This is a genomic window from Marinobacter sp. L-13, assembly GCF_056857715.1.
On record NZ_JBSXNQ010000064.1, the window covers coordinates 171,360 to 227,936 of the forward strand.

Below are 56,577 nucleotides of genomic sequence, written 5' to 3' on the forward strand. Positions count from 1 at the left end.
GCGAGCGCTTCCAGTTGTATTTGATATTCGCTGGCCTGATTATCCAAGGCCTCCTTTATTTGCTCTTGCTGAAGACGGTGCAGTTCATCTTCGGTTCGCAGTCGCGCCATTTTTTCCCGCATCAACTGAATGGTGCTTGCAGACAATTTGCCATAGATTTCGAGCAGCGCGCTGACCAGCACAGAAATGGAACCGCTCAACTCGGAATCCACCTTCTCGCTCGCCTCTCCGACCGTTAGCCCCTGATCCATCGCCCGAATGGTAAGCGCCATACGTCGGTCTGATTCAAGAATATGAAAAGCCAGCCACTTGGTAAGATAGTCAAATAGCTCGGTCAGTTTTTCTTCGTGGGATCCAGGCACTTGCTTGAGCATCTGAATTCGCGCAAAAAACATTTGGTGGTTGTCGTGGTGATTCTTGGCCATTTCCGAATCGCCCAGGGCGCGATCCCAGATCTGCTCTTCAAACTGGAAGTGATAGGATGCATAAGACAGCAGTTCGTCCATTACCCGATCTGCCGTCATTTCCGAAGCATCTGAGGCAAAATGCCACGCTAGTCGATTCAGAATCTCCACCAGGGCTTTATGCTGATCATCAATATCCCCAAACCCGGTCTCAAAATTCCTGTTCCAGGGAAAAATCTCGAAAGTCGTTGATCCGTCAAACTGTGATTTCGCCAACTGATATCACCTCTATCGAAAAGCCGGTAGTCACAGAATAGCGCAAGACGCAGACAACAACCTGCCGAATCGTTCAGCGCGACTAGTCAGTTAAGTCTGCACTTACCCATGATTAGGTGGACCTGTTATGGGTATCGCAACGACGCTGATAGTGGGCGAAAATTAAACAGCAAACTCTGGAACTCAATCTCGTTGAACCGATGAACAGCCTATCCCAAAACTCCCACAGGACGTTACAACCACCCACTTTGGTGGCTGACCGATTACAAACCCCACTCTGGGTTTTTGATATACAACATCTCAACATTGTCTGGGCCAATGCTGCTGGCGTGAGCCTCTGGGGCGCTCTGCTTTTGGCAGATGCTTTGCGAAAAAGGATTAAGGAAATGTCGTTTCCCCTGGTCGGCCATCAGACGATTAGTCTGGGGGTTGCTGAAGTTTCCCCCAATGAGCTGCCGTGCCAAGCTTTAATGCGAGCGGATATGGCGTTGTTCAAGGCCAAAGCCAATGGGCGGGACCGAGTAGAAGCCGCAGCCTAATCTCGCTGAACACTGGTAATTTCTCTGAAAAATTGCAAATAAGCCGCCAACACGAATAGTTGGTCGATTAGCATGTGCAAACTGACGCTATTGACGCCTGGATACGGCAGAGGCTGCATTATCTGAATGCATTTACCGATTCTATAATCCTGCAATGTCAGGTAAGGTTTTCGTTTAATATCAGAATCTCTTCACCGGTGAAACCGACCACGGAGGCTTGGCGGAACCCGCAAACGAGGCAATCAAATGAATAAACACGACAGCGAACTCCCCAAAACTTTCGTTGCCTTCAGCGAACGGTTTCCAGAGCTGCAACAAGCGCATAAACAGCTTGGTAAAGCCCTCGCCGATGCTGGCCCTCTGGATGAAAAAATGCGCGCTTTGGTAAAGCTCGGCGTTTGCGTTGGTGCGGGTCGCGAATCCGCGTTGAAGTCCCACATTCGTCGTAGTCTGGAACTGGGCCTCACACGTGAGGAAATCGAGCACGCGCTGGTGCTGGGCATGAATTCGATAGGCTTTCCGGCGACGGTTGCCGCTTGGCAGTGGGCTCAGGAAGCGCTCAGCCAGGAATAAGGTTCGCCGACAGACCAAGAAGGTGCGAGCGTTTTCAGCAATCTGGACGGCCCAACGGGCCGCCATTCTCCAATGATTCAGAGTTGGTCATTCAAAATATAATCCCGGAGCGCCACAGCATTGTTGTGCTCGGTATCCTTCGCAGCAAACACGAGCGTTATGCGGTCATGTTGCTCAAGCAGCTTCTTAAGTGCCTCAAGATCCTCGCTGGCATCACCTGATGTCAGCTCTTCAAGGTACCGCTCCCGAAACTCCGGCCATTTTTCGGGATCGTGACCGAACCACTTGCGCAGTTCAGTTGACGGCGCCAGACCCTTCAGCCAGTGAGCTATATCCGCATCTTCTTTGGCCACTCCCCGAGGCCAGATACGGTCAACAAGCAGCCGTGGGCCATCTGAGGTTGAGGGTTCTGCATAAGCGCGTTTCAGTCGGATATCCATAAGCGCATTCCTCCCGGATTTTCCAGAGAATAAAACTCGGGATATAGAGCAATCTCAGCAAACGACGCTAACAAAAACCAGCAAAAGTCGCAGGGGCGGTTTATCTATATCAAGTCGGGATCAGGTCCATCCCCGGCCTGCCATACCAGTACCCGTTACACGGTGGTGCCTCCACCAACTGCAGCGGGTCGGAGGCCGGCAGCTCGCCCCGGCGGACCTGATCAAAGCGTCTGACCACCGCCTCCATGCCCAGATATTCCGGGCTCAGGCGCACCGTGCTTACCCCCATACGCTCCATATCCGGCAGCTCCCTCATCAGATCGTAACGGGAGCCAGACAGGGTGGAAATTCCGTTGATGCGGAACAGCTCCTGGCTTTCCCGGGAGCGCAACTCCATGCCGTCCGGGTGCTGCAGGCAGCGGAACTCGCAGTTGTCTTTGGGCAGGTTGTAATGGCGCGCGGTAAAGCAGCGGGAGGACCAGGCCAACGGCAGGAAACCCCAGGAGAACACTTCGGCGGGAAGATCCAGTCCTTCCTGCTGCAGCTCTATGATTAGCTGCTCCAGGGTTTCCTTGCCCAGTTCTACAGGCAGGTTCCAGCCCTGTAAGCCCTGCTTTGTCAGGATTTTCAGGGTAGCGGTGTTGTAGATGTTCATGGACGGGCCGGTGACAAACGGTATCTTATTCCGGATGGCTACCTGCAGGGCGCTCTGGTCGTTGGCTTCCACCAGGAATTCATTCTGCTCACAGAACCGGCGCAGGCGACGCAAATCGGCCTCCGACTCAATCAGCGTGAGCGTGGAGAGCACCACATTCTTGCCACAGGCTTTCAGATCACGGGCCAGATCCAGCCAGTCATCCGGTTTCAGTTCCCGCCGGCGGGAGCACACCACCTCACCCAGATAGATGGTATCCACCGGCCACTCGGCGGCATTGGCATAGAAATCGAAAACGGTCTGCCTGGACCAGAACCACAGGATCGGCCCCAAGGATAACTTCAGCATGGATGGTGAAACCCTATTTCCATTTGCGATAGTAGGCGCCCAGTGTGGTCAGGCCGCCCTCGGAAAGCCCCGCCAGCGTCTGCTGCCATTGAGGTTCAACAGTAAAGCCCTCGGTGCCGGCTTCAAGATTGTCCAGGGCATGGCGCCAGGTTCTGGCTACATCTGCGATGTAGGCCGGGCTACGCTGGCGACCTTCAATCTTCACGGCACCGATACCCAGTGCCTGAAGTTCTGGCAACAGGTCCAGGGTGTTCAGGCTCACCGGCTCCTCAATGGCGTGATAAACATAACCCTCAACCTCAAAACGGCCTTTGCACAGAGTCGGGTAGCCGGCGGGTTCGCCCTGGCCATAACGGTCAATCAGGACATCATTAAGGCGCGATTCAAGCCCGTTCGGAGTCTCCTGCCAGCGGACCGCCTTGGCGGGAGAGCAGGCGCCACGGGTGTTGGGGGACTCATCGGTCAGGTAGGAAGACAGGTAGCAGCGGCCCTCGGCCATGATGCACAGGCTACCGAAGGCAAATACTTCCAGTTCGACCGGGCTGTATTTGGCCACACCGCGCACCTGGTCCAGTGACAGAACCCGGGGCAGCACGGCCCGGCGGATATCGAAGTTGTCCTTGTAGAAGGAGAGCGCTTCGTGGCTGGTGGCAGATCCCTGAACCGACAGGTGCCGGGGGATGTGCGGGTATCGGTTGGCGGCATAATCCAGCAGGCCCATATCGGCCAGAATAATGGCGTCCACGCCGAGACTTGCTGCGCGGTCTACTGCCCCCTTCCATTGCTCCCAACCGTCTGGCTGCGGGTAGGTATTGATGGCACAGAAAACTCTCGCGCCCCGGAGGTGGGCGTATTCAATCCCTTCAGCGGCGCGTTTTTCATTGAAGTTCAGGCCGGCAAACTGGCGGGCATTGGTGCTGTCTTTAAAACCGAAATACACGGCGTTGGCGCCGTTATCGACGGCGGTTTTCAGAGCCGGAAGGCTACCGGCCGGGCAAACGAGTTCCATGACATTCTCCACTGCAAGAATGCCTTTACCTTACCGTCACTTACGCAGTAACTGCCTTGACCATTGTCAGCACAGGTCGGAATGGCTTTTTGTATAAAACCTACCCCAAGTTGTCTCCACGCGCTGTCACAGACAGGCCAGCGATGGAAACTACCTCGTGAGTGGTACTCTGCGTACTCTTACTCACCTCCATTTTTTGTCAACCATATCAAGTTGTTAACAAACAATAACAACAACTTACACGTCCGAAACTACCCCTTCAGCTACCCCCTCACGGCGATAGAAAGCGCTCCCCATAGCCAGGGATAATACTGGCATTAACCAGACAAATAAGGCGCCGCCATGAACCTCATCAACAACCTCTCCATGCGGGGCAAACTGACCACTCTGGTGGTTCCGGCTCTGCTTGTTATTCTTTATTTTGCGATTGAAAGCATTGTTCTGAACTATGGCGAACTGAGCGACATGCGCCAGTTGCGTTCCATGGTAGAACTCGCCGAAACCGGCGATCCCCTGACCGAAACACTGCAGAAAGAGCGAGGCCGGTCTGCCGTCTTCTTTGCCAGCGAACCGGGAACTGATGCTGCCCGGCAAGCTGAACGGGATCTGGCCGAGCAACGGCGGCAAACTGACGTCCGTATCTCTGCCTATCACCAGGGGATCAACTCGCTCATGGCAGATGCCAGCTTTGAGAGCAGCGTGGAGGCGAGCATACAATCTGTCCGCCAGGGCCTGGATAATCTCGATTCCCTGCGCCGCGCGGTGGATAGCCGTAGTATCGCAGCGGGTGATTCAGCCACCCGCTACACCACTCTGATCATGGGACTGGTGGACCGAATTCCGCTTATTATCCGCGGTTCCACCGATCCCGAACTGACCCGGGAAGTTAATGCCTACTATGCACTCGCCGAAGTGGCCGAGATGGCGGGTCGGGAGCGTGCAATCGGCGCCTCACTGATTCGCAGTGGCGAATTTGATTTGCCAACTCTGCGCAGAATCGCAGGCCTCGCCGGGCAGCAGGACGGCTACTTCAATCAGGCACTCGCCATGTTTGCTTCCGGCTCAGAACTGCGCGAAAACCTGAAAAAAGGATTGAACACACTCGCAAGCCAATCGCTGGAAGAGAAGCGCCAAACCCTTTTCAGCAGCCCATCGGGCATGTATGCCCTGGAGGCTTCCGAGTGGTTTACAACCACAACCGATCGAATTGAGGGTCTGAACGGGATCCGTCAGTCCATACTGGAAGAGCTAAGCTCACTGGTGGAACACGGTGTTACCGATGCCCGTAATGATCTGGTCGCTGCGTCGGGAATTGCCGCAGGTTCAATCCTTATCGTTCTGGTACTGATGCTGTTCATTATCAGGGCCATCAACCAACAGGTTGGCAGCCTGCTGAGTGCTGTCCGGTTCGCCATGGACAACAAGGACCTGACCCGCGAGATTGAAATCTCCAGCCATGATGAGGTGGGCACCATTGGCAAGGCCATTAACGAGCTGTTCGGACGCTTCGGCAATGCACTGCTGCACATCGACAAATCCAGCGTGCAGCTGGCCACCGCTACCGAGGAGACCAGCTCGACTGCCGGCCAGAATGCCAGCCAGGTAAAAAACCAGCAGCAACAGATTGAGCAAGTGGCTGCGGCGACCGAAGAAATGTCCGCCACCTCCGAGGAAATCTCACGGAACACCCAGCAGGTTGCTGATGCCGCACGCAGTGCCATGGAAAAAAGCCGGAGTGGCGAGCAGGTATTGCACGGAAGCGTGAGGAGCATCCGGTCGCTGGCCAGGTCGGTTCAGAAGGTGAACGAGGTGATCGAAGAGCTGGAAAGCCGCAGCTCAACCATCGCCGATGTGGTCGATGTGATCCGGAAGGTTGCCGACCAGACCAACCTGCTGGCGCTGAACGCGGCTATTGAAGCCGCCCGCGCCGGCGAGCATGGTCGAGGGTTTGCGGTGGTCGCCGACGAAGTCCGCACTCTGGCGCAACAGACCCATGAATCCACCACCCAGATCGAGGAGATTATCACCAGCTTTCAGAGCATTACAGACAATGCCAGCCGCTCGATTGTCGAAAGCCATAAGTTGGCTAACGCCACCAGTGAGCAGGCGTCCGAGCTGGAGCAGACCTTCGCGGATATCCTGACCGACGTGAACAGCATCTCCGATATGGCCGGCCAGATTGCGACCGCCTCTGAAGAGCAGGTGGCGGTTACCCGGGAGCTGGCGGGCAGCATGGAATCAGTCAGTGAAGCCGCCATACTGACGCTGACCGGCTCCCAGGAAATCACCCAGGTGACCGGCGAGCAGGCACGGCTGGCCAGGGTCCTTCAGGACCTTGCCAACGAGTTCAAGGTGCCGGCCTACAGCTGATACCAGCAAGACGCAAAAGGGGCTCTCCGGAAACGGACAGCCCCTTTTTTGGCTCTGCAAATGAACATGGGGTCAGAAGCAAGCACTCTTCTGACCCCGACCATGCCGCTACTATCAGATAATCCGCGAGAACCGCTGGCTGGCGCCCTCTTTGCGGTACAAATCAAAAATCTGGCAGATCGCCCGGATCAGCAACCGCCCTGCAGGCTGAACCTGAAGCGCGTTGCCATCATCAGCAATCAACTCATCCTGAATCATGGGCTTCAAACGGCTGAGCTCATCGGCAAAATAACGGTTCAGATCTTCCTGCCAGACATCTGCAAACAGCTGACGGTCCAGCCGGAACTGGCAAATCAGCTGGCCGATCACCCAGCGGCGGATTCGGTCGTCCCGAGTGAGGTTGACGCCTTTGGTGATGGCCAGCTGGCCGGCATCAATGGCCGCCTCCCAGGAAGGCAGGTCGTGATTGTTCTGGAAATAGGCATCGTCCGTCTGACCGATCGCTGAAACGCCCAGGGAAACCAGATCGCACTCGGAGTGGGTGGTGTAGCCCTGGAAATTCCGGTGCAGACGGCCTTCCCGTTGCGCCACGGCCAGGCTGTCATCCGGCTTGGCGAAGTGGTCCATACCGATGTATTCGTAGCCGGCCTCCAGAAGGCGGTTGATGGTGTTGTGCAGGATGGCCAGCTTCTGCTGGGGGCTGGGCAGGGTGTCGCCCTGAATCCGGGTCTGCGGATAGAAACGCTCCGGCAGGTGGGCATAGCTGAACACTGAGAGCCGGTCCGGCGACATTTCAATCACCGCTTCCAGTGTCTCCGCAAAGCTTTCCGGCGTCTGGTACGGCAGGCCGTAAATCAGGTCCAGATTGATGGACCGGAAGCCGATGCGACGTGCCTCGTTGAGCACGGCTTCGGTCATGGCCCGGGGCTGGATACGGTTCACTGCTTTCTGAACCTCCGGGTTTACATCCTGTACCCCCAGACTGATCCGGTTGAAGCCCAGGTTCCACAGGGTTGGCAGGGTATCCTGGTCCACTTCCCGCGGGTCAATTTCCACACTGTAATCCCGCTCATCACCGGTTTGCAGGTTGAACAGCTCCCCGTATCCCGCCATCAGGTGTTCCATCACATCTTTAGGCAAAAACGTGGGGGTACCGCCACCCCAATGCAGCTGGGTCACCGGCCGGTCGGCCCCGAACAGTTTTGACTGGATGGCCGCCTCTTTCAGCACCCGCTCCACGTAGGGCATTGCCTTGTCGCGTTTTTTGGTGATGACCTTGTTGCAGGCGCAGTAGTAGCAAAGGTGCGCGCAGAACGGCAGGTGAGTGTACAGCGACAGCGGCCGGCCACTGGCCTTGCTGCGAGCCGCGGCTTTGATCATGTCCTCAATCGGGTAGTTCTGGTTGAACTCGACGGCCGTGGGATAGGAGGTGTACCTCGGGCCGCTGAGGTCGTAGCGGCGAATCAGGGCGTCATCCCAGATGAATTCTGGCAGTGTTGAGTCTTGGGCTTTGAGTGCGGGTGTGGAGGTCATAATAAGCGCTCTGGGGTAAAACGGGGGCATCCAGGATTTGCCGGCATTTTAGGGGAATTCTTTGACTGGCTTTTTGATTCGGGTCAGGTGACTGATGGTTTCAGTTTACCAGCCCGGTTACTGAACCACCCTTGGGCTCTTGGCGTACTTGGTTTACCCCTTTGTGGGCATAGCCCGCAGCATACTGACTGGAGAATTCCTCACCATGGCCAACCTGATTCTGATCCTCGGCGACCAATTAACGAGAGACATCAACGCACTCGAAAACGCCGACCGGGACCGGGATCTGGTGGTAATGGCGGAGGTACACGACGAGGCCAGCTACACCAACCACCACAAGAAGAAAATCGTGCTGCTGTTCAGTGCCATGCGTCACTTTGCCCGGCAACTGGAGAGCGATGGCTGGCAGGTTCATTACCAGGCCTATCATCCGGACAACCAACACCAGAGCCTTGAGGCAGTGGTTGGCGAACAGGTGAAGCGGCTCAATGCGGAAAAAGTAATCACCACCGAGTGTGGCGAATGGCGACTGCATGAGCAGATCAGTGGCTGGCACGAACGCCTCGGGGTGCCGGTGGAAATCCGGCCGGATACACGGTTTATTGCATCCAAACAGGAGTTTGCCGACTGGGCAGAGGGCCGCAAGCAGCTGCGGATGGAATTCTTCTACCGGGAGATGCGGCGCAAGACCGGGTTGTTGATGACATCTGAGGGTGAGCCCGAGGGCGGGCAGTGGAACTTCGATGCGGACAACCGGAAGAAATGGACCGGCAAACCGCCGGCGCCGGCGCCATTCCGGATAGAGCCGGATGCCATTACCCGGGATGTGATCGGTCTGGTGGACGAGCATTTCGGCGATCATTTCGGCACCACCGGCGATTTCCATTTTGCTGTAACGGCCGAGGACGCAGAAGCTGCGCTTGAGCACTTCATCGATTTCGCTCTGCCCTGTTTCGGCGATTATCAGGACGCGATTTCCGACACCGAGGACTGGCTGTTTCATTCCATCCTGTCGCCCTACATCAATTCCGGGCTTCTGGATCCGGTGGCGGTTTGCGAGGCGGCCGCTCAGGCGTGGTATTCAGGCCGTGCACCGATCAACGCGGTGGAGGGCTTTATACGGCAGATCCTTGGATGGCGCGAGTTCGTGCGGGGCATTTACTGGATGAACATGCCGGGATATGCCAAAGAAAACCGTCTGGGCAACACCCGCGCCCTGCCCTGGTTCTACTGGACCGGGGACACGAAAATGCGGTGCATGCACAAGGCCATTGATGCCACCCGCCGCAACGCGTACGCCCACCATATTCAGCGGCTGATGGTTACCGGCAACTTCGCGCTGCTGGCGGGTATCAAGCCAGAGGAAATCTGTGACTGGTACCTGGCGGTGTACGCCGATGCCTATGACTGGGTGGAACTGCCCAACGTGCTGGGGATGGTCATGCACGCGGATGGCGGCTACCTGGGCTCAAAGCCCTACGCCGCCAGCGGCAAGTATATCCAGCGCATGTCGGACCATTGCGCCAACTGTCATTATAAGGTGAACAAGGCCACCGAAGATGACGCCTGCCCGTTCAACGCCCTGTACTGGCATTTCATCGATCGCCATCGGGACGACTTTGCCAAAAACCCGCGTATGGGCATGATGTACCGGAACTGGGACAAGCAGAAGCCCGAGAAACGGGAAGCGCTGCTCCAGCGCGCCGGGTATTTGTTGACGAACCTGGAGAAGCTTTAACCCCAACATCGGTCGGCTTCCGCAAAGCAGGTGTTTACGCCAATATGTCCTGCACTTGTGCGGCAAAAGCCCCACATTGGTGCTAGCCTGACATCAGGATTGTTAACACCACGGACGCGGCACCTACGATGAACCTTCGACTGGCAGTGGGTCTGACAACTGTACTGGCATCACCCCTTTGCCAGGCCCAGCCTCCAATCCTGAACCTCTACACCTTTGAAAGCCCGCCGTATCAGATGGTGGGCTCTGACACGGGTGGAGAAAGTCAGATCTCCGGTGAAACCGCAGACACGGTGATTTGTGCTGCCAACCGGGCCGGCTGGTCAACCCGCATCCGGATTACGCCCCAGAACCGTGCCATACATTCGCTGGAACGCAATATGATCGATGGCTATTTTGCCATTGATCCTTCCGCAGAACTCGACACCATTGCCACACGGAGCGATCCGGTAGCGCTTGAGAAATGGTACTTTTTCACTCGCGATGACAAAGCGTTTACCAAAGACCTTCGAATAGGCGTTGTCGCCGGCAGCAACGAAGAGGCCTGGCTGAGCGCTAAAGGCTATGGGATTTTCCTGAGCGTATCCTCCCCCTCACAGCTGTTGGCCCTGCTCAAGCGGGGCCGGATTGATACCGCCCTGATGGATGAGCGAGTCATGGATCGTCTGCGCCAGGCCAAAGAATTGGCCGGCACGCAGCTCCGTGCGCACTTCGTTCGCTATGCCCCGCTCTACCTTTATCTGGGCGAAACCTTTACCTCAGACAACCCCGAATTTCTCGGCATATTCAACCGCACGCTGAACAGCTGTATGGCTGGGCAACTTGCGCTGTCACAGGAAGAAGATCGACGCATTTCGGAGCTGTCGAGCCGGCTTTTCAAGGAAATGAACAGCATCCTCGATGTTCGCCAGATCATCGAGGAAGGACCCAGGCAGGAGAGCTTTACTGACGTAATGACCATCGACAGCCAATGGACGGCGCTGTCACCCCTTGCAGTGCCAGATCTGGCAGCGGACATACTGGCACTTCCAGGCTCCAAAGCGCTGCAGGCGTGGCAACATTCCCACCAGGGCCTTGTCACAGAGGTAATGCTGGTCAATGACATGGGAACCCTCGCAGCGATGAGCCAGCTCACCTCAGACTACTGGCAAGGTGATGAGCCCAAATTCCAGAAAGTCATTGAAAATCAGGCAACCCAACCCGGCGGCGATCCACCGATATACCTCTCACCCATTCGGTACGACAAGTCCGCGGCCAGATTCCAGGTTACCGCCAGCAGGCCGGTTTTGAGTGATCACGGGGAACCGGCCCTCGGTGTGATCGTGATCGGTCTCAGTATCGAGGAAGCACTGAGCGACTCTGAACAATACTGATTGATTCAATCGTCCTCCCGGCAAAGCAGACACTCAGGGCGGTCCGACTTCACAGGCCAACACCAGAGCCCAGAACTCCGAGAAGTCGTTGACCACCACATCCGGCTTATCCGGGTGTTTGTGGGTACCCGGAAAAATCTTGTTCAGCCAGGGCAGATCCCACTGGGCCCCGTTGAAGAATACCGAGGTCAGGCCCGCGCGCTTGGCGGCAATAACGTCAGTCGTGCTATCGCCCACGTACCACACACTCGGGTCGGGCGGGTAATCCAGTTTCTGGACCGCCAGCAGCAGTTGATCCGGGTGGGGCTTGCGCAGGGGTGTATCGTCGCCGCAGACGTCGACATCAAACAGATGCGTCCAGCCGGTATCCTCCACCGCCGCCAGTTCGTGCTCGAAAAACTCGCGGTCCCGGTTGGTAATGACACCCACCTGGATGCCCAGCCGCCGTAACCCTTCCAGAACTTCGCGCACCTTCGGCTCAAACGCCTTCACGGTACCGTAGTGTTTCCGGTAGTGGTGGTTGAACGCCTGGTGGGCAATCTGCTTGGCTTCCTGGTCATCCCCGAACAACACCTCAAAGATATCGGTTCGGGAAATCTTGCGGTCTGCCTTCACCTTCGGATGCAGCTTCGCAAACTCCCGCACGTAGGCCACCAGCTTCACATCTTCCGGGGTTTTGCTGTCTTCCGGCGCCACCATACGGTCCATAAGCTGCAGCTTGTGGAAATCCGGCAGCATGTCGTCCACCGCGTGGTACATGGCGTCGAGGGTATCTACCAGGGTGGCGTGCCAGTCGAACAGGATGACTGCCGGACGGATGAGCTTGACCACCGCCGGGTGCCAGTCCGGCTCAATTCTCGGCTCGGGTCGCTTTGGCGGCGGAAAGGGCCGGGGTCGAACCTCGGCAGGCGTCTGCTCGAAGGCCTCCGGCTGGCTCCGCTCAAGCAGGGCTAAAAGGTCCATGAGGTCCTCAAAGCTGTCCAGAATGGCCGCCGGCGCGTCCCGGTGCGAAAACCAGCTGTCGATCCGGCCGGATTCCCAGCAGGCGCCGTTGTAGAACACGCCCGAGACGCCGGCCTTGTTGGCGGTGAGCATGTCGACGTAGCTGTCGCCGACATACCAGGCCGTTTCATCCGCTGGCAGACCGAGCTTTTCAAGCGCTTTGAGAATCACCTCCGGATCGGGTTTATACTCGGTTACGTCGTCGGCACACACCGTGGCATCAAACAGGTTCCGCCATCGGCCTTCGTCCACCGTCTGTAATTCCCGATCCAGAAACTCCCGGTTCCGGTTGGTGGATACCGCCAGCCGGATACCCATGGCTTTCAGGGCGGAGAGATACTCATAGGCGCCGGGCTGGAACGGTTTTACCTGCCCGAAATAGCGGCGATAGGCCTCGTTGTAGGCCTTGTGAGCGATCAGCTTGGCTTCTTTGTCATCCCCGAAGATGGCGTTGAAAATATCGGTCCTCGACACCCGGCGCTCCGCCAGAATGCGCGGATGCAGGCGCCGGAAGATACGGATGTAACGCACCAGGCGGGCATCATCCGATGTTCGGCATTTATCCTCCGGCAGCAGCCGCTCCACCAGCCCCAGATCCTCCAACTGCGGCAACATGTCTTCCATAGCACTGAACATGGCATCGTGGGTGTCTACCAGGGTGCCGTGCCAGTCGAAAATCAGCACTGACGGCGCTGAAATGGAATCACAGAATCGGGCCATGCTCCGCCTCCATCAGAAGTTTCCTGAAGCCGGCCTTGAAATCCGCCGCCGGGCCGGCAAAACTCGGCGGTACTGACAAGAAAGATAAACCCGGTTTCCAATGCGTGCACGCATCGAGTCTGATCCATGCCAGTATCGAGCTACCTGCTGCCCTATGATTTTTCACCGCTGACCCTGCTCAGTTATATGCTGGTGCTCGGGTTTTATGGTGTCGGGCTACTGAGGATGCCGGAGCAGGACCGGCCGGGATCGGGCCGCATCATCACTTTCACGCTCGGGGTCATGCTCTGTTACGCGGTGATGCAGACCCGATTTGATTACTACTCCCAGTACATGTTTTTCGTCCATCGGGGCCAGCACCTGATTCTTCACCACCTGGGGCCGATCCTGATTGCGCTATCTAACCCTCTGCCGGTGATGCGATTCTGGTACCAGAAGATTTCACCGTCTGTACGCTACTGGCTGCAGCCGCTGGGCTGGATTTACCGGCTGCTGCAGCAACCGGTTATCGCTTCGGTTCTGTTCGTGGGACTGATCTACTTCTGGCTCTGGCCGCCCATCCATTTTGACGCCATGCTCAGCCGGCAGCTCTACTGGATCATGAACTGGAGCATGCTGCTGGATGGCCTGCTGTTCTGGTGGCTGATCTTTGATCCCCGCTCCCCGGCCATCACCAGTGCCCTGGGCTACGGCAAACGTATACTCCTGCTGGCGCTGGTGGCGATCCCCCAGATGATTCTCGGGGCCTGGATCGTGTTTTCCCGTGGCATGGTTTATGACGTCTACGAAGTCTGCGGCCGGGCCTGGCCCATGCCCCCGGAAACCGACCAGTTACTGGGCGGTCTGCTGACCTGGATTCCCCCGGCCATGATGAGCATCATTGGCATCCTGATTGTGCTCCGCCGGGCCATGCACGAAGATGGCAAATTCCCCAAAAGCCGCTCGATGGCAGGAGGAAACGCATGAACAGAACGCTGCCACTATGGCCTGTTTTCGTTGCCCTGATGCTCGCCGGCTGTGCCGGGAATGAGGAAAGCTGGCATGGCAAGGACATCTCGGGCCTGATGCCCAGGCTCCAGTTCCAGCTCCAGGGCACCGACGGAAACACTGTCACTCCCGCAGACTCGCAGGGCAACATCCGCCTGGTGTATTTCGGCTTCACCTCCTGCCCGGATGTCTGCCCGACCACGCTGACTGATCTGCGCCGCTCGGTTCAGCAACTTCCCGAAAAGTATCGGGACGACGTCACCACCCTGTTCGTAAGCGTTGACCCGCGCAGGGATACCCCGGAACGCCTGGCCAGTTACGTGAATTTCTTCGGCGATCGGGTCGTTGGCCTGACTGCAGAAGAACCCGCGCTTCGAAAACTCGCCAAACGCTACCGGACCACCTTCGGTTACGACGAACCCGACGCCAGCGGCAACTACAACGTTTCACACAGCAGCGCCGTTTACGTTTTCGATCGCGACGGCAACGCCCGGCTGCTCCTGCGACCCGGACTGTCGCCAGAGCAGATCAGTGAAGATCTGGCCCAGCTGGCACAGGGATCACGCTCCTGATACCCATACCTGTCGCCGCCTCGGGCGCTGATCCCGCCCTGCGGAGCAGACGTAGAAAGCCCTACATCCCGAATGGAAGACACTGGTGCCCCATAAGAAACTCAATCTCCCGGAGAAAACCTGCCCGGTCTGCCAGCGCCCGTTTGCCTGGCGCAAAAAATGGGCGAAGGACTGGGAAAATGTTCGCTACTGCAGCGAACGTTGCCGGCGCGAGCGGAACGCACTCTCATGACCACCGTGGTGTGGTTCAAGCGCGACCTGCGTACCCGGGATCATGCCCCCCTGGTGGCAGCGGCCAGCCTGGGCGAACCGGTCATACCGCTGTATGTGATCGAGGACGAATACTGGCAACTGCCGGACACCAGCGGCCGTCAATGGGCGTTTATCAGAGACTCCCTGGACGATCTTGACCGGCAGTTGCGAAAGGCCGGCAGCCGGCTCCTGGTGATGAGAGGGTCGGTGATTGATACGCTGAAACAGCTTCAGGCCAGGCAAGACGTCAAACGCGTGTTCTGCCACCAGGAAACCGGCGGGCACTGGACCTTCGAGCGAGACAAGGCAGTCATTGGCTGGTGCTCGGAAAACCAGGTGGAATTCCGCGAGTGGAACCAGTTCGGTGTGGTTCGCCGCTTGGGCGACCGGAATGTCTGGGACAGAGCCTGGACCGAGCTGATGCGTCAGCCGTTGCTAGAGGCCCCAGCAAGAATACCGGAAATGAAAGGCATCGAGGGCGATGCCAGTGGCTACGACAGCCGGGACTTCACACTGCCTGATAGCTGCCCGGACCGCCAGGTTGGCGGCAGCGCGAGAGGCGAAAAACTGCTCGCTTCTTTCCTGGATCGCCGCTGCGTCGGCTACCAGTACAACATTTCCAGCCCGAACACCGCGGTCAGGGCCTGCTCGCGCCTCAGCCCGCATATCGCCTACGGCACCGTCAGCCTGAGGGAGATTTACCAGGAGGCCAAGGCCACCGGCAATCACCGCAATACCCTGCCCCGGAAAAAGAAAAGCCTGACCAGTTTCCGGTCGCGACTGCACTGGCACTGCCATTTTATCCAGAAACTGGAGGACGAACCGGAGCTGGAATTCCGGGCGATGCACCGGGAAATGGAGGCGCTAAAAACCGGGCCCAATGATACCGAACGCCTGCAGCGCTGGCAGGAAGGCCAGACGGGCTGGCCCCTGGTGGACGCCAGCATGCGTGCCCTGAGTCATTCGGGCTGGATCAACTTCCGGATGCGGGCCATGCTGATGGCGATCGCCAGTTACCAGCTGTGGCTGCACTGGCGCGATCCCGCCCTTCACCTGGCCCAATTGTTTACCGATTTCGAGCCGGGCATTCACTACTCCCAGACACAGATGCAGTCCGGCCTGACCGGAATCAACGCCCTGCGCATCTACAACCCGGTGTTGCAAAGCCGGAAACTGGACCCCGATGGCGAGTTCATCCGGCGCTGGATACCCGAGCTGGCCGGCGTGCCCAGTGAAATGATCCACACACCCTGGCTGATGACACCGGCCCAGAAAGAGCGTTATGGCGGCAACACCTACATCTCACCGGTGTGTGACCATGAGCAGGCCGCTCGGGTTGCCCGCAAGGCGGTTGGCGACTTTCGCAAGCAGCATGTCAGCAAGACAGAAACAGACCGGGTGCTGTTACGCCACGGCAGTCGCAAGGGACCTGTCCAGAAACGCCCCGGCGTGCCAGCGAAGCAGCAGCCCGATCAATTGTCACTCTTCGACTAGAGGGCACAATCACATCATTTGCGGTTCATTTGCCGTTGATGCTCCAGCATTTGCTCCATCATCATCTGCATCTGGTTCATCCGGTTCTCCATCATCTGAAGACGCTGCTCGTTGTCCATCCCGGGCCCGCCAGAGCGATTGCTCTGGGCATTACCAGACTGCTTTTTACCCTGGCCCTGATTATTCATCATGCCCTGGCCGCTGCCCATCATTCCCTGACTATTGCCCATCATGCCCTGGCCCATCATCCCGGGCCCCATCATGCCGCCACGCATCATCTGCATGTGCTCCTGCATGTACTCCATGTGCTGCTCGCGCAGTCTCTGGCGTTCAGCGTTGGAATTGGCGTTCCGCATTTCCTGCATCATGGCCTGCATGCGTGCCATGTTTTCATTCATCTGCTGCACTTGTTCCTCAGTCATCATGCCGCTGCGAGGCATTTGCCCCGGGTTTCCCTGGGCAAAAGCGAAGGCAGGCAAAGCAACGAGCACGGAACACGCTACGAAACGGGTTAATCTGTTCATGAAATCCTCCTTATAGGCTGCAACTTTGTGCATCCTTATCAGTAAAGACCATGAAACTGAATTGAGGCTGAAAAAGGCCCCTTGAACCCCGTTTAAGTCCTCTCAGGTTGATCTGTGTCATCCAAATGCCCGGGGAGATCATAACTCTCATTGTGATACCCTGCATTCAGGCTTTGCCTTGATGACAGGACTTAAGGCAACCGTCCATTTTCCAGGTCGTGTCTGGGGTATCATGCGATGAAAATCGGTGAATTGGCGAAAGTCACAAACATTCCCGTTGAAACCATCCGCTACTATGAAAAGATCGGCCTGCTGCCGGAACCGAATCGAGACAGCAGCGGCTACCGCTCTTACCGTAACGCTCACCTGGACCGCCTTCTATTCATTAAACGCTGTCGCAACCTGGACATGGCTCAGGACGAGATCCGCGAGCTGATCGGGTTGGCCGAACAACCGGAAGCAGACTGCAGCGATGTTGACGCCCTGCTTGCCCGCCACCTGACTCACGTGCGCGAGCGATTGAAAGAACTGGCGAGCCTGGAAGAGACCCTGGTGCGGCTTCAGGAAGCCTGTACTGATGGCAGAACGGTCCGGGAGTGCGGCATTCTTGGCGGCCTGAATTCCGAACTCGGTGCATTGGAGCCAGAGGATCGCCACAACCACGTACCCGGTACCCATGGCCCCGGCCAAAAGTGACCGGTGTTAAAAATTTCGGCAACAACTGTTGACCCTGTAGCAACTACAGGGTTTTAAATAGAGGCATTCGAATACAGGAGGTCTTTATGGCGTGCAGTTGTTCTGCCCCCGAACCCAAATCCCCTGCCCCGGGCTTTCGCAAGGCATTATGGATTGCGTTGTGGGTGAACCTGGCCATGTTCGTTGTCGAGGGCGTCGCCAGCCTGTCATCCGGTTCTGTCTCACTGATGGCGGACGCTATCGATTTCTTCGGCGACAGCGCCAACTACATCCTCTCCCTGACCGTGCTTTCCATGGGAATGTTGTGGCGCGGCCGGGCAGCCATGGTCAAGGGTATTACCATGACGGCATTCGGCCTGGTGGTCTGGGCACGGGCAGTCTGGGTGGTGCAGGCGGGCATAACACCAGAGCCGCTGACCATGGGTGCGGTTGGCCTGCTGGCACTTGCCGCCAATGTAAGCGTGGCCGCAATGCTGTTCAAATTTCGTGAAGGGGATTCGGACATGCGCTCGGTCTGGCTGTGCAGCCGAAACGATGCCATCAGCAACATCGCCGTTATGGTGGCTGCGCTCGGCGTGTTCGGTACCGGAACCGCCTGGCCCGATCTGATTGTGGCGGCCATCATGGGCACGCTGGCGATTACAGCCGGCATCAGCGTAATGCGCCATGCCCGCAGCGACATTGCCCAAGCCAGGGCCAGTGAAGCGCAACCGGCAGCTACAGCATCGAGCAGCCGCTAAAACGCCAGGGAGATCATTACCGGGATAAACGCCAGGGCAAACAGCGTGGTAAGCAACACCGTACCCGCTGCCTGCCTCGGCGAGGTATCCAGCAGCGTGGCGATAACCACGGTGTTAGCAGCAATCGGGGTGATCGAGATGAGGAACATGGCCTTGTGAACCGCTGGCTCGTATATGCCCAGCACTGCTGAATCAACCCACCAGAACACAATCGCCACCAGTGGCCAGATCACGAACTTCCCGAAAAACGCCAGCGCGGTGAAGCGGACATTGCCCGCCAGCCCACGAAAGCTGGTGATGCTCATGCCGATGATCATCATGCCCAGAATGCTGTAGGCCCCACGCAGGTTATCGAACAGTGGCACGAAGATATCGGGAATCCCAACACCCGCCAGATTCAGCGCAACCGCCGCCAGGAAGGCATAGACAGACGGAAGTTTCAGCACCCGCCAGAGCGCATCCTTGATGCTGTAGCGCCCTCTCGCCGCCAGATAGAAGCCCACGGAGTTCTCGAACAGCGTGGTGCCCAGCATGCACACGATGTAGAGCCCGAGCCCCTCTTCACCGAACAGCAACAACGCAACCGGCACCCCGAAGTACCCGGTGTTACCGGAACCCACACACAGGGGAATGATGTTGGCACTGCCGTCGGAGAGCATCCTCTTGGCCAGCTTTAATTGCACAATTCCCAGAACAGAAGAAATCCCGAATACCAGAAAGGGCAGCAAGATGACTTCGGGAGAAAGCGGCGCTGCCATAACACCGGAAAACACCACGGATGGTGTCACGATGTAGAGCATGATGCCGGCAATATGGCGACCACTGGCCTCAAGATAGCGACCGGCGATCCAGCCCAGTGCGACGGTCACATAGAGCGGTATAAGCTTGAAGAAAAGGGCAAGGGCTGCAGCCATCGGAACTCCGTGAGGCAAGGGTAAACTTCCAGCGACAGGAGGCGGAGTCTATCACTGAACTTTCACCGAATCGCGATATCGACTCAGTGAAAAAGCCTTAATGATTTAAGTCATTTCAAAAGATTCTTCTCTGATACCATAATCGAGGTGACACTCATAACAGGGTCAATGCCATGAACAGTATTTTCAGGCCAGACGTCTCCTCGGCTCCATGCATGCTGGGAGAAAACAACCCGGATATTGTTGAGCAGGATGCCGCACCAGAGTCGGCAGCCCTCCTGCATGGCTTGAGCCGGGTATTCGGTATTCGTCTGGCGGGCCATGAAAATGATCCGGACGCCCGGTTTCTGGCAGACCTTGCACGCCTGTTCCACCTCAGACGGGTAGACCCCGAAATTGCACTGGAAAAACACGATAAACCCTGGGCAAACGTTTACCTGATTCAGTACGGCATACTCCGGCTTTTCCGGGAATCGCCAAGCGGCAAGATGTCGGTGCATCATTTCTTTTCCGAAGGCGATATGGTCTGGCCGGTTTTTGGCCGAACCCGCACGGTGCGCAATACCCTTTGCCTGACTACGGTCACGCCGCTGACCACCTGGGTGGCCGACTTCTCGGCTTTCCGGTCGGCGATCCAGTCTCATGGAGAGGGGCTCTGGCCCCAGTTCGCCCTGGCACTGACAGAAGAAATCGCAGAGCTCACCAGCATGAGGGAATTCCGCAAGCACACAATGCCGGCCCGTGACCGATACCGGTTATTGCTTGAGGAATATCCGGAGCTGGTCAAACGGGTGCCGGACAATCAGCTGGCGTCATGGCTCGGTGTTGTGCCGGCGACTTTTTCCCGTCTCAAAACCGGAGCCGCAAGAACCTGACTGTGAAGGTGAGGCTCCAGACAGTGCTGCATAAAAAAGGGCAGCAAGCTCTCGCCTGCCGCCCTGAAAAACGCTCAACGCTTTGCTAAAACCTCAGTATCATCCGTGCAGCTTTACTGCCAGTTCGGCAACGTGCTTACCCTGGAAGCGGGCAATGGCGAGTTCCTTTTCACTCGGTTGCCTGGAGCCGTCGCCACCAGCGATGGTTGAAGCGCCATAGGGCGTCCCGCCATTCACTTCAGAGATATCGAAGAACTCGGGAATGCCATACCCGAGGGGCACAATCACCATGCCGTGATGAGCCAGGGTGGTCCAGAAAGAGCTGATAGTGTGCTCCTGTCCGCCCCCGGTGCCGGTCGACGTGAACACGCTGGCTACTTTGCCGTGGAGCTTGCCTTCAGCCCACAAGCCACCCGTCTGGTCCAGAAAGGTACGCATCTGGCCCGCCATGTTTCCGAAACGAGTGGGCGTGCCGAAAATCACCGCATCGTATTCTGCCAGTTCTTTCGGATCAGCCACTGGCGCTTCCTGATCCGCCTTTCCGCCAGCACTTACAAATGCTTCGTCGCCCATTGTCTCGGGCACGCGCTTGATGGTTACATCGACGCCGTCAACGCCTTTAGCGCCGTCGGCAATGGTGTTTGCCATCGTCTCGATATGGCCATACATGGAGTAATAGAGCACAAGTACTTTTGCCATGAGAAAAACCTCCCGTGTCTTTAAATCGATATACGGATGTTAACCAGAGGCAGACTCGAGAGAAATCGGAAGTTTTCCGACAGGTTATTCAGTTTTTCTGAACAGCCTCACAGGATGGTCACTCTCGGCCATTGCGTACACGTGTACGCTCAAGTATTTTAATGGCATGACATATCAGGAAGACCATTCAGTGACAGCGACAGCAACTCCATCCCCGGCACCCAATACCCATCACCGCATTGAGGAATGGCTGAACAGTGCCACCCACGGGCTCGGAGCCATCCTGAGCATTATCGGCACTGCGGCCTTGATCATTGGCGCCAGCCAGTTCGGGGATGCCTGGAAGATTGTCAGCTTCAGTATTTTTGGCGCTTCGCTGATCCTGCTATACCTGGCCTCTGCCCTGTATCACGGTGCCCGGCGACCGGAACTGAAAAGCGCCTTCAAGACCCTGGATCATTGCGCCATTTTTCTGCTGATCGCCGGCACCTACACGCCGTTCCTCCTGGTAAACATGCGCGGCTCAGTGGGCTGGACGCTGTTTGCGGTGATCTGGTCACTGGCGATTACCGGGGTGGTGCTGAAGGTTATTTTCAAGAACCGGTTCAAACTGGCGAGGGTCGGCATCTATATCGCCATGGGCTGGTTGATCACTTTCGCCTCGTCCGATCTGGTGGCCAACCTGAGTGAGACCGCCCTGAACCTGACGATTGCCGGCGGCGTTGTCTACACCGCCGGCGTCGCCTTCTACCTGGCTGACCGCATACCTTACATGCATGCGATCTGGCACCTGTTCGTGATCGGCGGCAGCGCCTGCCACTTCAGTGCCATCTACTATGGCGTGCTGCCTCACATCGCTTGAAGCAGTCCCGGCAAGCGGACTCAAATCAAGCTCGGCACGGATCTAAACCGACGGAAATGAGTGGCTACCTCCACTGCGCTAACCTCCTGAACACCTACCCACTTCGAGATATCACTATCGCATCTTTTTGATTAAATTGAATTTTACGGCGCACAAACGGACCAAAATGTTCGCCGGAAAACGGACCCGCTGACACCTCATTTTGTCCTTGAGCAATATCAAGAATTAGCCCCCCTCCTGCTTTGCACAATGGCACAAAGCCCTGAAGCCTCTGCCCGGAGGCAAAGGGGTATGCAAACCGAGGAGCACGAATCATGGCTAACAGTACAGCGAGCGCCGGCCACATCGGCGCGAGGAACAGGACCAACGCAGACATCGAACACTGGGATGTCGAAAGCGAAGAATTCTGGGAACGGGAAGGCAAGCGTATCGCTTCCCGCAACCTGTGGATTTCCATACCCAGCCTGCTGATGGGCTTTGCCGTCTGGCTGATGTGGGGAATGATCACCACGCAGATGAAGAACCTGGGTTTTCCATTCACCATTGATCAGCTGTTTACCCTTTCTGCGATCGCCGGCCTGTCCGGGGCCACCTTGCGGATCCCGGCCTCGTTCATGATCAAGATTGCCGGCGGGCGAAACACAGTGTTCCTGACCACCGCCCTGCTGATGATTCCTGCTGCCGGTACCGGCATCGCCCTGATGAACCCAGACACACCGTTTATCATGTTCCAGGCCCTGGCACTGCTCTCCGGTATCGGTGGCGGAAACTTTGCCTGCTCCATGAGCAACATCAGCACCTTCTACCCGAAAAGCAAACAGGGCTATGGCCTGGGCATGAATGCCGGTCTCGGTAACTTCGGTGTCACCACCATGCAGGTGGTCATCCCACTGGTCATGACCGTGGGCATCTTCGGCGCTCTCGCCGGCGACCCGATGCAGCTACAGAGCCCGAGCGGCACCTTGATTGGCCGCATTGAAGCGGGTACCGATACCTGGATCCAGAACGCCGGCTTTATCTGGCTGGTATTCCTCATTCCGCTGGCGTTTGCCGGCTGGTTCGGCATGAACAACCTGAAAGTGGTTACCCCGAACCCGGGCAACCCGCTTTCAGCATTTGGCAAGATTCTCGGACTGTATGGCGTGGGTATTCTCGCTTCTATCGCCGGCGTCTGGGCTCTCAGCGTACTGAACATGTGGTTGGCCCTGCCCCTGACCATCGTGCTCACGCTGATTCTTCTGCGACTGATCCCCGGCGATATCAAACCGAACATCCAGAATCAGTTTGCCATCTTCAGCAACAAGCACACCTGGTCCATGACCGTGCTCTACATACTCACCTTCGGCTCATTCATCGGCTTCTCCGCGGCCCTGCCGCTGTCCATCAGCGTTATCTTCGGCAACATGATGGACGTCGCAGCCGACGGTACCGTGACCCGCGTGGTGAACCCGGATGCGCCAAGCGCTTTGACCTGGGCCTGGATGGGACCGTTTGTGGGCGCGCTGATTCGCCCTGTAGGCGGCTGGATTTCCGACAAGGTGGGCGGCTCCATCGTTACCCAGATCATCTCGGTTGTGATGGTCGCAGCCTCTGTGGCGACCGGCTATGTAATGATGCTGGCCTACAACTCCACCGATCCGAACGCCTACTTTGCGCCGTTCCTGATACTGTTCATCATCATGTTTGCGGCCAGTGGCATCGGCAACGGTTCCACCTTCCGCAGCATCGGCTTCATCTTCAACCAGCAGCAGAAAGGTCCGGTTCTGGGCTGGACCTCCGCGGTTGCCGCCTACGGCGCGTTCATCGCTCCCCGGGTCATGGGCCAGGAAATCCAGGCCGGCACCCCGGAAGTGGCCATGTACGGATTTGCGGTGTTCTACGCCCTCTGCCTGGTGGTTAACTGGTGGTTCTACCTGCGCAAGGGCGCGTACATCAAGAATCCCTGATACCACGCTCCTAAAAACAGCCGGCGTCCGTTAAGGACGCCGGTTTTTTTATGCCTGCTCTCTACTGAAGGCTCCCGCCTCGACTGCCTCGACCGGACGAAATGACGCAAACGCCGGCAAATGCTAGATTCAGAATATTGGATTTAATCCCGACAGAACCAGGGAGCCTGCCATGTCCTTCGAAGAGCTGTTCGACGCAAGCTACGAGCGCGTCCTCAAGAGTCCACCTGAGCTACCTGACTTCTTTGAAGCCTTCTATCGCCGGTTCCTGATGTCTTCACCTGAGGTCCGGGTACTGTTTCGCAACACGGATATGGCGGTTCAGCGAAGCATGCTGAAGAAATCCTTTTTCAGCCTCGTGGCCTTTTACGCCAGCGGCAACGTTGACAATGTCCTCCATCGAATTGCCTGCCTGCACAGCGCCCGCCATCTGAATATCAAGCCCTACCTATACGACCTCTGGCTCGAATGCCTGACGGACACCGTATGGGCCTATGATCGGGAGTGCAGCGACGATATCGAACTGGCCTGGCGGTTGGTACTGAGTCCTGGAATCACATACATGAAATTCGGATACGATCATTTCTGACTTGAGGTGAGCACCAGATCCAGTTTCCCGTCAGATCCGATTTGCAACAAGACCTGCGCCCGAGCCGCGTGAAGACCAACAGTGATCCCCGAAAGACTCCCCTTCCAACTAAAAAAGGCCGCCGGGCAGTGCCTCGGCGGCCTTTTCTTCAATAGTGCAGGGTTAGCTGGTAGCCGCAGCCTGTCGACGCCGCTCTTCCTCTTCGATCTGGAGATCCACAGAAGACACCTGATACTCGTCGGCAAACCCGGATTCCGGCTCTTTCAGCCACATGATGCACAGCAGCCAGCTGATGAACGCGCCACCGGCAATGATGTAGAAGAATTGAGTCGGGGTTACGAAGGTGAAGATGGTGAGGTACACAACCGCGCCCACATTGCCATAAGCCCCGGCCATGCCTGAAATCTGGCCTGTCAGGCGCCGCTTGATAGAGGGAATAATACCAAAGGTTGCGCCCTCGGCACCCTGTACGAAGAAGGAGGTGAATACGGTAATGCCCACGGCGATAATCAGCGGCCAGTTGGAGTTCATCAGACCCATGAGCGCGAAGCCGACGGAGATGCCGAACATGTAGCTGAGCATCACGAACCGGCGGTTACCCATACGGTCTGAAACCAGGCCACCCATCGGGCGCGCCACCAGGTTCACGAAGGCGAAAGAAGCAGCAATAAGGCCGGCGGCGGTCGCACTCAGGCTCCAGGTTTCCTCGAAGAACATCGGCAGCATGGAGACCACGGCAAGCTCGGCGCCGAAGTTGGCGAAGTACGTGCTGTTCAACGCGGCCACGCTGTTAAACGGGTACTTGTCGTCTTCCGGCACGCCCTGTTTCAGCAAGGGAACGTTTACCCTGAGAATCTGGATAATCTGGTAACACACGATTGCGACAATCACGGCGTAGCAGATGAAGGCGCCGGTGGCACTCAGATAGCCCATGTTCTCGATGCGCCATACCAGAATGGCCAGAACGCCCACCAGCGGGATGGTCCAGAGGATCAGCTTGATCATGTCGACCCAGCTGCTGACTTCCAGCGCCACGGCCTTGCGGGGCTTGCGGTGGACGGTGCCTGCCGGGCCGTCGGTAATCGCAAACCAGTAGTAGACACCATAGGCCGCCATCACGATCGCGCTCTGGGCGATGGCCCAGCGCCAGCCGTCTTCACCGCCATACATGTGCAGCGCGATGGTTGGCAGTGTTATGGCCGCCGCGGCGGAGCCAAAGTTGCCCCAACCGGCATAAAAGCCCTCGGCAAAGCCGATGTCTTTCGGCTTGAACCACATGGCAGTCATGTGGATACCCACCACGAAGCTGGCACCAATGGAGCTGAGCACCAGACGGCTGACCAGGAGCTGAGTCATGGTGTTACCAAACGCAAACACCAGGGCCGGGATGGACATCAGGACCATCAGAACGGAAAACACACGCCGTGGACCAAAACGGTCCAGGGCCATGCCCACGATTATCCGGGCCGGAATGGTTAATGCCACGTTGCAGATGGCAAACAGGCGTAGGTCATCGGCGGTCAGCCAGTCGACGCTTTTGAGCATACTCGATGCCAGCGGCGCCATGTTGAACCACACGTAAAAGGTAATGAAGAATGCAATCCAGGTCAGGTGCAGTGCCCTGACTTCCGGATTCTTGACGTGGAAAACGTCTGCGACTTTCATGTCAGCCTCCCTGGGCTTTCAATTACAGAAACGGTTATGGCCAGACTTAGCGGCTGGGCAGAATGAGAAGCGGGCACTGGATGCGGCGGGCGAGGAAGGAACTCACACTGCCGAAGGTCATGTAATCCAGTTCGTCCACGAAATAGGTCAGTGAGCGGGCAATAAAGCCGCCATCGGGCTCATGGCTGTGACGTGCTATGACCAGCATGTCGGGATGGATCTTCTTCTCCGCCGCGAACAACAGCATCTTTCTGGGGTCACCCTCCAGAAGCATGTTTTCAGCAGAGATCTGTTCCTGGCTGCAAACCTCCATGGCCTCGGCAAGATGCTTCTTGAGATCGGCAACTTCCTGCTGGAACATATCCTCGTTTCCGGAGGTGATGTCCCGTGGGTTTTCAGCAACTGCGACCAGAGTGATCACAGGTTTGAGGTCGCGGAACATGGTGATGGTCTGTGCCAGTGCCAACCTGGCATTTCGCGAGCCGTCGTAGGCAATCATGATTTTCATTTCTGGGTTCTCCCGAAGGCATTTTCCGGTGCCCTACTCGAGGGCAGATCAAGGGACATCCATTGATATCTGTCAGCATTAGCCCACACTCCGATGCCGCCCATAATTGACGTAAATCAACGCTGGCAGCGCGTACCCCACGAGAGAAATCAAGGATCTATCCCTCTCCCATCAAAATCCCGGAATTGCCTACCACCACTGCACCCAGCAGGAGGTACCTCCAATGCCCCGCACCCGAAATCCCGGGTTTTGATAGGGTTTCAGAGGTGCTTTCAAACATCCTCGATCAACATCCGGAAGGAGGTACGCATGGCCATCAGCCCGTCAAAACCCGAGCAGTATCGCGCCCTGGGTCTGTCCACGTTCGCCTTCACCCTGTGCTTCGCTGTGTGGACCATCTTTTCCATCATCGGCATCCGGATAAGCGAGGATCTGGGTTTATCGGATACCCAGTTGGGCCTTCTGATGGCGACCCCCATTCTCACCGGCTCCATCAGCCGACTCTTCCTGGGCATCTGGACAGACCGGTACGGTGGTCGCTGGGTCTTTGGCATACTGATGCTCACCACCGCTGCCTGCGTTTACCTGCTGACCTTCGCAACCACCTACATCATGCTTCTGGTAGGGGCTCTTGGCGTTGGCCTGGCCGGTGGCGCATTCATCGTGGGCGTTGCCTACACAGCGGCCTGGTTTGAGCCGGCACGGCAGGGAACGGCGCTGGGGATTTTTGGTGCAGGTAACGTTGGGGCGGCGGTGACGAATTTCGGAGCGCCATTCCTGCTGGTCGCATTCGGCTGGGAAAGCACTGCCCAGATCTACGCCACGGTGCTGGCAATCATGGGTGTTGTTTTCATCGTGTTGGCCAAGGAAGACCCGATGGCCGCCGAGCGCGCGGGCGAAAAGGCAAAGTCCTTCATGGAGCAGATGGAGCCGCTGCGGGAACTGAGGGTCTGGCGGTTTGCCCTGTACTATTTTTTCGTTTTTGGCGCGTTCGTGGCCCTGGCACTCTGGCTGCCGCACTTCCTGATCGGCGTTTACGGCCTGGACATCAAAACCGCCGGCATCATTGCGGCGCTCTATACCATCCCAGCGTCCCTGTTCCGGATTCTCGGTGGCTGGATGTCGGACCGTTTCGGCGCCCGCCGGGTAATGTACTGGACCTTCGGAGCGTCGGTTCTGTGCACGTTTCTTTTGAGCTACCCGCCCACCGATTATGTGGTACAGGGCATTGATGGCGATATCCGCTTTACCTTGGCCATGAACCTGCCCATGTTTGTAGCCCTGATCTTTGTCCTCGGCTTTTTCATGTCCCTGGGCAAGGCCGCCGTATACAAACACATTCCGGTTTACTACCCCATGCACGTCGGCGCAGTGGGCGGTGTGGTCGGCATGATTGGCGGCCTCGGCGGATTCATCCTGCCGCTGACATTCGGCGTGCTGAACGATCTCACCGGGATCTGGCAGAGCTGTTTCATGCTGATGTTCGTGATCGTCGCCGCTGCCCTGGTGTGGATGCACTACGCAATCCGGTCTGCCGAGCGGGTGGAATGGGCCGCCAACGAGGAAAGAACGGACTTGCCGGAATTGGCTTCGCCACAGTTGTTTTACCCGCTGAACCGCAAAAAGCCGAGAGAACCGCTGGCGCCACCGCCAACCGCGGGACGCTCATGAAGCGTTTCACCCATTACGCCTTGTTGCCCCGCACAGCGGGGCTTTTTCGTATAATTGCCAGGTGCGATGAGGCAGATCCGGAAACAAGGATGAGACATCATGACGAAGTGGCTGGTTAAATCAGAACCTGCAGAATGCGGCATCGAGGATTTTGCCAAGGCCCCGAACGGTGTAATCCCCTGGGATGGCGTGCGCAACTACCAGGCCCGGAATTTTCTGGCGCGCATGGCAGAGGGTGACGAGGTCTTTCTTTATCACTCCAGCTGCAAACACATCGGGATAGCCGGTATCGTAAAGGTCGTTCGCAGCGCCTATCCAGATCCGACCCAGTTTGATCCTGAATCGCCCTATTTTGATGCCAAGAGCACCGCTGAGAAGCCTCGCTGGCAAGCCGTGGACATGAAGTACGTTCGCTCCCTGCCGAAACTGATCCCGCTGGATAAGCTTAAATCCATGGCCGGGCTTGAGGACCTGCCTTTGGTCCGCAAGGGTAACCGGCTCTCGGTGATGCCCGTGAGCGAGGAGGAATGGCAGATCATCCTGGGCCAGGCTGGCTGACACCAGGGATCTGCCATCAGCTCGTCACTCGTCGTGGGGAATCGGGTCCGGGCTGCGATCCCAGCCCACGAGAGCCAGGGTTGCCACCACGCCTATCAACAGCCCCATCCATGGCTCAAAGAACGCCAGAGCAGCGCCGATCAGAACCACCGTACCCCTTGAGGCATTGTCCCTCGGGATCGACATGGCAATGTAAGCACAGGCAAAACCGGTCAGCACGAGAGTCAGCGACAGCGCAACACCCAGCAGCGGTTTGAGGCCGGTCAGCAGCGGCAACAGGAAGAAGATGAACGGCAGGCCCATCAGGTAGTAGGAGGCCAGGCCGCTGTGTAAGCTGTTCATGGCCTTCGGCCCCTGCTTCCAGCGCTGCACCACAATTACATGTACGCCGGTCCACACCGCTCCCTGGGTCGGGAAGAAGGGCGCCACAATACCCATGATGGCGTTACGGATCGACAGGGAGAAATGGGTGCGGTTCAGGTTGATATCCACGTGCTCGTCCTTGCGCACCTTCAAGCCATCCCGCAGCACTTCATTCCCGGTGACCAGATCGCCAAACAGAATGATGTAGGCAATCAGTGCCAGCGGAATACTCTGGAGAATCATCTCCTGGGACGGCCAGCCGATGGCCAGTGGAGAAACCTTCGCCAATGCCTCGCCCAGTGGTGGCACCAGAATTCCCCATTGAATATCGAAATCCACCTCGCCAACCAAGGGCCCGACGATGGCCGCGGCCAGAAAGCCCGGCAGCAGGCCCAGGGCTCCCAGCATAAAGAAGAACCGGCTGCGCTCCTTGAGCTTCTGCATCGGAATGGAGAACGTGAATATCAAACAGATGGCACAGGCAAGACCCGTGGCGATGGGCTGTTCAAGCAGAAAGCGCTCGGCATCGTCCACGAACACCCGCTTGAGCGCAGCTATCGACGCCCCGAGAATGATGCCGGCCTTGAGCGTATCGGGTAGCCAAATCACAAAGCGACGACCCAGGCCGGTTATCCCGAGAAAAAGGACAAGCGAGGCAAACACCAGGCTCAGCGCGGTCATCGCCTGGAACCGGCTGACCGGGTCCTCGTAGCCCCCTATTACAAACGCCAGAATCAGGGGCAACGCGGGGGTAATCCAGCCGCCAGCGTAGGGCTCGCCGAAAACAATCACCGCCGAGGCAATCAGGGAGGCATGGATCATCGACAATGCGACGGCTTCTTCAAAACTGAGGCCGAAGAAGGCGGTCATTACGGGAATCAATGCCAGGCCTGTAGCGGCTGAAACAAACAGCCCTTGCAGGAACTCGGACCAACACAGGCGCGTGTGGTAAAAGGGCACGCGGAACGTGAACGGCCCCCAGCGCCAGCCGGCTAACTCCGGTCTATCTTCCATGGATTGTCACTCGCTTTTTGGTTTTATTGTTTGCGACTTGATTATGGGAAGGGTTTGCGGATCGCACGAATGAATATTTCTGATCAGGCTGAATAAATCCTGCTAATTACACCCAGCGGGGCACCTTGCACAACGAACGACCCTTGTTGAGGCTATCCAATTCTGTCCCGGCCCTTTAGAATTCGGCCTTCCCCGAATCTTCTGGAGCCGTCGCCTGCCATGCCGTCCCAACTGAACCCCGCCTCCGGTTTCGAGAAACTCCGCCGCATTGAGTCCAGCAAGGTTTTCCAGGGCGCAGTCATCACCATCATCATCCTGTCGGCACTGACCATTGGCGCCAAAACCTATGATCTGCCGCCCCTGGTGGAGAAGTCGCTCATCGTGATGGACAACGCCATCACCCTGTTTTTCCTGCTGGAAATCCTGTTCCGATTCGGTGTGTGCGCCAACAAGAAACGTTTTCTGTTCGACGGATGGAACCTGTTCGATACCCTGGTGGTCATCGGCAGCCTGATTCCTCTGGATAACTCCGAAGCGGTTCTGCTGGGACGTCTGTTGCGGGTTTTCCGGGTGTTGCGCCTGGTGTCGGTGGTTCCGGAGCTCCGGTTCCTGATCAACTCGCTGCTAAAAGCGATTCCGCGCATGGGCTACATCGCCCTGCTGATGTTCATCATTTTCTACATTTACGCGGCCATGGGTTCGATGTTCTTCGCCAGCGTGGACGAGGAGCTCTGGGGCGACGTGGCCATTGCCATGCTGACACTCTTCCGGGTGGCTACCTTCGAGGACTGGACGGATGTGATGTACGCCACCATGGAGCAGTATCCGCTGAGCTGGGTTTTCTACATCACCTTCATATTCCTGACGGCGTTTGTTTTCCTGAATATGATGATCGGGGCAATCCTGGAGGTTATGAGTGAGGAGCAGAACGCCAAGCAGGCCCAGAAGGCCCACGATGAGCGGGACGAAATTGCCCGCCAGCTCCAGGCCGTTCAGGTACAACTGGCGGAGCTGACGAAGCAGATCAGCGAAAAGCGCTGACTCAGAACGGCTTGGCCAGGGCCAAATGAAGAATGGCCGTAACCTGCACCAGGGCCAGTACCGCCGCGGAAATTCGAACGGGCTTTCCGAGGGTGGTTTTCAGAGCGAACACGCCAGCAATAATGTAGCCGACCAGTAAGACAATTTTGGCAATCAGCCAACCCGGCATGGCCGAAGCGTACCCGGCCACAAAAACCAGAGAGATCGCCGCCACCAGCAAAATGGTGTCGTTGATGTGGGGAATAAACCGCAGCGGTGTCTGTCGCCACCCAGGTCTTCCGACGGCGTCCAGGAGCAGACGCAGGGCAAAGAGTGTGATGGTGAGGTACGCGGTGGTCACGTGCAGGTGTTTCAGAATCATGTACGCGGTCATGAAAGTTCCTTAGTTAACAGGCGTTTTGCCGCATTGTACGCAATCTACCTACAAGCAGGTATGGTTAACGCGGTTGTCAGGGTTTAACATATACACAGAATACATGTATATGGGAGACATCTATGCGGGCCATTCCTACTTCCCCTGAACGGGCGCCGGTCAGCGTCAGCCAATTATTTTCCTACCCCTTTCGGATTTTCTTTCTGTCCATGACCGTTCTGGCCCTTGCCGTCATTCCCCTCTGGGTGATGCAGGTCAATGGTGTTATCAGTCTTCCACTGGCCATGCCCGGGTTATTCTGGCACCAGCACGAGATGTTGTTTGGCTTTCTGTCGGGAGCGATCGCGGGGTTCCTGTTAACCGCAGTGTGTGTCTGGACCCAGACAGAACGAACTCATGGATTCAGATTGGTGCTGCTCTGGGGCGTCTGGCTGGCCGGCCGTGTACTGCTGGCAACCGGTGCTGACCTGCCCTTTTGGCTGGTTCAGGGAGTAAACCTGGCATTCCTGCCCCTGGTGATGGTGGATGCCGGCTGGCGTATCTGGCACGCCCGGCAAAAACGACAACTGATGATCATGGTGGTACTCGGCCTGCTTTGGCTGATGCAGATCGGCTTTGTCACCCGCCTCGACATGGCCTTCAGCTATGGTGCCCTGATCATGGCCATGGCACTGATCAGTATTGTCGGTGGCCGCATCACTCCGGCGTTTTCCACCGGCTGGTTGCGCCAGAGGGGACTCGACAGCAACGCTGTAAAGACCATTCCCGCGCTGGACATGGCAACTGTATTCAGCCTGATTCTGCTGATGGCATCCCTGGTGACTGGCTGGCAAACCGTTACTGGTTTGCTGGCGCTGCTGTCCGGTGGGCTTATGCTGGTGCGTCTGGCGGGATGGAAGGGCTGGCTCGTACGCCAGGAGCCCCTGCTCTGGATTCTGCACCTGTCCATCCTGTGGGTGCCGGTGTCCCTGTTCCTGCTCGCGGGCACACTGTTCGCGGGCTGGCCGTCCAACGCGTGGAGTCACGCCGCCGGAACCGGCGCGGTCGCGTGCCTGATTCTCGGGGTCATTGCCCGGGTCGCCCTCGGCCACAGCGGCAGACCATTGGTGCTGCCCAAAGGCATGGTGCTTGCGTTCGTTGCAATTCATCTGGCCGCACTGATACGGGTGCTTACCGCCTTCGAAATCATTCCCTGGCACCCCGGCATTGGCAGCAGCACCCTGCTCTGGTTGTTTGCCTTCGGTATGTTCCTGTACCGCTACACCGGCATCCTCGCCAGCCCCAGACCCGATGGTCGTGAAGGCTGAACCGCTGGTCAGGCAGCCAACTCCTGCCTGACCAGCAACTCGAACCTTGCCCTTGCCTGGCGGAACCGGCTGGCAGGGAAGTGAATACTGATTCCTTCCAATGCCGCCAGAAGCATCTCAAGATGAGCATCCCAGCCCGCACAGGCAATCGGCACCACCTCATCATCAGGCAGCAATAATGTCAGCGACAGGCGGGTTCCCTCGTCGATGGGATCAAGGTCCCATATCAACGGACGCTCGGGGGAATCACCCGAACTCCAGGAATAGGCCAGGCGACGATTCGGCTGGCAATCCGTGACCCGACAATCGATCGGCATACCACTGTTACCGAAATCCAGCTGAACCCGACCGCCGGGCCTGGCATCCAGCGTTCCAGGTGCCAGCCACTCCGCCAGACACACCGAGTCTGTCAGCATTTGCCAGACTCGTTCAGGCAAGTGCCCGGTTTCTCTTTCAAGACGTACCAAAACCCGGTCACCCTCGCGCCGAACCTTGCCTGCGATAATTTCATCATTCCCGGACATACGCCCTCCTTGCCAGTTTCGAATCTCCGGATGTCACAGAACGGACTTCTTATGGATGATTGTATTCGCGGGGTCGCACAAGCACCTTGATGACCATCAAACGGGGTTAACAGACGAGTTCGGGGAACTTCAAACCGGCAATCATCCACTAAAGGTCAATAGCAGCTCCCGAAATTCGAGCTAAAGTATGAGGAAATCATTTTGTAACAGAGACACTGGCACTATGAACCCGGATCATTTTGATAAAGAAGACCTGATCAAATGCGGCCATGGCGAGCTCTTCCCCGGCTCCATGCGCCTGCCCATCAACGAGATGCTGATGTTTGACCGCGTCACGCACATTGCGGACGACGACGGCCTGTACGGCAAGGGCAGCCTGGTAGCGGAGCTCGACATCAATCCGGACCTGTGGTTCTTCAAGGTGCACTTCGTTGATGATCCCGTGATGCCGGGCTGCCTCGGCCTCGATGCCATGTGGCAGCTGGTAGGCTTCTTCCTCGCCTGGGGTGGCGGTGAAGGCAAGGGCCGCGCATTGGGCGCCGGTGAAGTGAAGTTCACCGGCCAGGTCTTGCCGACGGCCAAGAAAGTCACCTACCGTCTGGATCTCAAACGCGTGATCAGGCGCAAACTGACCATGGCAATTGCCGATGGCCGGATGGAGGTAGACGGCCGGGAAATCTACACAGCCAAAGACCTGCGGGTCGGCATGTTCACCTCGACCGATGATTTTTAGGAGTTAACAGGATGCGTCGTGTTGTAATCACCGGTATGGGCATTGTTTCCAGCCTTGGTACCAACCAGAAGGAAGTCGCACAGTCACTCAGGGAATCCCGTTCTGGCATCGGCTTTAGCGAAGAAGCCCGGGACAATGGTCTGCGCAGCCACATCTGCGGCCAGATCAACCTGAACCTGCCCGAATTGATTGACCGGAAACTGTGGCGTTTCATGTGCCCCGCTTCCGGTTACACCTATCTGGCGATGCTTGAGGCTATCGAGCAGGCCGGGCTGACCGATGAGCACATCAAGGCCGACACCACTGGTATCATCTTTGGCCAGGGCGGCGCCTCGACGGTTGAGCTGCTGGATTCCATCGATACCCATCGCGACCGCGGTATCCGCCGTGTCGGGCCCTATCGCGTGCCGCGCACCATGGGCAGTGCGATCAACGCGTCACTGGCAACCGGATTTGGCATTCGCGGCATCAACTACGGCATCACCTCTGCCTGCGCTACCAGCGCGCATTCGATCGGCCATGCCGCCGATCTGATCGCTCTCGGGCGCCAGGATGTCATGTTTGCCGGCGGAGGCGAAGACATCCACTGGACCCTGAGCCTGCTGTTCGATGCAATGGGCGCCCTGTCGACGAAATACAACGACACGCCTGAACTGGCGTCACGCACCTATGACGCGAACCGGGACGGCTTCGTGATTTCTGGTGGTGGCGGTGTGTTGGCCCTTGAAGCGCTGGAGCACGCAGAAGCGCGGGGCGCAAACATCCTGGCAGAGCTCGTCGGCTTCGGTGCAACTTCCGATGGCGCCGACATGGTTGCCCCGAGTGGCGAGGGCGCAGTGCGCTGCATGAAGCAGGCAATGAAGAACCTGGATGGCGAAATCAGCTACGTGAATACTCACGGCACCAGCACCCCGGCCGGAGACATCACCGAGCTGAAAGCATTGAAAGAGACGTTTGGCGACAAGATCCCGCCGCTGAGCTCCACCAAACCCCTTTGCGGCCACGCTCTTGGCGCGGCGGGCGTACACGAGGCTATTTACAGCCTGATCATGCTGCGTGAAGGCTTTATTGCTCCATCGGCAAATATCCAGGACCTTGATGAAGGGGCCGAAGGCTACCCGATCGTTCGGGAACGCATGGATAACCAGAAACTGGACCTGGTGATGAGCAACAGCTTTGGCTTTGGTGGTACCAATGCCTCACTGGTGTTCAAAAAAGTCTAATCCGGATCAGGATAGCCTGACAGAGCGGTATTCAGCCGGGGATGTCCCCATCCAGCGCTTGAAAGCCCGGCTGAATGCGCTCAACTCCGAAAAACCGAGCTGCTCGGCAATCTCCACCAGCGGTTTGGTCCTGTCCTGCATGTAGGTCAGCGCCTGCCTGCGGCGAACATCCTCCAGCAAACGGGCGAAGGTCAGCCCTTCACGCTTCAGTTTCTTGTGCAACGTGTAGCGGCTCATATGCAGCTGCGACGCCACGACTTCCACACCAACTTTGCCACGAGCAAGCTGAACACTGATCAGGGAACTGACCCTGACACTCAGCGAAGCCCGCGCCACCTCTGGCGTCAGAGGCTTTGATGCCATCCTGAATTCCTCCTTTGCAACGCTTCGGCCCGAAAAGCCCGAACCGTGAGCGTACACATGTTAGCCGAAAACAATCAATAAGACCTTTGAGCAGGATCAAGGGAACGGCCGACGGCATACGGCAGAATGCCCCGTTTTCAGAATCGCCCGGAGCCACTATGAAAACCCCGGAACTGCTCGCCCCCGCGGGCACCCCCGAACACCTTGAAACCGCCTTTGCCTATGGCGCCGATGCGGTCTACGCAGGCCAGCCGCGCTATTCGCTGAGAGTAAGAAACAACAGTTTCAAAGACGTTGCAGCGCTTGGCGCGGGCATTGAACGGGCCCACGAACTGGGCAAACAGTTCTACCTTGTCTCCAACATAGCACCTCACAACGACAAGGTGCGGTCCTATCTGAGGGATCTGGCGCCAGTACTGGAACAAAAACCCGACGCGCTGATCATGTCGGATCCCGGCCTGATCATGCTGGTGCGGGAAAAATGGCCAGACCAACCCATCCATCTTTCAGTACAGGCCAACGCGGTGAACTGGGCCACGGTAGAGTTCTGGCGGCGTCAGGGAATCAGCCGAGTCATCCTCTCCCGTGAACTGGCCCTGAATGAAATTCGCGAGATCCGCGAACGGGTCCCGGAGATGGAGCTCGAAGTCTTCGTTCACGGCGCCCTGTGCATGGCTTATTCTGGCCGCTGCCTGCTCTCGGGTTACATGAACCACCGGGACGCCAACCAGGGCGCCTGCACCAACGCCTGCCGCTGGAACTACAAACAGGTCCAGCACGGCCACGACCAGACCGGCGACCTGATCGCCACCTGTGGCGGCGGCGACGTACAGGAAGTGGCACCGAAAGAAATCCTGCTGGAAGAGCCCAACCGCCCGGGCGGATTCATACCCGCCTATGAAGACGAGCACGGCACCTACATCATGAACTCAAAGGATTTGAGAGCCGTTCAACACGTTGCTGAACTGGCAAAGATGGGCGTTCATTCCCTGAAAATTGAGGGCCGCACGAAGAGCACCTACTACGTGGCCCGCACCACCCAAGTCTACCGTCGCGCCATCGACGAGGCGGTGCAGGGCAAGCCGTTCGACATGAACCTGATGGACGAATTGGAAGCCCTCTCCAACCGGGGCTATACCGAAGGCTTCCTGCGCCGCCATATGCCCCGGGAATACCAGACCTACGAACAGGGCTCCTCATTCCTTGGCACCCAGCAGGTGGTTGGCACCATTACCGGCAAGGATGACCAGTGGCTGACCATAGACGTGAAGAACAAATTCGCCCCCGGCGACCAACTGGAACTGATCAGCCCGGCCGGCAACATCCGGTTCTCGGCTAATGTCATGGAGAACCGAAACGGCCAGGCCATGGACTATGCGCCGGGCAGCGGGCATATCGTGCGGATTCCAAAACCGGCTAATCTTCCACAAACTCTGGAGCACAGCTACCTCACCAGACTCCTGGCTACCGGCGACTAGCAATTAGTCTGAGGCGCCAAGCGGGATTGCCTCCCAAAACCGTGCATTGCCATGGATGGCAATGCCGAGCCCCCAGGGATGGGTTCACGGCGTGTTTTGGGAGGCAATCCCGCTTGGCGTCCTTCTCAAAAACTCCAGTCCTGCAAGAACCTGACTATCAGCCTCATTACCACCCTCTTAGTGCCCCAAAGGCCGATTAAGGTATAATCACCCCACGTTCAAATTAATACCTGACTATTTTACTCTGGTATTGTATAATCGCTGCCCAGAAGCGATGGATTCAAGCTGCTTTTCTGCTTAATTATCAGCATCAGCTTTGGAAATCCGTCATCCAAAAAGCGATTGCAGGGCGTACTCACAGGATGAGCGATCACTGCAACACCCAAACTGATGACATCCGATCGACAGCCCATTCATGAGGCTGCCGGCGACACCAAGGGCGCAAGCCCGCGATGAGAGAATACGGAGCGACGATCATGGCGACCACCGACACCGAGGTGAACGAGCTGATCAAACGGGAATACGAATACGGATTTGTAACAGACATTGAATCCGACACATTCGAACCCGGCCTTAATGAAGACGTTATCGCCCGCCTTTCCGGCCTCAAGAAAGAACCGGAATGGATGCTGGAGTGGCGGCTGAAAGCCTACCGTCGCTGGCTCGAGATGGACGAGCCGGACTGGGCCCATGTGGGCTATCCGAAAATCGACTACAACTCGATTTCATATTACTCCGCGCCCAAGCGTCCGGAAGACATGCCCCAGAGCCTGGACGAAGTGGATCCGGAACTGCTGAAAACCTACGAAAAGCTGGGTATCCCCCTGCACGAGCGTGAAAAGCTGGCGGGCGTGGCTGTTGATGCCGTCTTCGATTCGGTTTCCGTAGCAACAACGTTCAAAGAGCCACTGGCCAAGGCCGGCGTTATTTTCTGTTCCATCTCCGAGGCGATCCAGGATTACCCGGAGCTGGTCAAAAAATACCTGGGCTCGGTAGTGCCTGCTGGTGACAACTTCTTCGCCGGCCTGAACTCGGCGGTCTTCTCCGACGGTACCTTTGTCTATGTACCCAAGGGCGTTCGCTGCCCCATGGAGTTGTCCACCTATTTCCGCATCAACGCAGCCAACACCGGACAGTTCGAGCGTACTCTCATTATTGCCGAAGACAGCAGCTACGTGAGTTACCTTGAAGGTTGCACCGCGCCCATGCGGGACGAGAACCAGCTGCACGCTGCGGTTGTTGAACTGGTGGCCCTGGACGACGCCCAGATCAAATACTCCACCGTGCAGAACTGGTACCCGGGTGATGAAGAAGGTAAAGGCGGCATCTTCAACTTCGTCACCAAGCGTGGCGCCGCCATCGGCAAGAACTCCAAGATTTCCTGGACCCAGGTCGAAACCGGCTCCGCGGTCACCTGGAAGTATCCGAGCTGTGTCCTGCGTGGCGAAAACAGCGTTGGTGAGTTCTATTCCGTGGCACTGACCAACAACTACCAGCAGGCCGACACCGGCACCAAGATGATTCACCTGGGCAAGAACACCTCCAGCACAATCATCTCCAAGGGTATTTCCGCCGGCAAGAGCTCCAACGCTTACCGCGGCCTGGTGAAATTCGGCCCCGGGGCGGAAGGTGCACGTAACTTTACCCAGTGCGATTCGCTCCTGATCGGCGACCGCTGCGGCGCCCACACGTTCCCTTACATCGAAAGCAAGAACAAGTCGGCCATAGTAGAGCACGAGGCAACCACCTCGAAGGTCAGCGACGAGCAGATGTTCCTTTGCCGCCAACGTGGTATCGACCCGGAACAGGCGGTCTCCATGATCGTGAACGGCTTCTGTAAGGAAGTGTTCAAAGAGCTGCCCATGGAGTTCGCTGTCGAGGCCGGCAAGCTACTTGAAGTTAGCCTCGAAGGATCCGTTGGTTAACAGGACGGCAAGCACAAAAGTATCGCAGAAGCCGTCGGGCAGGCCCTTCCGGGATCGTCGAAATCAGGGATGATTTCGTCGAGCGTACAGGGATGTATTTACAGCGTATCCCGGAAGGGCCTGCCCGATGGCTGACTTCGCCCAGTTAGGGGCAGGCAACAGAATTCAGACGGTTAAATGAGAGAGACGCTACAAATGCTGAGCATCAAGAACCTGCACGCATCCGTTGAGGGCAAAGAAATCCTCAAGGGCATCAACCTGGAAATCAAGGCCGGGGAAGTTCACGCCATCATGGGCCCCAACGGCTCTGGTAAGAGCACCCTGTCGCAGGTGCTGGCAGGCAACGAAGCATTTGAAGTTACCGAGGGTGAAATCACCCTGAACGGCGACAACCTGCTGGAACTTGAAACTGAAGAGCGTGCCCGCGAAGGCATTTTCCTGGCGTTCCAGTACCCGGTGGAGATCCCCGGGGTGAGCAACCTGCAGTTCCTGCGCACCGCCGTGAATGCCATGCGCCAGCACAAGGGCCAAGACGAGATGAACGCGGCGGAGTTCATGAAGCTCGCCAAAGAAATTTCCAAGCAGGTGGATCTGGATCCGGCGTTCCTGAAGCGGGGCGTCAACGAAGGCTTCTCCGGTGGTGAGAAGAAGCGTAATGAGATCATGCAGGCCCTGCTGCTGCAGCCGAAGCTGGCAATTCTCGACGAGACCGACTCCGGGCTCGATATCGACGCCCTGAAGGTTGTTTCTGACGGCGTGAATGCTCTGCGCGCGGAAGACCGCGCCATCCTGATGGTGACCCACTACCAGCGTCTGCTGAACCACATTGTGCCGGACTACGTGCACGTTCTGGCGGGCGGCAAGATCATCAAATCCGGTGGCCGCGAGCTGGCGCTGGAGCTGGAAGAACGCGGCTACGGCTGGCTGGGCATCAAGGATGAAGAAACTGCCGACAGTTCAGCCAACTAAGGAGGTCGCGGAATGAAACCAGCACCCACTCTTTCCACCGCGTTCCTGCACCCGGCCGGGCAGTCCCTGCCGGAGCCCCTGCTCGCCCTGCGTAAGCAGCGTGGAACCGCTCTGGTCGACATGCCCTTGCCGACCCGGAAAACCGAAAACTGGAAATACTCCAGCAAGTACTTGAAGCTGACCGACGACATGGCCATCTCCCTGCCGGCGGATGGCAAGACCGGCAGCGGCCTGGCAGTGCCCGGCTACAAGGTTGCGTTCCTTAACGGTGTAATGATGCCAGAGGCCTGCGAATATCCGGATCTGGACGGCATCAGCATCAAGAGCTTCGGCGATCTGAGCGATGAGGAAGCCAGCGATCTGGCGGATCGCCTGGACAGCACCCTGGACAACAAGGCGGTTCAGATGGCCCGGCTGAATTCAGCCCGTTTTGAAGACGGCCTGCTGATTCGCCTGAAGCCGGACGCAGTGCTCGACCAGCCGCTGTTCATTGTTCACGAGGTAACGGCCGAGGCCAGCGGTTCGGCTTTCCCGCGCATTTTCGTGGATGCCGGCCGTCATAGCCAGATTACGCTGGTGGAGGAGTACATCTCCAGCGGCTCGGCCCAGGTCATGGTCAATACCGTCACTGAATTCAATGTGGCCGACGGCGCCAACATCACCAGCATTCGCCTGAACATGGAAGGCGAGAACGTCCAGCACATTGGCTCCACCGGCGTCCTGCAACAGCGCAGCTCGCGGTTTGAAAGCCATACCGTTGGGTTTGGTGGCCCCCTGCGCCGGCACGATCTGCAGGTTCGGCTTGAAGGTGAAGGCGCTGAGTGCAAGCTCAACGGGGTAGTTGTTACCCAGGGCAAACAGCACTACGACAACCACACCACCATCGAGCACGTGGCTGCCCACTGCAACAGCGAAGAAACCTATCGGAATATCGCAGCGGACCAGTCCCACGCCGTGTTCAATGGCCGGATTCATATCCATCAGGACGCCCAGAAGTCCAATGCGGATATGAACAACAAGAACCTGCTGCTGTCCAACGGGGCAGAGATTGACACCAAGCCGGAACTGGAAATCTATGCCGATGACGTGAAATGTGCCCATGGCGCGACCATCGGCCAGCTTGACGAAATCTCGCTGTTTTACCTGGTTTCACGGGGTATCGGCCGGCGTCAGGCGAACGTTCTGCTCACCATGGCCTTTATCAACGAGCTGGTCGAGCAGATTCCGGTTGAAGCAGTGCGGGAGACGGTCCAGGGCCGTCTGAACCACTTCTTCGAACAGACATTTCAGGAGGCGTAACCGGTTATGACCGATCTGTCCGTGGCAAGCACCGCCAAGCGCACCACCTTCGACGTGGACGCGATTCGCCGGGATTTCCCGATCCTGTCCCAGCAGGTAAACGGAAAGCCCCTGGTGTATCTGGACAACGGTGCGTCGGCCCAGAAGCCGGAGGCTGTGCTGGATGCCATGGATCGGTATTACCGTGAGATGCACTCCAACGTCCATCGGGGCGCCCATACGCTGGGAGACCGTGCGACCTCCGCCTTCGAGGGTGCCCGCGAGACGGTTCGAAACTTCCTGAACGCCGAAAGCACCCGGGAAATTATCTGGACCCGCGGCACGACCGAGGCCATCAACCTAGTTGCCAATGGGCTCGCCCCGCGCCTGAAGGCTGGTGACGAGATCCTGGTGAGCCACATGGAACACCACGCCAACATCGTGCCCTGGCAGATGATTGCCGAGCGCACGGGTGCGAAAGTGGTGCCTGTTCAGGTGACACCGGAAGGCGAGCTGGACCTCGAGTCCTTCACCAGCCTGCTCAATGAGAAGACCCGGGTGCTGGCAATCACCCACGTTTCCAACGTGCTTGGCACGGTGAACCCGGTGGCGGCCCTGATTGAACAGGCCAAGGCCCACGGCATCATCACCCTGGTGGACGGGGCCCAGGCGGTACCTCATTACCAGCCGGACGTTCAGGCGCTGGGCTGCGACTTTTACGTGTTCTCATCGCACAAGCTGTTTGGCCCCACTGGTATTGGCGTGCTTTACGGTAAGGCCCAGTTGCTGGAGGAAATGCCTCCCTACCAGGGCGGCGGCGAGATGATCGAACGAGTGTCCTTTGAACGGACCACCTGGAATACCCTGCCCTATAAATTCGAGGCAGGCACCCCGGCCATTGCCGAGGCAGTCGGACTGGGAGCCGCCATCGACTACCTGAACGGCCTGGATCGTTCCGCCATGGAAGCGGCCGAGACCGCCCTGCTTGAGCGGGCCAACCAGCTGGTGGAAACCGTACCCGGCATGGAGATTATCGGTACGGCAAAAAACAAAGTGCCGGTTATATCCTTTAAAATTGCGGGCCTGCACCCCAGTGATATAGGCACGCTGCTGGATCAGCAGGGAATTGCGATCCGCACCGGCCACCACTGCGCCATGCCGCTGATGGATTTCTATGGAGTTCCCGGTACAGCCAGGGCTTCATTCGCGTTCTACAATACTCTGGACGAGGTGGATACATTGTTTACCGCCCTGCAGAAAGTCCAGCGTCTGTTTGCCTGATGGAGGTGGAATTATGACAGCCGAAGTCTTCACCCCGACCGTCGCCGTCACCATGACGCCCAGCGCGGTCAAGCACGTGCGCAAACAGCTGGAGAAAAAGCCGGACGCCAAGGGCATTCGGCTGGCCATCAAGAAAAGTGGCTGCTCCGGCTTCAAATACGAAACCCAATGGGTGGAAGACACCGCCGCCGACGACAAGGTGTTTCACATTGATGGCGTCGATGTTTTCGTGAAAGAAGAGCATCTGCCGCTGGTGAACGGCATCGAGATCGATTTTGTGACGGAGGGCGTGAACTCCATGTTCCAGTTCCGCAATCCGAACGCCACCGCAGAGTGCGGTTGCGGCGAGAGTTTTACCGTCGCGTAATCCGATATAAAGATTGAAAAGAGCGAGGCCCGAACAGGCATGCAAGAACGGGAAGTGGTCCTGACCAAACGCGAGGTGGAAGCCCGCCTTGTTCCTTCCGGAACCGAAATCATGATTCCGTCGGACACCTTTGTGACCATTACGCAGTCGCTGGGTGGCACCTTTACGGTCGCTGTTAACGGTAACCTTGCCCGGATTGAAGGCCACAATGCCGACGCGCTCGGCAAGAAACCCCTGGAAAGCAGCTTTGAAACCCCGGAAGACGGCACCGTCAACGAAAACCAGGTCTGGGAAGCCATGCAGAACTGCTACGATCCGGAAATTCCGGTGAACGTGGTGGATCTGGGCCTGATTTACGAGTGCAGGATTGAAAATGGCACCGAAGACGGCAACCATGTGTACGTGCTGATGACCCTGACTGCCGCCGGCTGCGGCATGGGCCCGGTGATAACCGAAGATGTGAAAACCAAGCTCGAGCATGTGCCCAATGTGGACAAGGTGACCGTTGAACTGACCTTCGATCCGCCCTGGAGCAACGAAATGCTCACCGACGAAGCCAAACTCGAACTGGGAATGCTGTAAATGACTGCCAGTGAACAGGACTTTCTGAACAACCCCTTGGGTAAAGACACCACCCTGGATGACGTTCTCGATGGCTTCGAGCTGCTGGACGACTGGGAAGAGCGCTACGCTTTTATCATTGATCTGGGCAAGCAGCTTCCTGCGTTTCCCGAGGAATCCCGGGTTGAAGAAAACTATGTTCATGGCTGCCAGAGCCAAGTCTGGCTGATTCATCATTACGATGAAGACAGTGGCCGGCTGTACCTGTTGATTGACTCCGACGCCATGATTGTTCGTGGACTAGCTGCCATCATCCTGGTCGCCCTTAACGGCAAAACCCCGAGGGACCTGCTGGCCACGGACATTGATGAGTTATTCGAGCAGCTGGACCTGTTCCGGCACATTTCCCCGACCCGCGGCAACGGGCTCAGGGCGATGGTTGGCAAGATCCGCGACATTGCGGCCGCCGAGGTGGCCAACGCCAGCAATTGATGCCCGTCAGCCCTACCAGATAATCGCTATATCATCTCTCTGGATATTCACGATGCCGCCCAGTTGCGGCATGGTACCCCGGCTAAAATGCGGCTGAACTTTTTCGAGCGTCACTGACAAGTCGCTGTCCTGCAATTCTGGTGAGTCATCTGGTGATTCCAGGTAGCGCTTGCTGCGATAGATCTTCAACTCATCACCCGGCCTGAGGCCTGCTGTAGCCCCGGATTCCAGCGTTACAGAAAAGTCGTCTACCCGCGCAATTCTGGTCATGAAGGGCTGACACGCCAATGCATCCGTTACTGCCATCGCCATGTCTGCGATAACATTCTCGACAGCCTGACCGTAGGCGGTTTTCTGGAAGCCGGCAGAGCCGAACCCTGCTGAACTGCCAGGCCCGGCATCCCAATCGGCCGCGGCTTCAAATCTCTGACGATAGACCGGCGCGCCACTGAAGCCGTCGAAGATAACGAGATCAGCCGCAAATCGGCGCCGTTGATCTACCGCCCCGATGCCCCGCTGCATTTTATCCAGCACGGAGGTGCCCCACGCTGACGGATCCGCAACGCCAAGATCCCGGATAACGCCTGTCACTACGAACTGAACGCCCATTTCACGGGCCAGTTCCAGTACATTGGTCAATCGATTGTCGCCCTGTTGTACCGTAGGCGCGTTCAGCAGATCCGTGAACATCCGTGAGGTTGTCGCACCAAAGACCTGCAATCCGCCCTGAGCCACCAAACGCTGCTGGAGTTGTTGCGGCAAGATTTCGCCGGCGTCATCAATCCGCCCGACTCTGGCCTGGTCCGGATACAGGACAGGAAACCCGGTCACTGCGACGCGCTTTTTCAGGCGTCCGGAATCTCCAGATCCACACTGGCTGCGACTCTCGCTGATATCGCCCCGGACAATCACCCGCAACAGATTGCCACTCTGGTACTCATCAATTACCCGCACATTCCGGGCTCTGGCGCTTGACGCCAGATCCATCCGTGACTCAGTGATCACGCCGTTTTTCATGGTGTCGTGCGTGCTAACCCTGGCTTCATACTGCAGGGAAAGGTCCCGGATTGCGGCCTTGCGGGCCTCAGCCCGGGCGGCTTCCAGGTTGCCATTGTGGATATTGGCATGGCCCACGCCTTCCAGAACCACCGCATGGGCGGCAGAAACCACGAAGAGCGCCAGAACTCCGAGCACAGCCAGTGACAGCAAGCGTTTCATAATTCTCGATACTCCCTACACTCTCTATACTCTCGATCAATCAAGGTAATACAGGGAATCCACGCCTTTGCTCTGCACATCGCCCACGCTGTCATTTTCCTGCGGCATGGGAATCGGGCAGAGATCCTGCACCTGATCATCAGCAACCTTGGCCACACAGGCCCGGAAACGTGGCTCGAGCTTCAGTTCCATCACCGTTTCGAAGACACCGTCGCTGTGCTCGTTGACCGCGACCAACTTCGCGCCGCGAATGTAGCTGTCCACATAGGTTCTGAAGGTGTCGTTGCGCAGCACAAAATCATTAACGGTGGAACTGCCGTACACGACAGTACCGTAGACCCGTTCAACGAGATTCCGGTAGGCGTCCAGCTGGGAGGCCCGCCGGGCCATCAGACGTTTGCGGGTATTTGAACGGTCGGCCGCAACATCCTCATAGGTCCCCAGACCGCTCACCCGCACAGTAATTGGCTCCAGCATCGTATCCTGGCGGGACTGGTTGCCGTTATCCCCCTGATAACTGCCAACCGGCGCACAAGCAGCCACCGTTGTTGCCAGCAGAGGCATAAGTATCCAGCGAAGGTTCATTGCGTGTCTCCAGAAAACGTCATTTCCGGTTTCCCATGAAAAAACTACGCCAGTTTTTCTAACTGCCTGATATTCCGATCAACAACTCCCAACCGTATTGTTTTGCAATCCCTATGCGGCAAAAAACTGCCTCTGTTTACACATCAAAAACAAACCGTTACCCCATGCGTCATGAGCTGGATAAGGTTCTGCCTTACCCTTTCAGGTACGTAACATCTATTTTGCCTTTTTACCTGACAGGATTCTTCATGACCGGATATCGCCTGACCAAACTTTCTCTGGCTATTGGTCTTTCCATTGCCACCAGTTCTGCACTGGCCAGCCCGCAGTCGTTTATGTCTGCCCGCTCTTTTGCCATGGGTGGCACTGGCGTCGCTGTAGCAACACCATCATCAGCGCCGATGGATAACCCAGCGATGATGGCCTCCGATCACCACAGCTGGAACGATGATTTTGGGTTGATGCTGCCCTCGGTGAATGCTCGCGCAGCGGATGAGGAAGAAACAGTTGACCAGGTGGATGATATCCAGGATGTAATCACTGATCTTGAATCGCTGGTTTCCGGTTTTGATCCCAATACCGACGACCCACAAAGTATTCAGGACGGCGCCGCCGATCTCAGCGACCGTTTGACCGAATTCGACAGGGACACCATGCGAGTGAACGCCGGTCTAGGGCTGGGCCTGGCTGTGCCGGGACAATCTCTGGCTGTCGGCGTGTTTACCAATGCAAACCTGACAGCAACCGTTCGTGGTGACGTGTCCGATCAGGATATTACCGCACTGAATGCGATTGCCACTGCAGCAACGGCCCAGGACGTTCAGAATGCCGTCGACCAGATCAGTACGAATGGCACCCTGAACCTGACATCACAAGGAAAAATACTGGCATCCGCCGTCGGGGAAGTGGGCATCAGCTTCGCACGGGCTTTTGAGCTACAGGATGGCAACAGCTTCCAGCTTGGCCTGTCGCCGAAATACGTGGAGCTGCGCACCTTCCAGTACACGGAAGCGGTTTCCGGTTTCGAAGATGACGAATTCGACGATGACCAGTATCAGACTGAAAAGAGCGGCTTCAACCTCGACGTGGGCGCAGCCTACAGCTTTGGTGATTCCAACCAGTGGAACACCGGAATTGTCGTTAAAAACCTGATCCCCATGGAGCTCGACTCCGCTGCGAGCCGGCCTTTGCTCGGAGAGGAAGTTCGCACATTAAAGCTGGACCCGATGGTTACAGCGGGCATCGCGCACAAGAGCGAATACCACGTTATCACCGCGGAAGTGGACCTGACCAAAAAGGAAGCCTTTGGCTTTGAGGACGACACCCAGTGGGCAGCCCTTGGCGCCGAATTCGACGCCTTCCGTTACGCCCAGTTGCGGGTGGGTGTTCGCCACAACCTGGCCAGCAACGATGACAACGACGGCATTGAAGAGAAAACCCAGTTCACGGCAGGTCTCGGACTGAACATTGTCGGCGTCCGCCTCGATATCGGCGCCCTGTACAGCGATGCAGATGCCGGTGCCGCCCTGGAGCTTGGCACCGCGTTCTGATGGAAAGCTGAAAGTGGGGTCAGATGAAGATTTCATCTGACCCCAAGCTCCAATCAAAGCCCGCCCGGGCAATCCGGGCGGGCTTTTTTATGGCCCTCATGCGTCACAGGTTTGCCTGCCCTGCCCGGGAACCGGATAATCCACCGACACACTCCCGAAAGGAATCAGCGATTTCATGCAGGCCTATCTGGTTGGCGGTGCCGTTCGTGACGAATTACTCGGCCTTGAGGTCAAGGACCGGGATTGGGTGGTGGTCGGCGCAACTCCAAAGGAAATGCTAGCCAACGGCTTCAAGCAGGTGGGCGCGGACTTCCCGGTATTTCTGCATCCCCGAACCCGGGAAGAATATGCCCTGGCTCGCACCGAGCGGAAACAGGGGCGCGGCTACCACGGCTTCACTGTTTACAGCGCGCCCGACGTCACCCTTGAGCAGGATTTGAAGCGCCGGGACCTGACCATCAATGCGATGGCAAAAGCTGAAAACGGCGATCTGGTCGACCCCTTTGAAGGCCGCAGAGATATTGAAGATCGCAAGCTTCGGCATGTCTCGGAGGCCTTCGCCGAGGACCCCCTGAGAATTCTTCGCACAGCCCGGTTCGCAGCCCGCTTTCACCCGCTGGGATTTTCCGTGTGCGACCAGACCATGGCCCTGATGAAGCGCATGGTGGATAGCGGAGAAGTAGACCACCTGGTGCCCGAACGGGTCTGGCAAGAATTCCAGCGGGCGCTGCATGAACAGGCGCCCGAGGCCTTTTTCGAAGTTCTTCGTGACTGCGGCGCCCTTGAGGTTCTTGTTCCGGAATTAGCTTCGGAAAAAGTCTTTCAACTCGCGATGGCGGCACTTGGCTGCGTCCACCGCCGCTTGCACGCCGAGACGGAGGAGCGTTTTGCGGCCCTGCTCTCCCCCCTGGATGCCCCTGTTGCAAAGGACAGGGGCAAAGCCCTGAAGGCACCCAATGACTGTCAGAATCTGGCGCGACTGGTTACTGCCTTCACACCCCAGATCCGGGACATTGATGCGCAAAGCCCGGAAGCCGAAACGCTTCTGGACCTGCTCGACCAGGCGGACGTCTGGCGCCGCCCGGAACGTTTTTCGCAACTCACGAAGGTGCTCGAGTGCGCCTTGCCGGGCGATTCCCTCACACTGGACCTGCTGCGAACCGCCTCGGAAGCGGCGACCGGCGTTGAGCCGAGAACCCTCCTGGCGCAAGGGTATAAAGGCAAGGAACTGGGCAGCGCAATCCGGACTGAACGCCTGAAACGCATCGGCGACGCCGTCGCCCCGACCAACCACTGAGGAGGCACCATGCCGTCCACAACGCCTGTTGCCCTGATCACCGGCGCAGCCCACCGTCTTGGCGCACAGACTGCCCGGACACTTCACGAAAGAGGGTGGAACCTGGTGATTCACTACCGGACCCGGGAAGAGCAGGCGAACTCACTGATTGCGCAGATGAACCGCCAACGGCCCGACTCCGCCTGCGCCCTGCAGGCGGATTTGAGCCAGTTAACTGGAGTGGACCGGCTGGCCAGTGACGCCATCGCACAGTGGGGCCGACTGGACGCACTGGTGAACAATGCATCGGTCTTCTACCCCACCCCGACCGCAGACGCCACCGAAGACGACTGGAACACAATCCTGAACACCAACCTACGGGCCCCATTTTTCCTGCTTCAGGGATGCCTGGCCGAACTTCGGCGAAACCGCGGCAGCGTCGTAAATCTGATCGATATTTACAGTGAAAGGCCTATCGATGATCACCCGCTGTACTGCGCCACCAAGGCCGGCCTGGCTGCCCTGACGCGCTCCTGGGCAAAAGACCTGGCGCCGGACGTGCGCGTGAACGGCGTATCGCCAGGCGCAATCCTCTGGCCAGAGGGCGAAGCCGAGATGGATCAATCCGCCCAACAGGCAATCCTTCAGAAGACGCCACTGGCCCGCACCGGCAACCCTGACGATATTTCCGAAACCATTGCGTTCCTGATCTGCGATGCGCCCTTTATCACCGGGCAAATCGTCTCTGTTGATGGCGGCCGAAGCCTGAACATGTAGTACAACCCGCGCATGACGGACCTGATCTTTGGCCGGTGACCGCTTTCCGGATACAATGCCAGCAGTTTTCAATCCTGTTCGCGCCGGCCCCAATCCCGCGCGCGCCACTGATCCGGAGAATTCCCATGCGTGATGTCGTTATTGTTGCCGCCCGCCGTACTGCTATCGGAACCTTTGGCGGAGGTCTTTCCAGCCTGAGCGCAGACCAGCTGGGAACCGCCGTCATCAAGGCACTAATGGAAGAAACCGGCGTTGCCGGTGACCAGATCAACGAGGTGGTACTGGGTCAGGTTCTTACCGCCGGTGTTGGCCAGAACCCGGCTCGCCAGTCTGCCATTAACGCCGGCATTCCAGCGTCGGTGCCCGCCATGACCATCAACAAGGTCTGCGGCTCAGGGCTGAAAGCGGTTCACATGGCGGTACAGGCCATCCGCTGTGGCGACGCCGAGATGATGATCGCCGGTGGCCAGGAGAGCATGAGCCAGGCGCCCCATGTGCTGCCCAACAGCCGGAATGGCCAGCGGATGGGCAACTGGTCCATGGTGGATACCATGATCAAGGACGGCCTGTGGGACGCCTTCAACGATTACCACATGGGCATCACGGCCGAGAACATCGTCGAGAAATACGGCATCAGCCGGGACGAGCAGGACGAGTTTGCAGCGGCGTCCCAGCAGAAGGCCGCCGCCGCTCGCGAAGCCGGCTATTTCGATGGGCAGATTGTTCCGGTCTCCATTCCCCAGCGTAAGGGCGACCCGATTGTCGTTGACCGCGATGAAGGCCCCCGCGACGGCGTCACTGCCGAGGGGCTTGGCAAACTCCGTGCGGCCTTCAAGAAAGACGGCACCGTTACCGCCGGCAACGCCTCATCCCTCAACGATGGCGCCGCAGCCGTGATGGTCTGCAGTGCCGAGAAAGCGAAAGAACTGGGGCTGACTCCGATCGCCACCATCAAGGCCTACGCCAACGCAGGCGTGGACCCGACGATTATGGGCACCGGCCCGATCCCGGCCAGCCAGCGGTGTCTGAAGCTTGCCGGCTGGAGCACGGAAGATCTGGACCTGGTGGAAGCCAACGAAGCCTTCGCAGCCCAGGCTATTTCTGTAAATCGCGACATGGGCTGGGACACCGGCAAGGTTAACGTGAACGGCGGCGCCATTGCCCTGGGCCACCCCATCGGCGCATCCGGCTGCCGCATTCTGGTCTCCCTGCTGCATGAAATGGTTCGCCGCGATGTTCACAAGGGCCTGGCCACACTGTGCATCGGTGGCGGCATGGGCGTTGCCCTGGCCGTCGAGCGCTAAGCTTCATGCTCCACGTTGTGCTGTACGAGCCGGAGATACCGCCGAACACCGGCAACATCATCCGGCTCTGCGCCAACACCGGTTGCCAGCTGCATCTGATTGAACCGCTGGGTTTTAACCTGGAAGACAAACAGATGCGGCGGGCCGGGCTGGATTACAGCGAGTACGCAACGGTCAGGATCCACAAGAGTTACCAGGACTTCCTGGCCAGCGAGCAACCCGGACGCCTGTTCGGGTTCACCACCAAAGGCAGCGCCCATTACCACGAAGTGAGCTACCAGGATGGCGACTACCTGATGTTCGGCCCGGAAACCCGCGGCCTTCCCGCTGATGTCCGCGAGGGGTTGCTGCCTGAGCATCGCCTGCGGGTTCCCATGCAACCGCATAGCCGCAGCCTGAATCTCTCCAATACCGCAGCCCTGGCGGTTTACGAGGCCTGGCGGCAGCTGGGGTTTAACGGAGCGACATAAAAAAACCGGCCTGAGCCGGTTTTTTTATATCTGATCACAGTGGTTCGGATCAGTGAGTCTGCTGCTCTTCGCTTGCCTCGCCAGCAGCTTCTTCCTGCTTGCGCTTGAGCGCCTGGGCATAGATGGCGTCGAAGTTCACCGGCGCCAGCATCAGGGCCGGGAAGCTGCCCTTGCTCACAATACCGTCGATCGCTTCGCGCGCATACGGGAACAGGATGGTCGGGCAGTAGGCGCCCAGCATCTGGCCCAGCTGCTGGCCTTCGATGCCCTGCACCAGGAACACGCCGCCCTGCTGGATCTCGACGATGTAAGCTACCTTCTCACCCACTTTCGCGGTGACGGTCAGGGAAAGCACAACCTCGTACTGGTTGTCGCTGACCTTGTTGTGAGACGTATTCAGATCCAGATTCACCTGCGGCTTCCACTGCTCCTGAAATACCAGCGGAGAGTTGGGTGACTCAAAAGACAGGTCCTTCACATAGATGCGCTGAAGGGCAAACTGGGGTTGGTTCTGGTTGTCACTGCCTGCTGCGGCTTGCTGATTCTCAGCCATTTTCAATCCTTTCGTTCTCGATCATGGGCTCGGGGCCCGCTGTTATGGGATGTTATGAAGTGTGCTGCCGGGACATTTTACGTTGGCGCCGGGCCGGCTTATGTGAAACAGTGCGGCAGAATGATCTTCAGATCAAGGGCCGCTCTATTTCTTCACCAGCGGAAGATTGCTGGCTTTCCAGTCGGCAACGCCGCCGTTCAGGCGAACCACATTGCTGAAGCCTTCCGCGTTCAGCTGTTTAACCGCCATGGCAGAATGCTGGCCCATCTTGTCGGCAACGATGATCTGTTTGTCCTTGAACTTGCTCAGCTCACCAACCCGGCTCTTCAGGCTGTTCAGGGGAATGTTGATCGAGCCGGTAATGCGGCCCTCACCAAACTCCTTGCGGTCCCGGATGTCGACTACAACGGCTTCATCCTTGTTGATCAGATTGACCGCACCCTGGGCCGAGATCTTGGCACCGCCACGACGGGACTCCAGAATGAGAATGGCAACCAGGAATGCCACGAACAGCGACACAAGAATGTAGTGGTTAACGACAAATTCAAACAACCGGTCCATGAATTTACCCTGATAATGAGTTTGGCGGGATTATACACAGCCTGCTCCCCGGACAGAAGGTGACGAAAGTGGCCAGTAAATGCGAAAATAGATAAACTTCGTTTTCGTTTTAGTAAATTTACTAACATTTTACTTCCGGACTTAATGATGACTGCAATGCGCAAGCCGACTGCACTGATTATCCTGGACGGCTGGGGCCATCGCGACCCGGCTGAAGACAATGCCATCAGCAATGCCAGCACCCCGTTCTGGGACAAACTCTGGCAAAACCAGCCCAAAACCCTGATCAATACATCGGGTATGTTTGTTGGGCTGCCGCAAGGGCAAATGGGTAACTCGGAAGTTGGCCACATGAACCTGGGCGCAGGGCGCGTGGTCTATCAAAGCCTTACTCGTATCGACAAAGATCTGGAAGAAGGCACTTTCCAGCAGAACGAAGTGCTCTGCTCAGCGATCGACAAGGCTGTCCAAAGCGGCCGAGCCGTTCATCTCATGGGTCTGATGTCGCCCGGTGGTGTACACAGCCACGAAGACCACATTATTGCCGCTGCCGAACTTGCCGCCGCACGTGGCGCGAAGGAAGTTTACATCCACGCCTTCCTCGATGGCCGTGACATGCCGCCCCGCAGCGCAAAACCATCCCTGGAGAAGGCCGCGGCCAAATTGAAGAGCCTCGGCGTCGGCCGCGTTGCCTCGATCGTGGGCCGCTACTATGCCATGGATCGCGACAACCGCTGGGACCGCGTGGAAGCGGCCTACAACCTGATGACCCAGGGCACCGCGGAGTTCACTGCGGCCGATCCGGTATCCGGGCTGGAACAGGCTTATGAGCGCGGGGAAAACGACGAGTTTGTAACGCCAACCCGGATCCACGCTCCGGGCGAGCCCGAGGGAACGATCAACGATGGTGACACGGTGCTGTTCATGAATTTCCGTGCCGACCGTGCCCGGGAAATGACCCGCACCTTTGTGGAGAAGGACTTCGACGGATTCGAGCGCAAGAAGCACCCCGAACTGGCCGACTTCGTGATGCTGACCGAGTATGCGGCGGACATCAAAACTTCCTGCGCCTACCCGCCCGAACAGCTTACCAATGGCCTTGGCGAATACATGGCGAAGCAGGGCAAGACCCAGTTGCGCATCGCCGAAACAGAGAAATACGCCCACGTAACCTTCTTTTTCAATGGCGGCCTGGAAACACCGTTCGACGGTGAAGAGCGCATTCTTGTGCCCTCCCCCAAGGTGGCGACCTACGATCTGCAGCCCGAAATGAGCGCACCAGAGGTAACCGACAAGCTGGTGGAAGCGATCAAGAGCGGCAAGTACGATCTGGTTGTTTGCAATTATGCCAACGGCGACATGGTTGGTCACACCGGCAAGCTGGACGCTGCAATCAAGGCGGCCGAATGCCTGGACGAATGCGTGAAACGCGTTGTCGAGGCCCTGGATGAGGTAGGCGGCGAAGCTCTGATCACGGCTGACCACGGCAACTGCGAACAGATGACCGATCCGAATTCAGGCCAGGTTCACACTGCCCACACCATCGGCCCGGTGCCACTGGTATACACCGGCCACCGCAAAGTTGTGTTGAAGAACGACGGCAGCCTGAGCGACGTTGCGCCCTCTCTCCTAGCCCTGATGGGAATGGAGCAACCGAAGGAAATGACCGGGCACAGCCTGGTTGAGATCGGCTGATCCGGGAACGGAACCAACCCTTGCAACTCCACGCGATTCTGGCGCTCGCCCTCCTTCTGGGCGCAGCGCCGGCTACAGCCCAACAGGATGTAACCCCGGCTCAGATCGAGGAACTCAAGGAACGCATTGAGGACATCGACGATTGGCTGGAGGACGCCGAAGAGGACCGCTCCTCCCTGGAGCGGCAACTTGCCGCGACCGAAAAGAATATCAGCCGCCTGACCCGTGAACGCCGCTCTCTGCGCCAGCAGGCCGAACAGCAGCAGCAGAGGCTCCGTGAACTGGAAAGCGAGGCGCAGGAGCTCACCCGAACCCTTGACCGCCAGCGGGACAGTCTCAAGAAGCAGATCCGCGCCGCCTGGATGGAAGGCGATGCGCCAGCCGTAAAGGTACTGCTTAACGAAATTGATCCGGACAAGATCGCCCGGACCATGACCTACTACGAATACCTTAGCAAGGACACAGTCGACCGCCTGGAGGCGTTCAGACAAAGCCTGCAAGAACTCAGAAGCACACAGGCTGCCGTGCAATCAACCCGGGTTGAACTGGCCAGAACTGAGGAAAACGTCGCTAAACGCCAGCAGGAACTGACGGCATCGAGAAAGGAGCGCCAACAGACACTGGCCGCCCTCAATGCCGACATCCAGAACCGGCGCAGCGAGCGGGAAGAACTGGAATCCGACCGCAAACGGCTTGAAAACCTGCTGGCGGAAGTGCAGCAGGCGATCAACAACATCCCCTCACCCAATGAATCCCAGCCCTTCGCCTCATTACGTAACAAACTGCCCTGGCCCGTAAAGGGACAGGTCCTGAGCCGCTACGGAGAGCGCTATGCCGACGGCAAACTCCGTCGCAACGGCCTGCTGATCGGAACCGGGGACGAAGCGGAGATCCGTGCCATACACTATGGCCGGGTGGTGTTTGCCAACTGGCTTCGGGGCTTTGGCCTGATCACCATCATCGACCACGGCGACGGCTACATGACCCTGTACGGCCACAGCAGCAGCTTGTTTACCAGCCCAGGCGACTGGGTGGCTGCCGGCGAACCCATTGCCCAGGCGGGCCGTACCGGCGGCACAGATTCCCCGGCGCTCTACTTTGAAGTCCGGCACAATGGTAAACCCGACAACCCTGGCCGATGGCTGGCAAACTGAGAGCCCCCGGGAGGGCTGACAAACGCCGCAGGTAACGCCATACTGTTCGGAGTCAGGGAAACCAGTCCAACTATCGGAATAAAAACGGGATATGTGAATGAAACGGGTCAGAAGTACACTCCACGCCTTGCCATTACGCAGCATTGCTCTCGCTACCTGTTTCGCAACCGCTTCCGGACTGGCCTGGGCCCAGGATAAAGACGCCGCCACCGAGCAGCTGCTGGAAGGCATCCAGAACGGCGAACGCGTGGAAATAAGCCTGCCGGATCCGGAGAAGCAGCTGCCACTGGAAGACCTCCGCAAGTTCACCGAGGTATTCAGCCGCATCAAAGATGCGTACGTCGAGGAAGTAAGCGATCGCAAACTCCTCGAAAGCGCCATTAAAGGCATGCTGTCAGACCTCGATCCTCACTCCACCTACCTGGCACCCAAGGACTACGAAGAGCTCGAAGAGAGCACCTCCGGCGAGTTCGGCGGGCTGGGCATTGAAGTGGGCATGGAAAACGGCTTTGTGAAAGTGATTGCCCCCATCGACGACACGCCAGCGCAGAAGGCAGGGGTTCAGGCGGGGGACCTGATCATCAAGCTGGATGAAAAACCGGTTAAAGGCATGAGCCTGGAAGAGGCTGTCCAGCTAATGCGGGGCAAACCCGGCTCGATCCTGACGCTCACCATTATGCGTGAGGGGGAAAGCGCTCCCATCGAAATCGAAGTGGAACGGGACGTTATCAAGGTCACCAGCGTGAAATCCCGAATGCTGGAAAATGGTTACGGTTATGTTCGCATTACCCAGTTCCAGGCGGATACCGGCTCGCAGTTCAAGGATGCCCTCAACGGACTGGAAGACGAACTCGGACGCGATCTTGACGGCCTTGTTATCGACCTGCGCAACAACCCGGGCGGGGTGCTGCAGGCGGCCGTAGAGACCGCAGATGCCCTGCTTGATGACGGACTGATCGTCTACACCGAGGGCCGCATCCAGAGTTCCCGCCTGCGCTTCAGCGCGCGATCGGGCGACATCATGGAAGGCACGCCTATTGTCGTGCTGATCAACGGCGGCTCCGCCTCTGCTTCAGAAATCCTCGCCGGCGCGCTTCAGGACCATGAGCGCGCTGTGGTGATGGGCACAAAGTCCTTTGGCAAGGGCAGCGTCCAGACGGTCATTCCGCTGGATGAGACCCACGCCATCAAGATGACTACCGCGCGCTATTACACACCGGATGGCCGCTCCATCCAGGCCACCGGCATCAAACCCGATATTGAAGTACGGCCGGCGGAACTCAAGGAGCTCGACAGCAAGCCGTTCTTCACCGAAGCGGATCTGAGCGGGCACCTTGAAGGGCAGAACGAGGGGCAGGACCAGGATGGAAACGATGATGCCCAGAACGCAACCGGTTCTCTTGCCGACCGGGATTATCAGCTACGCTCGGCACTGAACCTGCTCAAGGGAATCCGGATTCTGAACCCGAACAAGAGCGCCAAGGCAGAAGGAAGCGATCAGTGAGAGTAGTCAGTACTCTGCTGGCCGTAGCATTCTGTTTTACCGCCGGCACGGTGTCCGCGGAGCCGGCCCGAAAAGCACTGCCGCCCACCATTGCCATCATTATTGA

At 57.7% G+C, this 56,577-nt stretch carries 56 protein-coding genes (2 of these 56 running past the window's edge); 37 read left to right on the top strand and 19 right to left on the bottom strand.

All coding sequences use genetic code 11. The annotated features are described in order from the left end of the window. Positions 1–680, bottom strand: the beginning of a protein-coding gene (locus tag AC13DD_RS17285) for a putative bifunctional diguanylate cyclase/phosphodiesterase (protein ID WP_482931522.1). It extends 1,309 nt beyond the left edge of the window; the window shows 680 of its 1,989 coding nt (coding positions 1–680); it begins with the start codon at positions 678–680; its stop codon lies beyond the left edge, outside the window. 785 nt (positions 681–1,465) lie between these two features. On the opposite strand from AC13DD_RS17285, the gene AC13DD_RS17290 reads away from it, so the two are divergent. Next, positions 1,466–1,792: a carboxymuconolactone decarboxylase family protein gene (locus AC13DD_RS17290; protein WP_081467548.1), complete on the top strand. Its 327-nt coding sequence runs from the start codon at positions 1,466–1,468 to the stop codon at positions 1,790–1,792. A 77-nt stretch (positions 1,793–1,869) separates the two neighbouring features. Here the strand turns inward: AC13DD_RS17290 and AC13DD_RS17295 are convergent, their stop codons facing one another. From AC13DD_RS17295 to ubiU, 3 genes are all read right to left on the bottom strand, one after another. After that, positions 1,870–2,232 (bottom strand): DUF488 domain-containing protein, encoded by a 363-nt coding sequence (locus tag AC13DD_RS17295; RefSeq protein WP_008175419.1) that lies wholly within the window; start codon positions 2,230–2,232, stop codon positions 1,870–1,872. A gap of 109 nt (positions 2,233–2,341) precedes the next feature. Further along, positions 2,342–3,235 (bottom strand): U32 family peptidase, encoded by an 894-nt coding sequence (locus AC13DD_RS17300; RefSeq protein ID WP_273069418.1) that lies wholly within the window; start codon positions 3,233–3,235, stop codon positions 2,342–2,344. Positions 3,236–3,248: 13 nt separating this feature from the next. Beyond that, positions 3,249–4,244 carry a ubiquinone anaerobic biosynthesis protein UbiU gene (gene ubiU, locus AC13DD_RS17305; protein WP_273069419.1) on the bottom strand — a complete coding sequence of 332 codons (996 nt, stop codon included), beginning with the start codon at positions 4,242–4,244 and terminating at the stop codon, positions 3,249–3,251. A gap of 342 nt (positions 4,245–4,586) precedes the next feature. Here ubiU and AC13DD_RS17310 point away from each other — a divergent pair, with 342 nt between their 5' ends. After that, positions 4,587–6,614, top strand: a complete 2,028-nt coding sequence (locus AC13DD_RS17310; RefSeq protein ID WP_273069420.1) for a methyl-accepting chemotaxis protein — start codon at positions 4,587–4,589, stop codon at positions 6,612–6,614. 114 nt (positions 6,615–6,728) lie between these two features. Here the strand turns inward: AC13DD_RS17310 and hemN are convergent, their stop codons facing one another. Further along, positions 6,729–8,147 (bottom strand): oxygen-independent coproporphyrinogen III oxidase, encoded by a 1,419-nt coding sequence (gene hemN, locus AC13DD_RS17315; RefSeq protein WP_482931523.1) that lies wholly within the window; start codon positions 8,145–8,147, stop codon positions 6,729–6,731. Positions 8,148–8,352: 205 nt separating this feature from the next. Between hemN and AC13DD_RS17320 the strand changes: the two genes are divergently transcribed. Next, entirely contained in the window at positions 8,353–9,885 is a 1,533-nt protein-coding gene (locus AC13DD_RS17320) for a cryptochrome/photolyase family protein (RefSeq protein ID WP_482931524.1), read from the top strand. Positions 9,886–10,013: 128 nt separating this feature from the next. Next, positions 10,014–11,258, top strand: a complete 1,245-nt coding sequence (locus AC13DD_RS17325) for a substrate-binding periplasmic protein (RefSeq protein WP_286802083.1) — start codon at positions 10,014–10,016, stop codon at positions 11,256–11,258. A gap of 33 nt (positions 11,259–11,291) precedes the next feature. Here the strand turns inward: AC13DD_RS17325 and AC13DD_RS17330 are convergent, their stop codons facing one another. After that, positions 11,292–12,980 (bottom strand): HAD family hydrolase, encoded by a 1,689-nt coding sequence (locus tag AC13DD_RS17330; protein WP_482931525.1) that lies wholly within the window; start codon positions 12,978–12,980, stop codon positions 11,292–11,294. A 126-nt stretch (positions 12,981–13,106) separates the two neighbouring features. Here AC13DD_RS17330 and AC13DD_RS17335 point away from each other — a divergent pair, with 126 nt between their 5' ends. From AC13DD_RS17335 to AC13DD_RS17350, 4 genes are all read left to right on the top strand, one after another. Continuing rightward, entirely contained in the window at positions 13,107–13,946 is an 840-nt protein-coding gene (locus AC13DD_RS17335) for a cytochrome c oxidase assembly protein (protein ID WP_053112963.1), read from the top strand. Then, entirely contained in the window at positions 13,943–14,539 is a 597-nt protein-coding gene (locus AC13DD_RS17340; RefSeq protein WP_008175432.1) for an SCO family protein, read from the top strand. Before AC13DD_RS17335 ends, AC13DD_RS17340 begins: the two co-directional genes overlap by 4 nt. 85 nt (positions 14,540–14,624) lie before the next feature. Further along, a complete protein-coding gene (locus AC13DD_RS17345) occupies positions 14,625–14,771 on the top strand; it encodes a DUF2256 domain-containing protein (RefSeq protein WP_008175434.1) in 147 nt (48 codons plus the stop codon). Beyond that, positions 14,768–16,285 carry an FAD-binding domain-containing protein gene (locus tag AC13DD_RS17350; RefSeq protein ID WP_482931526.1) on the top strand — a complete coding sequence of 506 codons (1,518 nt, stop codon included), beginning with the start codon at positions 14,768–14,770 and terminating at the stop codon, positions 16,283–16,285. The genes AC13DD_RS17345 and AC13DD_RS17350 overlap by 4 nt, the downstream gene beginning before the upstream one ends. Positions 16,286–16,299: 14 nt before the next feature. Here the strand turns inward: AC13DD_RS17350 and AC13DD_RS17355 are convergent, their stop codons facing one another. Next, entirely contained in the window at positions 16,300–16,809 is a 510-nt protein-coding gene (locus AC13DD_RS17355) for a hypothetical protein (protein WP_241956213.1), read from the bottom strand. A gap of 237 nt (positions 16,810–17,046) precedes the next feature. On the opposite strand from AC13DD_RS17355, the gene cadR reads away from it, so the two are divergent. Both cadR and AC13DD_RS17365 read left to right on the top strand, forming a co-directional pair. Further along, entirely contained in the window at positions 17,047–17,505 is a 459-nt protein-coding gene (gene cadR / locus AC13DD_RS17360) for a Cd(II)/Pb(II)-responsive transcriptional regulator (protein ID WP_062781132.1), read from the top strand. A gap of 86 nt (positions 17,506–17,591) precedes the next feature. Beyond that, a complete protein-coding gene (locus AC13DD_RS17365) occupies positions 17,592–18,245 on the top strand; it encodes a cation efflux transmembrane domain-containing protein (protein ID WP_062781130.1) in 654 nt (217 codons plus the stop codon). On the opposite strand, the gene AC13DD_RS17370 is transcribed toward AC13DD_RS17365, so the two are convergent. Continuing rightward, positions 18,242–19,159: an AEC family transporter gene (locus AC13DD_RS17370; RefSeq protein ID WP_104270725.1), complete on the bottom strand. Its 918-nt coding sequence runs from the start codon at positions 19,157–19,159 to the stop codon at positions 18,242–18,244. The two genes, AC13DD_RS17365 and AC13DD_RS17370, sit on opposite strands and share 4 nt — an antisense overlap. Before the next feature lie 173 nt (positions 19,160–19,332). Here AC13DD_RS17370 and AC13DD_RS17375 point away from each other — a divergent pair, with 173 nt between their 5' ends. Continuing rightward, positions 19,333–20,034, top strand: coding sequence for a Crp/Fnr family transcriptional regulator (locus AC13DD_RS17375; RefSeq protein ID WP_092032076.1), 702 nt, complete (start codon positions 19,333–19,335; stop codon positions 20,032–20,034). A gap of 99 nt (positions 20,035–20,133) precedes the next feature. Here AC13DD_RS17375 and wrbA read toward each other — a convergent pair whose 3' ends face one another. After that, positions 20,134–20,733 (bottom strand): NAD(P)H:quinone oxidoreductase, encoded by a 600-nt coding sequence (wrbA, locus tag AC13DD_RS17380; RefSeq protein WP_092032079.1) that lies wholly within the window; start codon positions 20,731–20,733, stop codon positions 20,134–20,136. A 166-nt stretch (positions 20,734–20,899) separates the two neighbouring features. Between wrbA and trhA the strand changes: the two genes are divergently transcribed. From trhA to AC13DD_RS17395, 3 genes are all read left to right on the top strand, one after another. Next, positions 20,900–21,595, top strand: coding sequence for a PAQR family membrane homeostasis protein TrhA (trhA, locus tag AC13DD_RS17385; RefSeq protein WP_482931527.1), 696 nt, complete (start codon positions 20,900–20,902; stop codon positions 21,593–21,595). 314 nt (positions 21,596–21,909) lie between these two features. After that, positions 21,910–23,541: an MFS transporter gene (locus tag AC13DD_RS17390; RefSeq protein ID WP_092032085.1), complete on the top strand. Its 1,632-nt coding sequence runs from the start codon at positions 21,910–21,912 to the stop codon at positions 23,539–23,541. Between the two features lie 172 nt (positions 23,542–23,713). Next, a complete protein-coding gene (locus AC13DD_RS17395) occupies positions 23,714–24,130 on the top strand; it encodes a globin family protein (RefSeq protein WP_092032087.1) in 417 nt (138 codons plus the stop codon). Positions 24,131–24,292: 162 nt separating this feature from the next. Here the strand turns inward: AC13DD_RS17395 and AC13DD_RS17400 are convergent, their stop codons facing one another. Further along, positions 24,293–25,795, bottom strand: a complete 1,503-nt coding sequence (locus AC13DD_RS17400; RefSeq protein ID WP_062781114.1) for an MFS transporter — start codon at positions 25,793–25,795, stop codon at positions 24,293–24,295. A gap of 46 nt (positions 25,796–25,841) precedes the next feature. Beyond that, a complete protein-coding gene (locus AC13DD_RS17405) occupies positions 25,842–26,303 on the bottom strand; it encodes a universal stress protein (RefSeq protein WP_092032089.1) in 462 nt (153 codons plus the stop codon). 309 nt (positions 26,304–26,612) lie between these two features. On the opposite strand from AC13DD_RS17405, the gene AC13DD_RS17410 reads away from it, so the two are divergent. Together AC13DD_RS17410 and AC13DD_RS17415 are read left to right on the top strand one after the other, a co-directional pair. Further along, positions 26,613–27,974 (top strand): MFS transporter, encoded by a 1,362-nt coding sequence (locus AC13DD_RS17410; protein WP_092032090.1) that lies wholly within the window; start codon positions 26,613–26,615, stop codon positions 27,972–27,974. Between the two features lie 99 nt (positions 27,975–28,073). After that, positions 28,074–28,532, top strand: a complete 459-nt coding sequence (locus tag AC13DD_RS17415; protein WP_092032093.1) for an EVE domain-containing protein — start codon at positions 28,074–28,076, stop codon at positions 28,530–28,532. A gap of 24 nt (positions 28,533–28,556) precedes the next feature. Here AC13DD_RS17415 and AC13DD_RS17420 read toward each other — a convergent pair whose 3' ends face one another. Then, a complete protein-coding gene (locus tag AC13DD_RS17420) occupies positions 28,557–29,909 on the bottom strand; it encodes a hypothetical protein (protein WP_092032095.1) in 1,353 nt (450 codons plus the stop codon). A 219-nt stretch (positions 29,910–30,128) separates the two neighbouring features. Here AC13DD_RS17420 and AC13DD_RS17425 point away from each other — a divergent pair, with 219 nt between their 5' ends. Next, positions 30,129–30,950, top strand: coding sequence for an ion transporter (locus AC13DD_RS17425; RefSeq protein WP_014578224.1), 822 nt, complete (start codon positions 30,129–30,131; stop codon positions 30,948–30,950). Between the two features lies 1 nt (position 30,951). On the opposite strand, the gene AC13DD_RS17430 is transcribed toward AC13DD_RS17425, so the two are convergent. Then, positions 30,952–31,323: a SirB2 family protein gene (locus AC13DD_RS17430; RefSeq protein WP_041645567.1), complete on the bottom strand. Its 372-nt coding sequence runs from the start codon at positions 31,321–31,323 to the stop codon at positions 30,952–30,954. Positions 31,324–31,445: 122 nt separating this feature from the next. Between AC13DD_RS17430 and AC13DD_RS17435 the strand changes: the two genes are divergently transcribed. Continuing rightward, positions 31,446–32,630, top strand: coding sequence for an NnrS family protein (locus AC13DD_RS17435; RefSeq protein ID WP_273085739.1), 1,185 nt, complete (start codon positions 31,446–31,448; stop codon positions 32,628–32,630). An 8-nt stretch (positions 32,631–32,638) separates the two neighbouring features. On the opposite strand, the gene AC13DD_RS17440 is transcribed toward AC13DD_RS17435, so the two are convergent. Further along, the gene (locus AC13DD_RS17440) at positions 32,639–33,154 is read right to left on the bottom strand and encodes an SRPBCC family protein (protein WP_482931528.1); all 516 of its coding nucleotides are present in this window, start codon (positions 33,152–33,154) and stop codon (positions 32,639–32,641) included. 223 nt (positions 33,155–33,377) lie between these two features. Here AC13DD_RS17440 and fabA point away from each other — a divergent pair, with 223 nt between their 5' ends. Both fabA and fabB read left to right on the top strand, forming a co-directional pair. Then, the gene (gene fabA / locus AC13DD_RS17445; protein WP_008169354.1) at positions 33,378–33,887 is read left to right on the top strand and encodes a bifunctional 3-hydroxydecanoyl-ACP dehydratase/trans-2-decenoyl-ACP isomerase; all 510 of its coding nucleotides are present in this window, start codon (positions 33,378–33,380) and stop codon (positions 33,885–33,887) included. Between the two features lie 11 nt (positions 33,888–33,898). Then, entirely contained in the window at positions 33,899–35,110 is a 1,212-nt protein-coding gene (gene fabB, locus AC13DD_RS17450) for a beta-ketoacyl-ACP synthase I (protein WP_008169352.1), read from the top strand. Positions 35,111–35,116: 6 nt separating this feature from the next. Here the strand turns inward: fabB and AC13DD_RS17455 are convergent, their stop codons facing one another. Further along, the gene (locus AC13DD_RS17455; protein WP_014578227.1) at positions 35,117–35,473 is read right to left on the bottom strand and encodes a helix-turn-helix transcriptional regulator; all 357 of its coding nucleotides are present in this window, start codon (positions 35,471–35,473) and stop codon (positions 35,117–35,119) included. A 158-nt stretch (positions 35,474–35,631) separates the two neighbouring features. Between AC13DD_RS17455 and trhP the strand changes: the two genes are divergently transcribed. The 8 genes from trhP (at position 35,632) to AC13DD_RS17495 (ending at position 43,824) form a co-directional block, all read left to right on the top strand. Continuing rightward, entirely contained in the window at positions 35,632–36,951 is a 1,320-nt protein-coding gene (trhP, locus tag AC13DD_RS17460) for a prephenate-dependent tRNA uridine(34) hydroxylase TrhP (RefSeq protein ID WP_053112987.1), read from the top strand. 476 nt (positions 36,952–37,427) lie between these two features. Next, complete coding sequence (gene sufB / locus AC13DD_RS17465) at positions 37,428–38,876, top strand: Fe-S cluster assembly protein SufB (protein ID WP_008169346.1); 1,449 nt, start codon at positions 37,428–37,430, stop codon at positions 38,874–38,876. Positions 38,877–39,071: 195 nt separating this feature from the next. Next, the gene (sufC, locus tag AC13DD_RS17470; protein ID WP_008169344.1) at positions 39,072–39,845 is read left to right on the top strand and encodes a Fe-S cluster assembly ATPase SufC; all 774 of its coding nucleotides are present in this window, start codon (positions 39,072–39,074) and stop codon (positions 39,843–39,845) included. A 12-nt stretch (positions 39,846–39,857) separates the two neighbouring features. Next, positions 39,858–41,144 (top strand): Fe-S cluster assembly protein SufD, encoded by a 1,287-nt coding sequence (gene sufD, locus AC13DD_RS17475; protein WP_008169342.1) that lies wholly within the window; start codon positions 39,858–39,860, stop codon positions 41,142–41,144. A 6-nt stretch (positions 41,145–41,150) separates the two neighbouring features. Further along, the gene (locus tag AC13DD_RS17480; RefSeq protein ID WP_014578230.1) at positions 41,151–42,404 is read left to right on the top strand and encodes an aminotransferase class V-fold PLP-dependent enzyme; all 1,254 of its coding nucleotides are present in this window, start codon (positions 41,151–41,153) and stop codon (positions 42,402–42,404) included. Positions 42,405–42,417: 13 nt separating this feature from the next. Next, a complete protein-coding gene (locus AC13DD_RS17485; protein ID WP_008169339.1) occupies positions 42,418–42,771 on the top strand; it encodes a HesB/IscA family protein in 354 nt (117 codons plus the stop codon). Positions 42,772–42,810: 39 nt separating this feature from the next. Then, the gene (sufT, locus tag AC13DD_RS17490) at positions 42,811–43,353 is read left to right on the top strand and encodes a putative Fe-S cluster assembly protein SufT (protein ID WP_008169336.1); all 543 of its coding nucleotides are present in this window, start codon (positions 42,811–42,813) and stop codon (positions 43,351–43,353) included. Beyond that, positions 43,354–43,824 (top strand): SufE family protein, encoded by a 471-nt coding sequence (locus AC13DD_RS17495; RefSeq protein ID WP_008169334.1) that lies wholly within the window; start codon positions 43,354–43,356, stop codon positions 43,822–43,824. 12 nt (positions 43,825–43,836) lie between these two features. Here AC13DD_RS17495 and AC13DD_RS17500 read toward each other — a convergent pair whose 3' ends face one another. Both AC13DD_RS17500 and AC13DD_RS17505 read right to left on the bottom strand, forming a co-directional pair. Next, positions 43,837–45,042: a flagellar assembly protein T N-terminal domain-containing protein gene (locus tag AC13DD_RS17500; RefSeq protein WP_273157032.1), complete on the bottom strand. Its 1,206-nt coding sequence runs from the start codon at positions 45,040–45,042 to the stop codon at positions 43,837–43,839. A 36-nt stretch (positions 45,043–45,078) separates the two neighbouring features. After that, on the bottom strand, positions 45,079–45,627 hold the full coding sequence (locus AC13DD_RS17505; RefSeq protein ID WP_062781091.1) for an LPP20 family lipoprotein: 549 nt from the start codon (positions 45,625–45,627) through the stop codon (positions 45,079–45,081). A gap of 248 nt (positions 45,628–45,875) precedes the next feature. On the opposite strand from AC13DD_RS17505, the gene traF reads away from it, so the two are divergent. The 5 genes from traF (at position 45,876) to trmL (ending at position 51,004) form a co-directional block, all read left to right on the top strand. Next, the gene (gene traF, locus AC13DD_RS17510; RefSeq protein WP_008169329.1) at positions 45,876–47,177 is read left to right on the top strand and encodes a conjugal transfer protein TraF; all 1,302 of its coding nucleotides are present in this window, start codon (positions 45,876–45,878) and stop codon (positions 47,175–47,177) included. Positions 47,178–47,352: 175 nt separating this feature from the next. Continuing rightward, positions 47,353–48,474 (top strand): tRNA nucleotidyltransferase/poly(A) polymerase-related protein, encoded by a 1,122-nt coding sequence (locus tag AC13DD_RS17515; protein WP_092032103.1) that lies wholly within the window; start codon positions 47,353–47,355, stop codon positions 48,472–48,474. 9 nt (positions 48,475–48,483) lie between these two features. Beyond that, positions 48,484–49,230, top strand: coding sequence for a pteridine reductase (locus AC13DD_RS17520; protein WP_008169327.1), 747 nt, complete (start codon positions 48,484–48,486; stop codon positions 49,228–49,230). Between the two features lie 125 nt (positions 49,231–49,355). Then, positions 49,356–50,534 (top strand): acetyl-CoA C-acetyltransferase, encoded by a 1,179-nt coding sequence (locus tag AC13DD_RS17525; protein WP_008169326.1) that lies wholly within the window; start codon positions 49,356–49,358, stop codon positions 50,532–50,534. 5 nt (positions 50,535–50,539) lie between these two features. Further along, positions 50,540–51,004, top strand: coding sequence for a tRNA (uridine(34)/cytosine(34)/5-carboxymethylaminomethyluridine(34)-2'-O)-methyltransferase TrmL (gene trmL, locus AC13DD_RS17530; protein ID WP_008169325.1), 465 nt, complete (start codon positions 50,540–50,542; stop codon positions 51,002–51,004). A 49-nt stretch (positions 51,005–51,053) separates the two neighbouring features. Here the strand turns inward: trmL and secB are convergent, their stop codons facing one another. Beyond that, entirely contained in the window at positions 51,054–51,557 is a 504-nt protein-coding gene (gene secB, locus AC13DD_RS17535; protein WP_008169324.1) for a protein-export chaperone SecB, read from the bottom strand. A 144-nt stretch (positions 51,558–51,701) separates the two neighbouring features. Then, entirely contained in the window at positions 51,702–52,118 is a 417-nt protein-coding gene (locus AC13DD_RS17540) for a rhodanese-like domain-containing protein (protein ID WP_008169323.1), read from the bottom strand. A gap of 147 nt (positions 52,119–52,265) precedes the next feature. On the opposite strand from AC13DD_RS17540, the gene gpmM reads away from it, so the two are divergent. From gpmM to AC13DD_RS17560, 4 genes are all read left to right on the top strand, one after another. Next, entirely contained in the window at positions 52,266–53,813 is a 1,548-nt protein-coding gene (gpmM, locus tag AC13DD_RS17545; protein WP_008169322.1) for a 2,3-bisphosphoglycerate-independent phosphoglycerate mutase, read from the top strand. 20 nt (positions 53,814–53,833) lie between these two features. Further along, a complete protein-coding gene (locus AC13DD_RS17550) occupies positions 53,834–54,967 on the top strand; it encodes a murein hydrolase activator EnvC family protein (RefSeq protein ID WP_008169321.1) in 1,134 nt (377 codons plus the stop codon). A gap of 97 nt (positions 54,968–55,064) precedes the next feature. Next, complete coding sequence (locus AC13DD_RS17555; protein WP_008169320.1) at positions 55,065–56,471, top strand: S41 family peptidase; 1,407 nt, start codon at positions 55,065–55,067, stop codon at positions 56,469–56,471. Beyond that, positions 56,468–56,577, top strand: the start of a protein-coding gene (locus AC13DD_RS17560) for a divergent polysaccharide deacetylase family protein (RefSeq protein ID WP_008169319.1). 706 nt of this gene lie beyond the right edge of the window; the window shows 110 of its 816 coding nt (coding positions 1–110); it begins with the start codon at positions 56,468–56,470; the stop codon falls past the right edge of the window. Before AC13DD_RS17555 ends, AC13DD_RS17560 begins: the two co-directional genes overlap by 4 nt.

Bases quoted from the DNA above. Each gene is read 5' to 3' on its own strand.
- AC13DD_RS17290 (WP_081467548.1), top strand. From the start codon at position 1,466: ATGAATAAACACGACAGCGAACTCCCCAAAACTTTCGTTGCCTTCAGC.
- AC13DD_RS17295 (WP_008175419.1), bottom strand. From the start codon at position 2,232: ATGGATATCCGACTGAAACGCGCTTATGCAGAACCCTCAACCTCAGAT.
- AC13DD_RS17300 (WP_273069418.1), bottom strand. From the start codon at position 3,235: ATGCTGAAGTTATCCTTGGGGCCGATCCTGTGGTTCTGGTCCAGGCAG.
- ubiU (WP_273069419.1), bottom strand. From the start codon at position 4,244: ATGGAACTCGTTTGCCCGGCCGGTAGCCTTCCGGCTCTGAAAACCGCC.
- AC13DD_RS17310 (WP_273069420.1), top strand. From the start codon at position 4,587: ATGAACCTCATCAACAACCTCTCCATGCGGGGCAAACTGACCACTCTG.
- hemN (WP_482931523.1), bottom strand. From the start codon at position 8,147: ATGACCTCCACACCCGCACTCAAAGCCCAAGACTCAACACTGCCAGAA.
- AC13DD_RS17320 (WP_482931524.1), top strand. From the start codon at position 8,353: ATGGCCAACCTGATTCTGATCCTCGGCGACCAATTAACGAGAGACATC.
- AC13DD_RS17325 (WP_286802083.1), top strand. From the start codon at position 10,014: ATGAACCTTCGACTGGCAGTGGGTCTGACAACTGTACTGGCATCACCC.
- AC13DD_RS17330 (WP_482931525.1), bottom strand. From the start codon at position 12,980: ATGGCCCGATTCTGTGATTCCATTTCAGCGCCGTCAGTGCTGATTTTC.
- AC13DD_RS17335 (WP_053112963.1), top strand. From the start codon at position 13,107: ATGCCAGTATCGAGCTACCTGCTGCCCTATGATTTTTCACCGCTGACC.
- AC13DD_RS17340 (WP_008175432.1), top strand. From the start codon at position 13,943: ATGAACAGAACGCTGCCACTATGGCCTGTTTTCGTTGCCCTGATGCTC.
- AC13DD_RS17350 (WP_482931526.1), top strand. From the start codon at position 14,768: ATGACCACCGTGGTGTGGTTCAAGCGCGACCTGCGTACCCGGGATCAT.
- AC13DD_RS17355 (WP_241956213.1), bottom strand. From the start codon at position 16,809: ATGAACAGATTAACCCGTTTCGTAGCGTGTTCCGTGCTCGTTGCTTTG.
- cadR (WP_062781132.1), top strand. From the start codon at position 17,047: ATGAAAATCGGTGAATTGGCGAAAGTCACAAACATTCCCGTTGAAACC.
- AC13DD_RS17365 (WP_062781130.1), top strand. From the start codon at position 17,592: ATGGCGTGCAGTTGTTCTGCCCCCGAACCCAAATCCCCTGCCCCGGGC.
- AC13DD_RS17370 (WP_104270725.1), bottom strand. From the start codon at position 19,159: ATGGCTGCAGCCCTTGCCCTTTTCTTCAAGCTTATACCGCTCTATGTG.
- AC13DD_RS17375 (WP_092032076.1), top strand. From the start codon at position 19,333: ATGAACAGTATTTTCAGGCCAGACGTCTCCTCGGCTCCATGCATGCTG.
- wrbA (WP_092032079.1), bottom strand. From the start codon at position 20,733: ATGGCAAAAGTACTTGTGCTCTATTACTCCATGTATGGCCATATCGAG.
- trhA (WP_482931527.1), top strand. From the start codon at position 20,900: ATGACATATCAGGAAGACCATTCAGTGACAGCGACAGCAACTCCATCC.
- AC13DD_RS17390 (WP_092032085.1), top strand. From the start codon at position 21,910: ATGGCTAACAGTACAGCGAGCGCCGGCCACATCGGCGCGAGGAACAGG.
- AC13DD_RS17395 (WP_092032087.1), top strand. From the start codon at position 23,714: ATGTCCTTCGAAGAGCTGTTCGACGCAAGCTACGAGCGCGTCCTCAAG.
- AC13DD_RS17400 (WP_062781114.1), bottom strand. From the start codon at position 25,795: ATGAAAGTCGCAGACGTTTTCCACGTCAAGAATCCGGAAGTCAGGGCA.
- AC13DD_RS17405 (WP_092032089.1), bottom strand. From the start codon at position 26,303: ATGAAAATCATGATTGCCTACGACGGCTCGCGAAATGCCAGGTTGGCA.
- AC13DD_RS17410 (WP_092032090.1), top strand. From the start codon at position 26,613: ATGGCCATCAGCCCGTCAAAACCCGAGCAGTATCGCGCCCTGGGTCTG.
- AC13DD_RS17415 (WP_092032093.1), top strand. From the start codon at position 28,074: ATGACGAAGTGGCTGGTTAAATCAGAACCTGCAGAATGCGGCATCGAG.
- AC13DD_RS17420 (WP_092032095.1), bottom strand. From the start codon at position 29,909: ATGGAAGATAGACCGGAGTTAGCCGGCTGGCGCTGGGGGCCGTTCACG.
- AC13DD_RS17425 (WP_014578224.1), top strand. From the start codon at position 30,129: ATGCCGTCCCAACTGAACCCCGCCTCCGGTTTCGAGAAACTCCGCCGC.
- AC13DD_RS17430 (WP_041645567.1), bottom strand. From the start codon at position 31,323: ATGACCGCGTACATGATTCTGAAACACCTGCACGTGACCACCGCGTAC.
- AC13DD_RS17435 (WP_273085739.1), top strand. From the start codon at position 31,446: ATGCGGGCCATTCCTACTTCCCCTGAACGGGCGCCGGTCAGCGTCAGC.
- AC13DD_RS17440 (WP_482931528.1), bottom strand. From the start codon at position 33,154: ATGTCCGGGAATGATGAAATTATCGCAGGCAAGGTTCGGCGCGAGGGT.
- fabA (WP_008169354.1), top strand. From the start codon at position 33,378: ATGAACCCGGATCATTTTGATAAAGAAGACCTGATCAAATGCGGCCAT.
- fabB (WP_008169352.1), top strand. From the start codon at position 33,899: ATGCGTCGTGTTGTAATCACCGGTATGGGCATTGTTTCCAGCCTTGGT.
- AC13DD_RS17455 (WP_014578227.1), bottom strand. From the start codon at position 35,473: ATGGCATCAAAGCCTCTGACGCCAGAGGTGGCGCGGGCTTCGCTGAGT.
- trhP (WP_053112987.1), top strand. From the start codon at position 35,632: ATGAAAACCCCGGAACTGCTCGCCCCCGCGGGCACCCCCGAACACCTT.
- sufB (WP_008169346.1), top strand. From the start codon at position 37,428: ATGGCGACCACCGACACCGAGGTGAACGAGCTGATCAAACGGGAATAC.
- sufC (WP_008169344.1), top strand. From the start codon at position 39,072: ATGCTGAGCATCAAGAACCTGCACGCATCCGTTGAGGGCAAAGAAATC.
- sufD (WP_008169342.1), top strand. From the start codon at position 39,858: ATGAAACCAGCACCCACTCTTTCCACCGCGTTCCTGCACCCGGCCGGG.
- AC13DD_RS17480 (WP_014578230.1), top strand. From the start codon at position 41,151: ATGACCGATCTGTCCGTGGCAAGCACCGCCAAGCGCACCACCTTCGAC.
- AC13DD_RS17485 (WP_008169339.1), top strand. From the start codon at position 42,418: ATGACAGCCGAAGTCTTCACCCCGACCGTCGCCGTCACCATGACGCCC.
- sufT (WP_008169336.1), top strand. From the start codon at position 42,811: ATGCAAGAACGGGAAGTGGTCCTGACCAAACGCGAGGTGGAAGCCCGC.
- AC13DD_RS17495 (WP_008169334.1), top strand. From the start codon at position 43,354: ATGACTGCCAGTGAACAGGACTTTCTGAACAACCCCTTGGGTAAAGAC.
- AC13DD_RS17500 (WP_273157032.1), bottom strand. From the start codon at position 45,042: ATGAAACGCTTGCTGTCACTGGCTGTGCTCGGAGTTCTGGCGCTCTTC.
- AC13DD_RS17505 (WP_062781091.1), bottom strand. From the start codon at position 45,627: ATGAACCTTCGCTGGATACTTATGCCTCTGCTGGCAACAACGGTGGCT.
- traF (WP_008169329.1), top strand. From the start codon at position 45,876: ATGACCGGATATCGCCTGACCAAACTTTCTCTGGCTATTGGTCTTTCC.
- AC13DD_RS17515 (WP_092032103.1), top strand. From the start codon at position 47,353: ATGCAGGCCTATCTGGTTGGCGGTGCCGTTCGTGACGAATTACTCGGC.
- AC13DD_RS17520 (WP_008169327.1), top strand. From the start codon at position 48,484: ATGCCGTCCACAACGCCTGTTGCCCTGATCACCGGCGCAGCCCACCGT.
- AC13DD_RS17525 (WP_008169326.1), top strand. From the start codon at position 49,356: ATGCGTGATGTCGTTATTGTTGCCGCCCGCCGTACTGCTATCGGAACC.
- trmL (WP_008169325.1), top strand. From the start codon at position 50,540: ATGCTCCACGTTGTGCTGTACGAGCCGGAGATACCGCCGAACACCGGC.
- secB (WP_008169324.1), bottom strand. From the start codon at position 51,557: ATGGCTGAGAATCAGCAAGCCGCAGCAGGCAGTGACAACCAGAACCAA.
- AC13DD_RS17540 (WP_008169323.1), bottom strand. From the start codon at position 52,118: ATGGACCGGTTGTTTGAATTTGTCGTTAACCACTACATTCTTGTGTCG.
- gpmM (WP_008169322.1), top strand. From the start codon at position 52,266: ATGACTGCAATGCGCAAGCCGACTGCACTGATTATCCTGGACGGCTGG.
- AC13DD_RS17555 (WP_008169320.1), top strand. From the start codon at position 55,065: ATGAAACGGGTCAGAAGTACACTCCACGCCTTGCCATTACGCAGCATT.